The organism is Microbacterium sp. A93 (genome assembly GCF_051842835.1).
Genome location: NZ_JBPXMT010000009.1, coordinates 169,257 through 225,269 on the forward strand (window position 1 = coordinate 169,257; position 56,013 = coordinate 225,269).

General features: G+C 70.1%; 51 protein-coding genes, 1 tRNA gene and 1 other RNA gene (2 of these 53 running past the window's edge). 22 read left to right on the forward strand and 31 right to left on the reverse strand.

What is annotated here, in order from left to right; genetic code table 11:
* Both ACSU1G_RS21975 and ehuB read right to left on the reverse strand, forming a co-directional pair.
* Positions 1-198, reverse strand: the beginning of a protein-coding gene (locus ACSU1G_RS21975; protein ID WP_439282153.1) for an amino acid ABC transporter permease. The gene continues 540 nt to the left of window position 1, outside the view; only the first 198 of its 738 coding nucleotides appear in the window; its start codon is at positions 196-198; its stop codon lies off the left edge, out of view.
* Between the two features lie 6 nt (positions 199-204).
* Positions 205-1,182, reverse strand: a complete 978-nt coding sequence (gene ehuB / locus ACSU1G_RS21980; protein ID WP_439282154.1) for an ectoine/hydroxyectoine ABC transporter substrate-binding protein EhuB — start codon at positions 1,180-1,182, stop codon at positions 205-207.
* Between the two features lie 254 nt (positions 1,183-1,436).
* On the opposite strand from ehuB, the gene ACSU1G_RS21985 reads away from it, so the two are divergent.
* The gene (locus ACSU1G_RS21985; RefSeq protein ID WP_439282155.1) at positions 1,437-2,219 is read left to right on the forward strand and encodes a GntR family transcriptional regulator; all 783 of its coding nucleotides are present in this window, start codon (positions 1,437-1,439) and stop codon (positions 2,217-2,219) included.
* Between the two features lie 91 nt (positions 2,220-2,310).
* Here ACSU1G_RS21985 and recR read toward each other — a convergent pair whose 3' ends face one another.
* The 4 genes from recR to ffs form a co-directional block, all read right to left on the reverse strand.
* Positions 2,311-2,910, reverse strand: coding sequence for a recombination mediator RecR (gene recR / locus ACSU1G_RS21990; protein WP_439282156.1), 600 nt, complete (start codon positions 2,908-2,910; stop codon positions 2,311-2,313).
* A gap of 89 nt (positions 2,911-2,999) precedes the next feature.
* A complete protein-coding gene (locus ACSU1G_RS21995; RefSeq protein ID WP_439282157.1) occupies positions 3,000-6,161 on the reverse strand; it encodes a DNA polymerase III subunit gamma and tau in 3,162 nt (1,053 codons plus the stop codon).
* A complete protein-coding gene (gene gluQRS / locus ACSU1G_RS22000) occupies positions 6,158-7,279 on the reverse strand; it encodes a tRNA glutamyl-Q(34) synthetase GluQRS (protein ID WP_439282158.1) in 1,122 nt (373 codons plus the stop codon). Before gluQRS ends, ACSU1G_RS21995 begins: the two co-directional genes overlap by 4 nt.
* A 51-nt stretch (positions 7,280-7,330) precedes the next feature.
* Positions 7,331-7,427: signal recognition particle sRNA small type (gene ffs / locus ACSU1G_RS22005), an RNA gene on the reverse strand.
* Positions 7,428-7,514: 87 nt separating this feature from the next.
* Here ffs and ACSU1G_RS22010 point away from each other — a divergent pair.
* The 4 genes from ACSU1G_RS22010 (at position 7,515) to ACSU1G_RS22025 (ending at position 11,372) form a co-directional block, all read left to right on the forward strand.
* Entirely contained in the window at positions 7,515-8,240 is a 726-nt protein-coding gene (locus ACSU1G_RS22010) for an O-methyltransferase (protein ID WP_439282159.1), read from the forward strand.
* 93 nt (positions 8,241-8,333) lie between these two features.
* Positions 8,334-8,418, forward strand: a tRNA-Ser gene (locus ACSU1G_RS22015).
* A 195-nt stretch (positions 8,419-8,613) separates the two neighbouring features.
* Positions 8,614-9,783, forward strand: a complete 1,170-nt coding sequence (locus ACSU1G_RS22020) for an acetyl-CoA C-acetyltransferase (protein ID WP_439282160.1) — start codon at positions 8,614-8,616, stop codon at positions 9,781-9,783.
* A gap of 2 nt (positions 9,784-9,785) precedes the next feature.
* Complete coding sequence (locus ACSU1G_RS22025; RefSeq protein WP_439282161.1) at positions 9,786-11,372, forward strand: fatty acyl-CoA synthetase; 1,587 nt, start codon at positions 9,786-9,788, stop codon at positions 11,370-11,372.
* A gap of 87 nt (positions 11,373-11,459) precedes the next feature.
* Here the strand turns inward: ACSU1G_RS22025 and ACSU1G_RS22030 are convergent, their stop codons facing one another.
* The 6 genes from ACSU1G_RS22030 to ACSU1G_RS22055 all read right to left on the reverse strand — a co-directional run bounded on the left by ACSU1G_RS22030 (position 11,460) and on the right by ACSU1G_RS22055 (position 19,034).
* The gene (locus ACSU1G_RS22030; protein WP_439282162.1) at positions 11,460-11,909 is read right to left on the reverse strand and encodes a DoxX family protein; all 450 of its coding nucleotides are present in this window, start codon (positions 11,907-11,909) and stop codon (positions 11,460-11,462) included.
* A gap of 200 nt (positions 11,910-12,109) precedes the next feature.
* Entirely contained in the window at positions 12,110-12,982 is an 873-nt protein-coding gene (gene catA / locus ACSU1G_RS22035; RefSeq protein ID WP_439282163.1) for a catechol 1,2-dioxygenase, read from the reverse strand.
* Between the two features lie 57 nt (positions 12,983-13,039).
* Positions 13,040-14,614: an AAA family ATPase gene (locus ACSU1G_RS22040; RefSeq protein WP_439282164.1), complete on the reverse strand. Its 1,575-nt coding sequence runs from the start codon at positions 14,612-14,614 to the stop codon at positions 13,040-13,042.
* A 188-nt stretch (positions 14,615-14,802) separates the two neighbouring features.
* Entirely contained in the window at positions 14,803-15,609 is an 807-nt protein-coding gene (locus ACSU1G_RS22045) for an alpha/beta fold hydrolase (RefSeq protein ID WP_439282165.1), read from the reverse strand.
* A 289-nt stretch (positions 15,610-15,898) separates the two neighbouring features.
* Complete coding sequence (locus tag ACSU1G_RS22050; protein WP_439282166.1) at positions 15,899-17,314, reverse strand: ATP-binding protein; 1,416 nt, start codon at positions 17,312-17,314, stop codon at positions 15,899-15,901.
* Positions 17,315-17,375: 61 nt separating this feature from the next.
* On the reverse strand, positions 17,376-19,034 hold the full coding sequence (locus ACSU1G_RS22055; RefSeq protein WP_439282167.1) for an AMP-binding protein: 1,659 nt from the start codon (positions 19,032-19,034) through the stop codon (positions 17,376-17,378).
* A 173-nt stretch (positions 19,035-19,207) separates the two neighbouring features.
* On the opposite strand from ACSU1G_RS22055, the gene ACSU1G_RS22060 reads away from it, so the two are divergent.
* The gene (locus ACSU1G_RS22060) at positions 19,208-21,358 is read left to right on the forward strand and encodes a heavy metal translocating P-type ATPase (RefSeq protein WP_439282168.1); all 2,151 of its coding nucleotides are present in this window, start codon (positions 19,208-19,210) and stop codon (positions 21,356-21,358) included.
* A gap of 8 nt (positions 21,359-21,366) precedes the next feature.
* Here the strand turns inward: ACSU1G_RS22060 and ACSU1G_RS22065 are convergent, their stop codons facing one another.
* Positions 21,367-22,218: a Rieske 2Fe-2S domain-containing protein gene (locus tag ACSU1G_RS22065; protein ID WP_439282169.1), complete on the reverse strand. Its 852-nt coding sequence runs from the start codon at positions 22,216-22,218 to the stop codon at positions 21,367-21,369.
* Between the two features lie 138 nt (positions 22,219-22,356).
* Entirely contained in the window at positions 22,357-22,839 is a 483-nt protein-coding gene (locus ACSU1G_RS22070; protein WP_439282170.1) for a pyridoxamine 5'-phosphate oxidase family protein, read from the reverse strand.
* 171 nt (positions 22,840-23,010) lie between these two features.
* Here ACSU1G_RS22070 and ACSU1G_RS22075 point away from each other — a divergent pair, with 171 nt between their 5' ends.
* On the forward strand, positions 23,011-24,555 hold the full coding sequence (locus ACSU1G_RS22075) for an SDR family oxidoreductase (RefSeq protein ID WP_439282171.1): 1,545 nt from the start codon (positions 23,011-23,013) through the stop codon (positions 24,553-24,555).
* Here the strand turns inward: ACSU1G_RS22075 and ACSU1G_RS22080 are convergent.
* Positions 24,552-25,082, reverse strand: a complete 531-nt coding sequence (locus ACSU1G_RS22080) for a MarR family winged helix-turn-helix transcriptional regulator (RefSeq protein ID WP_439282172.1) — start codon at positions 25,080-25,082, stop codon at positions 24,552-24,554. The two genes, ACSU1G_RS22075 and ACSU1G_RS22080, sit on opposite strands and share 4 nt — an antisense overlap.
* A 64-nt stretch (positions 25,083-25,146) precedes the next feature.
* On the opposite strand from ACSU1G_RS22080, the gene idi reads away from it, so the two are divergent.
* The 9 genes from idi to ACSU1G_RS22125 are packed head-to-tail and all read left to right on the forward strand — an operon-like array spanning position 25,147 to position 32,619.
* Positions 25,147-25,725 carry an isopentenyl-diphosphate Delta-isomerase gene (gene idi / locus ACSU1G_RS22085; protein WP_439282173.1) on the forward strand — a complete coding sequence of 193 codons (579 nt, stop codon included), beginning with the start codon at positions 25,147-25,149 and terminating at the stop codon, positions 25,723-25,725.
* On the forward strand, positions 25,722-26,978 hold the full coding sequence (locus ACSU1G_RS22090; RefSeq protein WP_439282174.1) for a polyprenyl synthetase family protein: 1,257 nt from the start codon (positions 25,722-25,724) through the stop codon (positions 26,976-26,978). Before idi ends, ACSU1G_RS22090 begins: the two co-directional genes overlap by 4 nt.
* Positions 26,975-27,847, forward strand: a complete 873-nt coding sequence (locus ACSU1G_RS22095; RefSeq protein WP_439282175.1) for a phytoene/squalene synthase family protein — start codon at positions 26,975-26,977, stop codon at positions 27,845-27,847. Before ACSU1G_RS22090 ends, ACSU1G_RS22095 begins: the two co-directional genes overlap by 4 nt.
* Positions 27,844-29,544 (forward strand): phytoene desaturase family protein, encoded by a 1,701-nt coding sequence (crtI, locus tag ACSU1G_RS22100; protein ID WP_439282176.1) that lies wholly within the window; start codon positions 27,844-27,846, stop codon positions 29,542-29,544. The genes ACSU1G_RS22095 and crtI overlap by 4 nt, the downstream gene beginning before the upstream one ends.
* On the forward strand, positions 29,541-29,957 hold the full coding sequence (locus ACSU1G_RS22105) for a lycopene cyclase domain-containing protein (protein WP_439282177.1): 417 nt from the start codon (positions 29,541-29,543) through the stop codon (positions 29,955-29,957). Before crtI ends, ACSU1G_RS22105 begins: the two co-directional genes overlap by 4 nt.
* Complete coding sequence (locus ACSU1G_RS22110) at positions 29,954-30,262, forward strand: lycopene cyclase domain-containing protein (RefSeq protein ID WP_439282178.1); 309 nt, start codon at positions 29,954-29,956, stop codon at positions 30,260-30,262. Before ACSU1G_RS22105 ends, ACSU1G_RS22110 begins: the two co-directional genes overlap by 4 nt.
* Positions 30,259-31,155, forward strand: coding sequence for a prenyltransferase (locus tag ACSU1G_RS22115; protein ID WP_439282179.1), 897 nt, complete (start codon positions 30,259-30,261; stop codon positions 31,153-31,155). Before ACSU1G_RS22110 ends, ACSU1G_RS22115 begins: the two co-directional genes overlap by 4 nt.
* On the forward strand, positions 31,148-31,834 hold the full coding sequence (locus ACSU1G_RS22120) for a hypothetical protein (RefSeq protein ID WP_439282180.1): 687 nt from the start codon (positions 31,148-31,150) through the stop codon (positions 31,832-31,834). Before ACSU1G_RS22115 ends, ACSU1G_RS22120 begins: the two co-directional genes overlap by 8 nt.
* Entirely contained in the window at positions 31,831-32,619 is a 789-nt protein-coding gene (locus ACSU1G_RS22125; protein WP_439282181.1) for a glycosyltransferase family 2 protein, read from the forward strand. The genes ACSU1G_RS22120 and ACSU1G_RS22125 overlap by 4 nt, the downstream gene beginning before the upstream one ends.
* Here ACSU1G_RS22125 and ACSU1G_RS22130 read toward each other — a convergent pair.
* Complete coding sequence (locus ACSU1G_RS22130; RefSeq protein WP_439282182.1) at positions 32,616-33,125, reverse strand: pyrimidine dimer DNA glycosylase/endonuclease V; 510 nt, start codon at positions 33,123-33,125, stop codon at positions 32,616-32,618. The genes ACSU1G_RS22125 and ACSU1G_RS22130 overlap by 4 nt on opposite strands.
* Positions 33,126-33,264: 139 nt before the next feature.
* Here ACSU1G_RS22130 and ACSU1G_RS22135 point away from each other — a divergent pair, with 139 nt between their 5' ends.
* Complete coding sequence (locus ACSU1G_RS22135) at positions 33,265-34,095, forward strand: tryptophan-rich sensory protein (RefSeq protein WP_439282183.1); 831 nt, start codon at positions 33,265-33,267, stop codon at positions 34,093-34,095.
* Here the strand turns inward: ACSU1G_RS22135 and ACSU1G_RS22140 are convergent.
* Positions 34,083-34,826: a hypothetical protein gene (locus ACSU1G_RS22140; protein ID WP_439282184.1), complete on the reverse strand. Its 744-nt coding sequence runs from the start codon at positions 34,824-34,826 to the stop codon at positions 34,083-34,085. The genes ACSU1G_RS22135 and ACSU1G_RS22140 overlap by 13 nt on opposite strands.
* 143 nt (positions 34,827-34,969) lie before the next feature.
* On the opposite strand from ACSU1G_RS22140, the gene ACSU1G_RS22145 reads away from it, so the two are divergent.
* Positions 34,970-35,956, forward strand: coding sequence for a diacylglycerol/lipid kinase family protein (locus ACSU1G_RS22145; protein ID WP_439282185.1), 987 nt, complete (start codon positions 34,970-34,972; stop codon positions 35,954-35,956).
* Between the two features lie 26 nt (positions 35,957-35,982).
* Here the strand turns inward: ACSU1G_RS22145 and ACSU1G_RS22150 are convergent, their stop codons facing one another.
* The 6 genes from ACSU1G_RS22150 to ACSU1G_RS22175 all read right to left on the reverse strand — a co-directional run bounded on the left by ACSU1G_RS22150 (position 35,983) and on the right by ACSU1G_RS22175 (position 42,151).
* Complete coding sequence (locus ACSU1G_RS22150) at positions 35,983-36,438, reverse strand: LapA family protein (RefSeq protein ID WP_439282186.1); 456 nt, start codon at positions 36,436-36,438, stop codon at positions 35,983-35,985.
* 92 nt (positions 36,439-36,530) lie between these two features.
* On the reverse strand, positions 36,531-37,412 hold the full coding sequence (locus tag ACSU1G_RS22155) for a PaaX family transcriptional regulator (protein WP_439282187.1): 882 nt from the start codon (positions 37,410-37,412) through the stop codon (positions 36,531-36,533).
* A 47-nt stretch (positions 37,413-37,459) separates the two neighbouring features.
* Positions 37,460-38,734, reverse strand: coding sequence for a cytochrome P450 (locus ACSU1G_RS22160; protein ID WP_439282188.1), 1,275 nt, complete (start codon positions 38,732-38,734; stop codon positions 37,460-37,462).
* 1 nt (position 38,735) lies between these two features.
* Entirely contained in the window at positions 38,736-40,379 is a 1,644-nt protein-coding gene (phnE, locus tag ACSU1G_RS22165) for a phosphonate ABC transporter, permease protein PhnE (RefSeq protein ID WP_439282189.1), read from the reverse strand.
* A gap of 1 nt (position 40,380) precedes the next feature.
* Positions 40,381-41,169, reverse strand: coding sequence for a phosphonate ABC transporter ATP-binding protein (gene phnC, locus ACSU1G_RS22170; protein WP_439282190.1), 789 nt, complete (start codon positions 41,167-41,169; stop codon positions 40,381-40,383).
* Positions 41,159-42,151: a phosphate/phosphite/phosphonate ABC transporter substrate-binding protein gene (locus tag ACSU1G_RS22175; RefSeq protein WP_439282191.1), complete on the reverse strand. Its 993-nt coding sequence runs from the start codon at positions 42,149-42,151 to the stop codon at positions 41,159-41,161. The genes phnC and ACSU1G_RS22175 overlap by 11 nt, the downstream gene beginning before the upstream one ends.
* 334 nt (positions 42,152-42,485) lie before the next feature.
* On the opposite strand from ACSU1G_RS22175, the gene ACSU1G_RS22180 reads away from it, so the two are divergent.
* Positions 42,486-44,033 carry a hypothetical protein gene (locus ACSU1G_RS22180; RefSeq protein WP_439282192.1) on the forward strand — a complete coding sequence of 516 codons (1,548 nt, stop codon included), beginning with the start codon at positions 42,486-42,488 and terminating at the stop codon, positions 44,031-44,033.
* Positions 44,034-44,278: 245 nt separating this feature from the next.
* Here the strand turns inward: ACSU1G_RS22180 and ACSU1G_RS22185 are convergent, their stop codons facing one another.
* The gene (locus tag ACSU1G_RS22185; RefSeq protein ID WP_439282193.1) at positions 44,279-45,211 is read right to left on the reverse strand and encodes a malate dehydrogenase; all 933 of its coding nucleotides are present in this window, start codon (positions 45,209-45,211) and stop codon (positions 44,279-44,281) included.
* Positions 45,212-45,320: 109 nt separating this feature from the next.
* Positions 45,321-46,079 carry an IclR family transcriptional regulator gene (locus ACSU1G_RS22190; protein WP_439282194.1) on the reverse strand — a complete coding sequence of 253 codons (759 nt, stop codon included), beginning with the start codon at positions 46,077-46,079 and terminating at the stop codon, positions 45,321-45,323.
* 198 nt (positions 46,080-46,277) lie between these two features.
* On the opposite strand from ACSU1G_RS22190, the gene ACSU1G_RS22195 reads away from it, so the two are divergent.
* From ACSU1G_RS22195 to ACSU1G_RS22205, 3 genes are all read left to right on the forward strand, one after another.
* Positions 46,278-47,321 (forward strand): ABC transporter substrate-binding protein, encoded by a 1,044-nt coding sequence (locus tag ACSU1G_RS22195; protein WP_439282195.1) that lies wholly within the window; start codon positions 46,278-46,280, stop codon positions 47,319-47,321.
* Positions 47,322-47,359: 38 nt separating this feature from the next.
* Positions 47,360-48,535: an FAD-dependent monooxygenase gene (locus ACSU1G_RS22200; protein ID WP_439282196.1), complete on the forward strand. Its 1,176-nt coding sequence runs from the start codon at positions 47,360-47,362 to the stop codon at positions 48,533-48,535.
* Between the two features lie 96 nt (positions 48,536-48,631).
* Positions 48,632-49,225: a MarR family winged helix-turn-helix transcriptional regulator gene (locus tag ACSU1G_RS22205; protein WP_439282197.1), complete on the forward strand. Its 594-nt coding sequence runs from the start codon at positions 48,632-48,634 to the stop codon at positions 49,223-49,225.
* Positions 49,226-49,253: 28 nt separating this feature from the next.
* On the opposite strand, the gene ACSU1G_RS22210 is transcribed toward ACSU1G_RS22205, so the two are convergent.
* The 6 genes in view from ACSU1G_RS22210 to ACSU1G_RS22235 are tightly spaced (at most 2 nt apart) and all read right to left on the reverse strand, a layout consistent with a single transcriptional unit that may run on beyond the window.
* Positions 49,254-50,549 carry an MFS transporter gene (locus tag ACSU1G_RS22210; protein WP_439282198.1) on the reverse strand — a complete coding sequence of 432 codons (1,296 nt, stop codon included), beginning with the start codon at positions 50,547-50,549 and terminating at the stop codon, positions 49,254-49,256.
* A 2-nt stretch (positions 50,550-50,551) separates the two neighbouring features.
* Complete coding sequence (locus ACSU1G_RS22215; RefSeq protein ID WP_439282199.1) at positions 50,552-51,790, reverse strand: 2-hydroxyacyl-CoA dehydratase; 1,239 nt, start codon at positions 51,788-51,790, stop codon at positions 50,552-50,554.
* Complete coding sequence (locus ACSU1G_RS22220; RefSeq protein ID WP_439282200.1) at positions 51,787-52,971, reverse strand: 2-hydroxyacyl-CoA dehydratase; 1,185 nt, start codon at positions 52,969-52,971, stop codon at positions 51,787-51,789. Before ACSU1G_RS22220 ends, ACSU1G_RS22215 begins: the two co-directional genes overlap by 4 nt.
* Entirely contained in the window at positions 52,968-54,209 is a 1,242-nt protein-coding gene (locus tag ACSU1G_RS22225; protein WP_439282201.1) for a CaiB/BaiF CoA transferase family protein, read from the reverse strand. Before ACSU1G_RS22225 ends, ACSU1G_RS22220 begins: the two co-directional genes overlap by 4 nt.
* Positions 54,206-55,348 (reverse strand): CapA family protein, encoded by a 1,143-nt coding sequence (locus tag ACSU1G_RS22230; RefSeq protein ID WP_439282202.1) that lies wholly within the window; start codon positions 55,346-55,348, stop codon positions 54,206-54,208. The genes ACSU1G_RS22225 and ACSU1G_RS22230 overlap by 4 nt, the downstream gene beginning before the upstream one ends.
* On the reverse strand, positions 55,345-56,013 hold the 3' portion of the coding sequence (locus tag ACSU1G_RS22235; RefSeq protein ID WP_439282203.1) for an amino acid ABC transporter ATP-binding protein. It continues 240 nt past the right edge of the window; 669 of the gene's 909 nt are visible here — the last part of the coding sequence; the start codon falls outside the window, past its right edge — the gene reads right to left on this strand; its stop codon occupies positions 55,345-55,347. The genes ACSU1G_RS22230 and ACSU1G_RS22235 overlap by 4 nt, the downstream gene beginning before the upstream one ends.

Here is a 56,013-nt window from a genome sequence, read left to right on the forward strand (position 1 = left end):
CGAGGTCCCACGGAAGAACTCGATGATGATCCGGCCGGGGATGGCCAGGGCCTTGTTGTCGGCCCCGGCCATCAGACCGAGGACCAGGGCCAGGACGAGGGCCAGAGCCGAACCCATGACCGTGAGCTGGATGGTCACCCACAACCCCTGGATCAGGAACGGCCAGGCCTCGGCGGTGGCCTGAAGGTTCTCAAGCACCGGCTATCAGCCCAGGTCGCCCGCGCAGAGCTGCTCGGTGGTCAGGTCCTCCGGGGGCAGGTTCTCCGCGGTGAAGCCGTAGTCGCCCACGACCTCCAGGTAGGTGTCCTCGGATTCGGTCACGGAACCCAGGGCCTCGTTGTAGGCCTCCAGCAGGTCCGTGTCGTCCTGGCGGAACACGGTGCCGCCGGCGCCGATCTGTTCCACGCCGTCGATCACCTGGACGAACGCCTCGGTGGTCTCCACGCCGGCGTCCGGGTTCTCCTCGGCCAGGGTGTTCAGCGAGATCGCGGTCATGGCGAAGGCGTCCGCGCGGCCGTTGGCCACGGTGTCCATGCCGGTCTGGGCATCCGGGACGGACTGGACGTCCAGTCCGAGGGAGTCGGCGTAGCCGGCCTCGATACCGCCGGCCAGCACGGCCAGGTTCACGCGTTCGCCGGCGTCCATCTTCTCCTTGACGGAGTCCAGGTCGGTCAGGCCCAGCGGGTTGCCCTCGGCGACCATCAGGGTGGTGGTGTACATGATCTCCGGATCGGAGAACGCGGCCTGGGCGCAGCGATCCGGCAGGATGGACATCCCCGCGGAGACCGCGTCGAAGCGGCCGGCGTTCAGGCCCGGGATCAGTGAGTTCCAATCGACGAGCTCGGCCTTGACGTTGTCGATGCCCATGTCCCCGAAGATCTTCTCGTGCATGGCCACGGTGGCCCCGGCCGGCTCGCCGCCCTCGAGGTACGAGTAGGGGACCTCGCCGGCGATGCCGACGGTGATGGTGCCCTCCTCCTTGAGGCGTTCCAGGGTGTTGCCGGCGGCGGCGGTGGTGCCCTCGCCGCCCTCCGGGCTGTCCTCGGACCCGGCGTCCCCGCCTCCGCAGGCGGTGAGCATCAGGGCGGAGGCGGCCAGCAGGCCGGCTCCCTGCAGCAGGCGCCGCGAGCGGCGGTGGCGGGCGACCGGGGGTGTCGCGGGGTTCAGGTGCTGGATGGTCATGGCGTGCTCCTCAGCTGACCGGACCTCCTGAGGCTGCCGGCGGGGGGAGGCCGGTGGTGCGGTGGATGACGGTGCGTGGATCACGGTGCGGTGCGGGCAGCTTCCGCCAGACGCTAGCAGAATGTGAATCAGCCCACCATCAGAACGTCGACCTGAAGAATGTCGACAATATAACGATTCACGTGGAAGGATCAGAGACCTTCTCATGGTCTGCTGCGTGGAATGATCGTGGTTGCGTCGAAAGGAACCGCCCCATGAACGAGACCCAGGACCGGGATGCCACCCGCCGGAACGGCCCGGTCACCAGGCCTCTGGTGAACATGGTGCGCCGTCCCTCCACCGTGGACCTCATCGCCGTAGAGCTGCGCAACGCCATCTACAGCGGCACCCTGCTTCCTGGTTCATCCGTGCGCGAGACCGAGGTGGCCTCCCAGCTCGGGGTGAGCCGTGGCCCCCTGCGCGAATCCGCCCAGCGGCTGGTCCAGGAGGGACTGCTCGTGGCGCGCCCCGGGGCCGGGCTGCGGGTGGCCACCGTGGGCGCGGACCAGGTGGAGGAACTCTACGAGGCGCGGTTGGCCATCGAGGGGGCGGCCGTCCGGAAACTCGCGGGTCTCGAGCCGGTCGTCAGGGAGCGCCATGTGGCTGCCGCCCGGGAGCTGTTCTCGGCTCTGCAGGCGGCCCTCGAGCACGGCACGGATGCCCGCCGGATCGGGGACGCGGACCTGGACCTGCACTTCGGTCTGGTGGAGGCCACGGGCAATCTGCGGATGACGGCCATGGCGTCCACCCTGATCGTCCAGACCCGACTGGCGGCCCTGTCACACCGTGATGGCTACGTGGTGCGCACGGACATCCTGGACGTCCACCGAACCCTGATGCGCCAGATCTCCGACGGCGACGGGCCGGGGGCCGAACAGACCCTCGCCGAGCATTTCCAGCAGACCGTGGACCGCCTGCTGGGCCGGTTGGAGGAGCCCTTCAGCACCGTCACGGGAGCGGCCGAGGGCTCACACTTCTCCTTCAACCGCCTGCCCTGACCCGCCCCCACCCCGGGCGCAAAGTGACCTCACCCCCGCCGTAGTGACGTGGTCTGGTCACTTCGTGCCCCCCCGGGCACGGCGCCAAACGTCAACCGGCCACGTTGCGCCGGCCCTCGAACGCCCGCCCGAGCGTGACCTCGTCGGCGTATTCCAGGTCGCCGCCGACCGGCAGCCCGGAGGCGAGCCGGGTGACCGTCAGCCCCGTGGAGCCGAGCATGCGGGCCAGGTACGTGGCCGTGGCCTCGCCCTCCAGGTTGGGGTCCGTGGCGAGGATGACCTCTTCGACGGTCGCGTCCTGGAGCCGGGTCAGGAGTTCCCGGATGTGCAGCTGATCAGGTCCGATCCCGGCGATGGGATTGATGGAGCCGCCGAGCACGTGGTAGCGGCCACGGAACGTGCGGGTCCGCTCGATCGCCATGACGTCCTTGGACTCCTCCACCACGCAGATCTGCGAGAGGTCGCGCCGCTCGTCGCGGCAGATGGAGCAGGTCTCCTGCTCGGAGATGTTGAAGCAGATCGAGCAGAGCTTGACCTTGTCCTTGACGGTCTGGATCGCCTCGGCCAGCCGGAGCATGTCCTCGGCGTCCGCCTCCAGGATGTGGAAGGCGATGCGCTGGGCGGACTTCGGCCCGATCCCGGGGAGCCGCCCCAGTTCGTCGATCAGGTCCTGGACCGCACCTTCGTACACGCTACCGACCACTTTCTGCGTTGCTGATCCGGCCTGTGGGCCAGGGGATACGGTTCCCGCCGGACGGCGGACGGGCGCTCAGGACCGGCTCAGGACAGGGGACTGCCGTCCAGCATCCGTTCCTCGATGAAGCGGCCGCCCAGCAGCCGTTCCACCACCTTGCGCCCGGCGATGCCGGATTCCTCGATGGTGATGTCGTCCTCGCTGGGAACCTCGTCACCCCAGCTTACGGACCCGGACCCCGCTGCCGGGTCCGCACCGCCGGTGGAGGGGCCCGACGACGGCCCCGTCACCCCGGGCGCACCGGGTGGGCCGGGGCGTGCCCCCGCCACCTCCGCGGCGGAGACCCCTGCAGAGGGCGACTGGGACTGGTTGTACTGCTCCATCATCTGCTGGAACCGGCTGGCCCGGCGCTGATGAGGGGAGCCTGCGGACGGGGTGGGGGCATCGCCCGGGGCGTTGACGGGCGATTCCGTGGGCGCGCTGCGGGGCGTCCCCGGGCCGGCCGCGGAGCGTTCGGCCCGCATCTGCGCCTCCGGCTTGGCGAACGAGGGGATGCCGCCGAGCCCCGGTTCCGGCCGGGGGATGTGGGCATGGCCGGGTTCGGGCCGGTGGGCCGGCGTGGACGCAGGCTCAGGGCGAGGGATGGCTGATGCGCCGGGCTCCGGCCGGGGAATGGATGCCGTAGCCGGTTCGGGACTCGGGTAGGACGGGCCGGGCTCCTCACCCCACTGGCGGGCGTAGCCGTCGTCGTCCTCCGGCTCGGGCTCCTCGTCCCACGGCGGGGGCACGTCCTCATCCGCGTAGGCACCGCCCGGGCCGGCCCAGTCGGAGACAGGCAGGCCCTCAGCCGGCTGCTCCTCCGGGGTGGCCGGCTGACCGGCGTAGGGGACGATGGCCTTCTCGGTGGATGACTCCGCCTTCACCTCGGCCGGTGCCGGGATGGACGGCTCGATGGCAGGTGATCCGTGCTCAAAACCCGCCGGCTCAGAACCCGCTGGCTCAGGACCCACCGGCTCCGGGCCCGCTGGCTCGGGGCGAGGGGAGTCGAAGCCGGGGGACTCGGGCGTCGGAGCGCTCGATACAGGGGTGTGCTGGCCCGGGGCATCCTCCGGTGGTGTGACCGGTTGGGGGGCCGCCGGGTTGGGGCGGCCCTCAGCTTTTGGGCCGGGACCACCCGTCGGTGCGGACCCTCCGGTGATGAGGTCCAGCTGGGGCTGGATCCCGAGGACCGAGTGGACGGCCGCGGCGATGACCTGGTCCCCGCCGCGGCGCTGCACCGTGTCCCGGGGGCCGTCGCCGGAGAACCCGATGGTCAGGAGCTGGCCGTCGAATCCCGCCACGGACGCGTTCTGCGAGACGAGCATCCAGATGAGCCGCGAGTGCTCCTCCAGGTACGCCAGGATCTCCGGCCACGCCCGGCGGATCATCTCCACCTGGGAGGCCCCGCCGCCTTGAGGGGCCTGAGTCGGCTGCGCTTGTTCGGGACGCGGCGCCGGCTGCGCAGGTTCCGGACGTGACGTCTCCCGGGTGGGCTCGGGACGTGACGTCTCCTGGGTGGGCTCGGGACGCGACGTCTCCTGGGTGGGCTCGGGACGCGACGTCTCCTGGGTGGGCTCAGGACGCTGCGCCATCTCCCGCGGATCGGGCCGCTCCTGCGTGAGCGCTTCGGCCGCTGCGGTCGGCGCTGGCGCTTCAACGGGAGCAGGCTGTTCGACCGGTGCCGACTGCTCCGATGCGGGGACGGCTCCCCAGCCGACACCGTCGGGAGAGGATGCTGGGGAGGGCGGTTGCGGCGCGACCTCGGGGGCGGCCGGGACGTGGGGCCGGCCGGAGGCCTGATCGGCCGTCTGCTCCGCGGTCTCCCCGCGCTTCATGGCCGCGCGGGCCAGGGCGGCCCCGGACAACCCGGCGGCCGCGGCAGCCCCATCGTGGGGTCGCGACTGGGACTGCACCTGACGGTCACCGTGCTCACCGGGTGCCGGCCGGCCGAAGTCGTTCCGCGCGGAACCGGACGGGTCTGCGGAACGGGCCGGGCCGGCGTCGTGCGGGGTGGGGGTGGCGTGATCGGTGGACTCCGGGGATCCGCCGTAGGCGAGCCGGCGCTCGATCCGGTCCAGGCGGGCGGCCAGGCCGCGCTCGGTGGAGTCCGTGGTGGGCAGCATCAGGCGGGCCATCAGCAGCTCGAGGTGCAGGCGCGGGCTGGTGGCGCCGACCATCTCGGTCAGGGCCTGGTTGGTGATGTCCGCGGCACGGGAGATCTCACCGTGGCCGAGCTGGGCGGACTGGGCCTCGAGGCGCCGGACCTGGTCCTCCGGCGTTCCGTGCAGCACGGCGGAGGCCGACTCCGGCATGGCCTTGACGATGATCAGGTCTCGGAACCGCTCCAACAGGTCCTCCACGAAGCGGCGCGGATCCTGGCCGGACTGCACCACGCGGTCCACCACCCGGAACACGGTCTGGGAATCGGCGGCAGCCACGGCGTCCACCACGTCATCCAGCAGGGCATCCGGGGTGTAGCCCAGCAGGTTCACGGCCAAGTCATAACCGATGGTCCCCTCGGCGGCCCCGGCCATCAACTGGTCCAGCACGGAAAGGGTGTCACGCACGGAGCCGCCGCCGGAGCGGATCACCAGGGACAGCACGCCCGGCTCCACGTCCATGTTCTCCTGCACACACAGCCGCTCCAGGTACTCCATGAGCGGCTCGGGCGGGACCAGGCGGAAGGGGTAGTGGTGGGTGCGGGAGCGGATGGTCCCGATCACCTTGTCCGGCTCCGTGGTGGCGAAGATGAACTTGATGTGCGGTGGGGGCTCCTCCACGATCTTCAGCAGCGCGTTGAAACCCGCCGAGGTGACCATGTGGGCCTCGTCGATGATGAAGATCTTGTACCGGTCCCGCACGGGGGCGAAGGTGGCGCGCTCGCGCAGGTCGCGGGCATCATCCACGCCGCCGTGGGAGGCGGCATCGATCTCGATGACGTCCAGGGCACCCGAGCCGCCGGTGGCCAGCTCCTGGCAGGACGCGCACACCCCGCACGGGTGGCCGGTGGGACCCTCGGCGCAGTTCAGGCAGCGCGCCAGGACGCGGGCCGAGGTGGTCTTGCCACAGCCGCGCGGCCCGGAGAACAGGTAGGCGTGGTTGACCCGGTCCTTGGACAGGGCGGTCATCAGCGGCACGGTGACGTGCTCCTGGCCGATGATGTCCTCGAAGGAGTCGGGACGGTAGCGGCGGTACAGGGCGGTAGTCACCCTTGGAACCTTATCTTCTCTTCGGGGGTCCCTGCAGAGCCGATCACAGTCTGTGGAGGAGTCCACGGGGCATCCGGCACGTCGTCAGGGTCGAAGTGCTCCAGCGCGCGTTCCAGCGGCCCGGCCGGCAGCCCCAGCGAGTCCAGCAGCAGGTCCCGGACCCGCTCGGGCGACCACCTGCCGCCGGGCTGGGCCATCAGATCGGCGAGCGTGACCGCCCCGTCCCGTTTGGCCAGCCGCTGCCCGGCGGCGTTGAGGACCAGCGGGACGTGGACGTACTCGGTCTGCGGCGGCTGCCGGCCGGTGCGCTCACTCAGTAACCGGGCCAGCCAGTCCTGCCGCGGCGTGGAGGAGAGCAGGTCGTCCCCGCGGACCACCTGGTCCACGCCCTGGGCCAGATCGTCCACCACCACCGCCAGGTTGTAGGCATAGGCGCCGTCATTGCGGCGCAGCACGAAATCGTCGACGCCGGCCTGGACCGTACCCTTCAGCCGGTCCGTCACGCGGTGGACCGGGGCCTGGCCGTCCGGCAGGCCCGCGGCGCGGGCGGCATCGATCCGCAGGGCGGCAGGACGGGCACGACGGCGGCGCTCACGTTCGACCTCGGAGAGGGTGCGGCAGGTGCCGGGATAGGACCCGGGTGGCAGGACGGTCACGGGCGCGGCCGTGGCGTTGCCAGGGGTGGGGCCGCGCGTGTCCTGATGCTTCGAGTAGGGCGGGCCTGCCGATGGTGAGAGGCCTGTACCCGGCAAGCCCTCCCTGCTCGATCCACTCGTGGGGAGATGCGGGGCGCTGGTGGCCTCGGCGATGTCCCTGCGGGTGCAGAAGCACTCGTATATAAGGCCGCCGTCCATTCCGCCCAAGGTGGCGAGGGCCTCCACGTAGAGGTGGATGCGCTCGGACTGTCGGACGGGTTCGGCATCCCAGGTGATGCCGATCGCGGCCAGGTCTTCCAGTTGCTCGGTCTCGGCGCCGGAGCGGACCCGGTCCAGGTCCTCGATGCGCAGCAGGAACGGCCGGCCCGAGTGGCGGGCGAAGAGCCAGGCCAGGATGGCGGTGCGCAGGTTGCCCAGGTGCAGGGTGCCGGAGGGGCTGGGGGCGTAGCGGCCAGCGGGCACGGGACCTCCGGACGGTGGGCTGTCGGGCTGTCGGGGGAAGTGGTGAGGAAAATTAAAGACCCCCCACGCACCTGCCAGAGCCCACCTACCCTTGCTACCTTCCGGTCCTGGGGGAGTTCAGCGAGATGACACCACGTGAGGGGCCGTCGTCCAGCATACCAGCGGACGGGAGGCGGCGTCGATTCTCCGCTGGGAGCCCTCGAGGCCGTGCTGATGCGGTGATTACGCTGGGCCCATGACTTCACTGGAGCACTGGGCCGCCGTTGACGACTACCTGGTGGACACCGCGATCCGGCCCGCGGAATCCTTCGCCAGCACCCGCGCCGCTACCCATGAGGCCGGCCTGCCGCAGATCGAGGTGCCGGCCGGGCAGGGCAAGCTCATGGGGCTCATCACCGAGTTGGCGGGGGCCCGCTCGGTGTTGGAGTTCGGCACCCTCGGTGGGTATTCGACGCAATGGTTCGCGGCCGCCGTCGGGCCTCAGGGGAAGGTGACCACGCTGGAATACGAGCCCCGCCATGCCGAGGTGGCCCGGCGGAACCTGGATGCGGCCGGGCTGGGGGAGCGCGTGGAGATCCGGGTCGGTGCGGCGCTGCAGACCGTGCAGGAGCTCATCGACTCCGGCGCCGGGCCGTTCGACGTGGTCTTCATCGATGCGGACAAGGCGAACAACGCGAACTACCTGGACGCGGCGCTGCGGCTCTCCCGACCGGGGACCGTGATCATCGGGGACAACGTGGTGCGCGGCGGCCGCGTACTGGACGATTCCGGCACCGGCGACGATGCCGCCGACGTGGCCGGGATCCGCACCTACCTGGAGCGTCAGGGACAGGACCCACGGCTGAACGGCACCGCCCTGCAGACGGTCAGCGGCAAGGGCTGGGACGGTTTTGCGCTGGCGATCGTGCGGGATGTTGACGAGGGTCCGGTGGACGGGCCACGGGGCGGCACGGAGGGCTGAACCGACTCGATTGGTCCCCAGGGGCGCCGGTCGGGTAGGATGAATCTCGCTCTTGCGTCGGCTGCCCAGTGTGGCCGAAGTGAGGGTGTGTCAGGAGGATTCGCCTAGCGGCCTATGGCGCACGCCTGGAACGCGTGTTGGGTTAACGCCCTCGGGGGTTCAAATCCCCCATCCTCCGCAGTAGAGAAGGCCCCTGACCTGGGGAAACCCGGTCAGGGGCCTTTCTCGTCCCTCGTCACGAAGGGTGCGTGGCGCTGCCTGCCCTGGAGAAGGTATTGCCTGAGCCGTGATCTGGACAACAGGCCCGTGCTCGGGAAGGCTACTGGGAAGTACCCGCGCGCACTGCGTGTTCCCGTCCCGAAAGGACCTTTCCATGGCAGCACCAGTCGAGGCCTACATCATCGATGCCGTCCGCACCCCCGTGGGGCGCCGCGGGAAGGGGCTGGCACACGTCCACCCCCTGGACCTGGCCGCGGCCCCGATCCGCGAGATCATCCGCCGCGCCGGGATTGAGGACACCTCTGTCTATGACGAGGTGATCCTGGGCTGCATCGACCAGCTGGGCCCGCAGGCCATGGACATCGCCCGCAACGCCTGGCTGGCGGCCGGCGGCTCGGAGGCCGTGCCGGGCACCACCCTGGACCGCCAGTGCGGCTCCGGCCAGCAGGCCGTCCACTATGCGGCGCAGGCGGTGATGTCCGGTACGAGTGATCTGGTCGTGGCCGGCGGCGTGCAGTCGATGTCCGCCATCCCGCTGTCCTACTCGAATACGGCGGCTCGGGACCTGGGCTTCGAGGACCCCTTCACCGGCTCGGAGTCCTGGGCCGGGCGCTATGGCGATCAGGAGATCTCGCAGTTCCGCGGCGTGGAGATGATGGTGGAGCAGTGGGGCTTCACCCGGGAGCAGCTGGAGGAGTTCGCGGTCACCAGCCAGCAGCGGGCGCTCGCCGCCCGGGCCGCCGGCCGCTTCGAGCGGGAGATCATCGCGGTCCCCGGCGCCGAATCGGTCACCGCGGATGAGGGGCCGCGGGAGCCGGACCTGGAGAAGATCCGCTCCCTGAACCCGATCATCCCGGGCGGGGCGCACACTGCGGCCACCGCCTCCCAGATGTCCGACGGCGCCGCCGCCCTGCTGATCGCCTCGCCGGCCGCAGTGGAGCGGCACGGCCTGAAGCCCCGCGCCCGCATCCACCACCTCTCCGCCCGTGGAGCGGATCCCGTGATGATGCTCTCCGCCCCGATCCCCGCCACGAAGTACGCCCTTCAGAAGGCGGGGATGAGCCTGGATCAGATCGACCTCATCGAGATCAACGAGGCCTTCGCCGCCGTCGTGCTCGCCTGGTTCCAGGAGATCGGCGCGGACCCGGCGAAGGTCAATGTCAACGGCGGGGCGATCGCCCTGGGCCACCCGATCGGCGCCACCGGCGCCCGGCTGATGACCTCCCTGCTGCACGAACTCGAACGCACCGGTGGCCGCTACGGCCTGCAGACCATGTGCGAGGGCGGCGGTCAGGCCAACGTCACCATCATCGAGAGGCTCTGACCATGACCGGCACCGAGTCCATGATCGCCCAGGCTGGAGCCAACACCCTGGGCGCCCTGCTCGCCCGCACGGCCTCCCGCAACGCGCAGAACACCGCCCTGCGCTTCGAGGACCGTCAGTGGACGTACGCGGAGCTGGAGCGTGCCGTGCACCGGGTGGCCCACCGGCTGCGGGGAGCGGGGTTGGCGGACGGGGCCCGGGTGGCCGCCTACGGGCTGAACTCGGACGCCTACCTCATCCTGTTCCTGGCCTGCGCCACCGCCGGCTACGTGCACGTCCCCGTCAACTTCGCGCTCAAGGGAGACGAGCTCGCCTACCTCCTGGAGGACTCCGGCGCCGAGCTGCTGGTCGCGGACCGCTCCCTGTTGCCGCGCATCGGCGAGGTCCGAGACCAAGGCCGGGCGGCCGGCGTCGTGCAGGTGTGGCCGTTCACTGAAGAGACGGAGGAGGGGCACGACGACGGCGCGCAGCATCCAGCGCTACTCACCACCGCGCGGGACGAGCAGGCGCCGGCAACGGCACTGGAGCTACCCGTGGGCGACGAGGACCTGGCCCAGCTGCTGTACACCTCCGGCACCACCTCCGCCCCGAAGGGGGCGATGATGTCCCACCGGGCGCTGATCGCGGAGTACGGGGCCACGATCGTCGCGCTGGACATGACGGAGGAGGACCGGCCGCTGGTCTGCATGCCGCTGTACCACTCGGCGGCCATGCACGTGTTCCTGATGCCGTACCTGTCCCTCGGTGCGACCGTCCGGCTGCTGGCCAAGCCCGATGTGCCGGAGGCGCTGCGGTTCGTGGAGGAGGAGCACATCGGCTCCCTGTTCCTCGCGCCCACGGTCTGGGTGCCGCTGAGCAACCACCCGGACCTGGACACCCGGGACCTGTCCTCACTGGTCAAGGCCCAGTACGGCGCCTCGATCATGCCGGTGACCGTGCTGCAGCGGCTGCGGGAACGGTACCCGAAGATCGGCTTCTACAACTGCTTCGGGCAGTCCGAGATGGCGCCCCTGTGCACCGTGCTGCGCCCGGAGGAGCATCATGCCCGGCCGGCCTCCTGCGGACGGCCGATCCTGTCCGTGCAGGCCCGGCTCGTCACCGCCGAGGGGACACTGGCCGGCCCCGGTGAGCCCGGCGAGGTGCAGTACCGGTCCCCGCAGCTGATGAGTGGGTACTGGAACAAGCCGGAGGCCACCGCCGAGGCGTTCCAGGACGGTTGGTTCCGCTCCGGCGACCAGGCCACCCAGGACGCGCAGGGCTACCTGCAGATCGTGGACCGGATCAAGGACGTCATCAACTCCGGTGGCGTGCTCGTGGCGCCGCGGGAGGTGGAGGACTGCATCTACGAGCTCGAGCAGGTCGCCGAGGTGGCCGTGGTGGGCCTGCCGGACGAGCGGTGGATCGAGGCGGTGACGGCCGTGGTGGTGCTCAAGCAGGGCGCGGAGCTCACGGCCGAGACCGTGCGCGCCCACGTGAAGTCCCGGATCGCGGACTTCAAGGTGCCCAAGCGCGTGGACTTTGTGGCCGAGTTGCCACGCAACCAGTCCGGCAAGCTGCTCAAGCGCGAGCTGCGGGCGGAGCGGAGTTAGCCCCATGCAACTGCAGGTCGATAGATGACCCGATTTCTGTGATTCACGCAGAATGCGGGTAGTCATCGACCTGCAGATGCTGGAATGTCAGGCGGCCTTCTTGGCCCTGGCCTTCTTCTCCTTGCGGTGCTGGCCGGCGTCGAGCGCGGTGAACAGCAGGCCGCCGATCAGGGACATGTTCTTCAGGAACTGGGTGCGCTGCTGACCTCGGGCTGCAGGGTCCTCGATGCTCCAGAAGGGGTGTCCGGCGAAGGTGGTCGGCACCATGGAGCCGACCAGCGCGACGGCGGAGAGGCGCGGGGCGACGCCTAGGGCCAGCAAGGTGCCGGCGGCCGCCTGCACGACACCGTTGGCGCGCACAGCGGTCTCGTTGTCCACCGGTAGCGGGGCCACCTCGCGGAGGGAATCGAGGAGGGGAGCCGCCATACCCACGCGGGGGCCGGGTGCCTTCGCGGCCTCGTATCCCAGCAGGGCGTACATGGTGCCGGTCAGGACGCGGGCGGTGGGGCGGAGGGCGGTAGTCACAGGATTCATCATGCCTTCACTCTAAGGACTCGCAGGGTGATTCTGGGGCATCGGACGGATGCCACGGGGCGCGTCACGGGGCGGGATTGACCTCATACAACTGCAGGTCGATAGGTGACTCGATTTCCGTGATTCACACGGTTTTCGGTGACCTATCGACCTGCAGATTCGCGAGATATCGCGAGGTGTCGCGTGGTGGGCCTAGCGGCGGATCACTGCTCCGGATCGAGCACGAAGTCGTACTCGGTGGTCTCGCCCTCGCCGTTCGGGTTCGGCTGCGGATCCAGCATCAGCTCGGGCTTGACGGCCGAGGCGATGTCATCCTCGTTGTGCGGATCGCCCGGGAAGTAGAGCTGGGCGGTCAGCAGCTGGTGGCCCGGTGCGCTCACCTTGAAGTGCATGTGGGCCGGGCGCCAGGCGTGCCAGCCGGCGGCCGCGATGAGCTGGCCGCAGGCGCCGTCGGTGGGGATCTGGTAGGGCGCGGGGCGGACCGTGTGGATCTCGAAGTTGCCCTCCTCGTTGGCGGTCCAGGTGCCACGGAGGTTCCACTCCGGCAGGCCCGGGGCGAACTGGGAGTAGAAGCCCAGGTCATCGGCGTGCCACAGCTCCAGCTTGGCACCGGGCAACGGGGAGCCGTCCACGGCGCGGACCTGGCCGGCGAAGGTGAACGGGATGCCCGGCTCGTCCTCGCGCATCGGGATGGTGCCGTTCCAGTCCAGTTCGGGAGAGCCCTCGAGGTAGTAGGGGCCCTCGATGGTGCCCTTGGAACCCTCGCGGTCCGCGTTGGCGACCTCCTCCACGGAGTGCTCCAGCCAGACGTCCAGGAACAGCGGCCACTCGCCGTCAGCACCGACCTTGATCAGCCAGGCCTTGAAGGCGTTGTACTCCTCGTAGCTGACCTTCTCCTCGAGCACGATGTCATTCAGGGCCTTCACGGCGCGGGAGGCCAGCAGGTTGACGCGCTCGGTGTCGACGACGCCCCCGGCGTTCTGGGCGGCCATGCGCTCGCGGAATCGGGCCGAGGCATTGGCACCGGAATCGGCCGCGCGGGCTTCGGTTTCCTGATTGAGACTGTCCTGGGTCATGATTTCTGCTTCCTTTGCGAATCGTGCGGTGTGCGGTGGGGTCAGGTGGTCAGGTGGTCAGTTGGTGGGGATGAACTGCAGTCCACGGAACCGGGCGGCTGCGGCGAAGACGTCCAGATCCGGGTCCGTCCCGCGGTGGGCGGCCATGCGCAGTCCCAGGCGCAGCAGCATCTTGATGTCCCGGGGCGTGATGTCCGGGAAGCCGGCCACGAGTTGGTCCAGCAGTTCATCCGACAGTTCGATCCTGTGCCCGTCGGCGAAGGTTTGCCAGATCTGGCGCGCGGCCGCCGGTTCCGGGGCGCGGTAGTCAATGACGGCGGCGCAGCGGGCGAGGATGGCCCCGTCCACCTCGTCGATCCGGTTCGTGGTGAGGAACAGCAGGCCGTCGTAGTACTCGAGGGTGCGTAGGAACTCCGCGACGATCGCGTTCTGGTGTAGCTCGAAGCCGCGTTCCAGGACGAAGACATCGGCCTCGTCCAGCAGCAGCACGGCGTCCCAGCGCTTGGCCCGGACGAAGATCTCCTCGAGGTTCTTGCGCACCAGTTCGGCGGTGATGCCCAGGGAGCCGGAGTGGATGGAGTAGAGCGGCCGGCCGATGACCTCGGCATACACCTCGGCGGTCAGGGTCTTGCCCACGCCGGGCCGGCCGCGGGCCAGGATCACGTTGCCGGAGGACTTGCCCTCGATGATGTCCCCGGTGAACACGGAGATGTCCGAGGTGAGGATATCCAGCAGCTCGCGCTGGTCCTCCGGCAGCACCAGCTTGTCTCGCAGTGCCGGGTTGTACTTGTAGCGCGTGAGGTCGGCCGTGTTGACGTCCAGGTAGTCCTGGGCGGCGAGGTCGAACACGCGGACCGCGGTGACCACGGGCACGGCGGCGGTCTCGGCCTCGTCGAAGAGGATGGAGGAGGCGACCATGCGCAGCGGGGCCCGCTCATCCGGGGCCACGTCATGGATCACCTTGCGGTTGGACCGGTCATGGGCCGAGCGGTAGTCCTCGGTGCGGATGGCCCGGCCGGTGAAGACGAACTGCTGGCCGAAGTCGTGGTCGATGATCTCCTGGAAGGCATCGCGGCGCTCCTGGTACTCGGAGCGGAGCTTCTCGGTCTCCTTGAAGGCCTGGTGCGCGGTCAGGATGTCCGCGGGGGTCTTGCCGGCCACCTCGGTCTCGTCGAACTGCAGCAGGCGGGGCGCGCGGGACTTGCGCTTGACGGTGGGGTTGTCCGCCTCCATGGTGATCTTCACGCGCGGGGGCCGGGTGCTGTCGCCATGGTCCAGGGTGATGTCCTTGACCAGGTAGGGGTGGAGATAGCCATCCGGTTCCTGGACGTAGAGCCAGCCGTCGATGATCGAGTCCTTGAGGAACTCGCGGAAGATCTCCACGGCGGACTTGAGGTTCGGAATGGGGGCGAAGTGGCCGGCGCGTGCGGCCTGCACGGCCATCACGGCCCGGGCGAAGCTACTGTCCTGCACGGTCTCGGCCGCTGCGGCGAGGTCCGTCAGTGCGGCGTCAGTGAGAAAGCGGTCCTGGATGCCCATCTCGCGGGAACGCCACGAGGAGGCCTGGGTCCGCGCCGTCTGCAAGTCCGCAGACTCGGTGGCGAGGACGACCTCCGTGGGGGCGATGAACATCCGCTGGACTCCTTCACTGTGTGGACACTGTGCCGGCACGCCGCCCGAGGGCTACTGGAGGGGCTCGCGACTATGCCGTGGGTCACTCTGGCGCATTGGGGTCAGCCTAACGGTCGGTTCTTGAAGAAAAAAATACTTAAACCCTCTTGATTCATATCTCCAACCTCTCAGCGCTAGTGGCGGCGGGTTCAGGGGCCGCCGGGTACGACGCCGGCCAGGAACCCCAGGATCTCCGGCGTCACCTCCTGCTCCAACTCCTCGAAGAACCCGTGGCGCCCGCCCGGGTAGAGGCGCAGCCGCGCGTCGGGGATCCGCTCCGCGATCAGGGCCGCGTTCTCGGTGGGGACCATGCGGTCCTCGGTCCCGTGCAGCACCAGGGTGGGGGCGGTGATCTCCGGCAGGGCATCCCAGGCGTCGTGGCGGTCGCTGGCCCGGCGGTGTCCGACCTGCTCGCGGGGGCTCATGGTGGGGCCCCCGAGCAGCGTGCTCTGGGCGGGGGTGCCGGGCCAGTCCGGGGTGTAGAAGAGCTCGTACAGTTTGGCCTGCTGCTCCGCCCGCGTCCCTTGCGCCAGCCACCGCCGGGTCTCGGCCTTGCGCTCCAGGGCGTGCTCGCCGCCGGGGGAGGTGCACCCCAGCACGAGTGCGGACACCTGCTCCGGGTGGTTCACGGCGAGCATCTGCGCCACCCGGCCGCCCATCGAGGTGCCGAACACGGCGGCGGACCGGATCCGGAGGTGGTCCAAGACGTCCACGGCGTCCTCCGCGAAGAGCGTAGTGCTCCAATCACCCAGATCACCGCGGCTGTTCCCGGTGCCGCGGTAGTCGAAGGTGATGGTGCGGTATTGCTCCTCGTAGCCGCCACGGACGCGGTCCCACCACTGGTGCGAGTTCGCCTGGCCGGGCAGCAGCAGCAACGCCGGTGCGGTCTGGGGGCCGCCGGTCTGGACCGCGAGCGGGAACCCGTCCCGCGCGTGGTGGATGAACTCCTCAGACATGTCTCCCCTTCTGGATCTGCAGGTCGATGGATGACCTGTTTGACCCTCATTCTGCGGGCACCGAGTCACCCATCGACCTGCAGATGGAGGTGGGGGGCCAGATGGTCCAGAGCATAGGCCCACGCGATGCGCTCCTGTTCCAACCGGATGTCTCCCTCGGTGCGGAGGCGCTCCTTCGATGGGATGTGCACAGTCTGTCAGGAGGTTCGGACGCCTGACGAAACCACTCGAAGCTACTCTAAAAAATTTAGAGTAGCTTCGAGTAGTTCTATGTCAGTAGATGCGAGTATCAATCAACGAGACGCCAGGTTGCTCGTGGATCTTTGGGGGACTTGCCATCCCACGCCACCACTCCTGCGTCCCGCAGCGTTTCGAGTACGGCTCGGACCCATGGCCTGGACCGACCGGACTGTTCCACAATTTCTCCCGTGCCGATGGCGCCACCCTGCTGACGAAGCATCCGGATCAGGTCGTCGGCGCCGGCTGGTAGTTGGCTCTCCAGTTTCGGATCGAGTCGGGAGGCTGCTGCCAGTGTCAGGCGGACGCTGCCACCTGTTTGCTCGAAGAGCGGGTCGACGAGCCCCAGTTCGCGCATCTCTTCGAACATGCGACGGATTCCCTCGCCTCGTTCCAAGGTGATCCCCAAGTCTGAGCACACGCGAGCGATGCGCGGGTTTCTCGCATAGCGGGCGATGTCCAGTGGGCGGGTGGGGTCGGCAAGTCCGGGAAATCGACCGGGGCTCTCAATTTCGACCCGATCGGGAAAGATGCTGACGCGGATATGGTCTCCGGCCAGGCTGTAGGAACGATGGACGACAGCGTTGACCAGACCCTCCAGCCATACATCAGCTGGCAACAGCGGAATGTCCTCGAAGCGGCGGGACGTGCCCAGAGCGCGGCGCTTCGGCATCCATTGAGAAATGCAATCTGCTGCGTGGTCGATGATGTCCGGGATGGGGCCCTCAAAGCGCCGGTCTTTGCCGCTCTCGAGGGATTGTCGCGAGCCTGTTCCGGGGTCGCGTTCGGAAAAGCGCATCACCCGGACCAGGGCCTGGGGTAGGTACTGCTGCGGGGAGCGGCCCAGCAATAGGAGGCCTGCCACCGTGAGGTTGCCGGTGCGCGTCAGTAGGCTGCGTGCCCTGAGCGCCCTCGGGTCGTCTGCATCGGCGCCGATCGCCTCGCGATAGCGCTGGAACTGAACAGGATCCAGGTCCTCAGGGCCTGCCCCAGGAGCTGCTTCTCCCTCGAACTGTGCCGAGCCCCGGTCATAGGCCAACTCTCGTCGTTGATTGAAGCCCAACTTGCGCGTCTCGTCACCGACTCGAAGGTAGGCGTCGCCTTTGCTCGTCTCGTAGACCTGTTCGCCTGGTCGGACGTGGATCAGCAGGGCGGTGCGCTGATGATCCAGGCTGACCTCTTCCGTCTCCATTCGAACTGGCGGGCTCGTGTGGTCCATGGCTACTTGGCGTAGGGCGCTCCTCCGCTCCGGCGTCAGGAGATGTCCATCGTATTGACCGTTATGGACGCCAATCGCGACTGTGCCACCCTCTGCATTGGCAAAGGCCACCAGCAACGGGGCGAGGCCCCGAGGTGCCACGCGAGCCGACTTCCGGTCGAACCACTGGTCTTCGGGGGTTTCGAGCAGTGCGTCGAGTCTGGAGTCTTCTGGAAGGGTGCTGATGTGGCTAGTCGGAGTGCCATGCATGCAACTACTCTAATCTACTCTAAAGTGTTTAGAGTAGATGCAAGTACCGTCCCTGGGAAGCTCAGCGCGTGCCTTCCGCCAGCAGGTCCATCGCCTGGGCGCGCAGGTCCACCTTGCGGACCTTTCCGGTGACGGTCATGGGGAACTCCTCGATCACGTGCACGTAGCGGGGGACCTTGTAGTGGGCGATCTTCCCGGCGCAGAACTCCCTCAGGGACTCGGTGGTCGGCGCCTCGGCCCCCTCGCGGAGGCGGATCCACGCCACGAGCTCCTCGCCGTACCGCTCGTCCGGCACCCCCACCACCTGGGCGTCCACGATGTCCGGGTGGGTGTAGAGGAACTCCTCGATCTCCCGCGGGTAGATGTTCTCCCCACCGCGGATCACCATGTCCTTGATCCGGCCGGTGATCTGCACGTAGCCCTCCGCGTCCATCACGCCGATGTCCCCGGTGTGCATCCACCCTTCGGCGTCGTTGGCCGAGGCGGTCTGGTCCGGATCGTTCCAGTAGCCCGTCATCACCGAGTAGCCCAGGGTCAGCAGTTCCCCGGCCTCGCCGCGGGGCATGACCTCGCCCGAGCCCGGGTCCACGATGGCCACCTCGAGGTGGGGTCCCACCCTTCCGACGGTGCTGACGCGCTGGTCGAGGTTGTCCGCCGCACTCGTCTGCAGGGAGACCGGAGAGGTCTCCGCCATGCCATAACAGATGGACACATCTGACATGTTCATCTGCTCGATCACCTGACGCATCACGTGCTCGGGGCAGGGGGAGCCGGCCATGATGCCGGTGCGCAGCGTGGAGAGGTCGTAGGAGTCGAAGTCCGGCAGGCCGAGCTCGGCGATGAACATGGTGGGCACCCCGTACAGGGAGGTGCAGCGCTCGGTGGCCACCGCGTGCAGGGTCTCGGTGGGCCCGAATCCCTGAGCTGGGATGACCATGGCGGCGCCGTGGCTGGTACAGGCCAGATTGCCCATGACCATGCCGAAGCAGTGATAGAAGGGCACGGGGATGCAGACGCGGTCCTCCTCCGTGTAGTTCACCCGCTCGCCCACGAAGAAGCCGTTGTTGAGGATGTTGCGGTGGCTCAGCGTGGCCCCCTTGGGGAAGCCGGTGGTGCCGGAGGTGTACTGGATGTTGATCGGGTCCTCCGGGTGCAGTCCCGCGGCCACCCGATCCAGCCGGGCCGTATCCGCCGCCGTGCCCGCCAGCGCGTCCCAGGCGCCGCCGCCGATGATCACCACGTCCTGCAGTTCGGGGCACTGCCCACGGACCGAGTCCAGCATGGCCTCGTAGTCGCTGGACTTGAATGAGCTGGCGGCCACCACCGTGCGGATCCCGGACTGGTTGAGGACGTACTGCAGCTCCTCGGTGCGGTAGGCCGGGTTGATGGTCACCAGGATGACGCCGGTCTGCGCGGTGGCGTACTGCGTCAGGGTCCACTCGGGCAGGTTCGGCGCCCAGATCCCGAGCCGGTCGCCCGGTGTCAGCCCCGCCTCCAGCAACCCGGTGGCCAGACGGTCGACGTCGGCCGCGAACCCCGCGTAGGTCCAGCGCCTCCCGCTGGGGACGTCCACGAGCGCCTCGCGCTCACCGAAGGCGGCGACGGTGTGGGCCAGGTTGGCACCGATGGTCTCCTCCAGCAGTGGTGTGGTGGTCTCGCCGCGGTCGTGCGAGGGGGCGGCGGGCGGGTTGGTGGGGATGCTGGTCGGCTGGGTGGTCATGGGACTCGTGTCAGCGGTGGTGATCCGGGTCACAGTGTGGCCGAAGGCGAGTCTAGTTACTGGCCGCTAACTGGTCCAGCCCCCCGAGTGCGGCAGCCTGAGGATGGTCAAAGATACCCCAGGGGGGTATGCTCACGAGCGAGGCGGCACCGAGGGCGCCGAGGAAGGTAACGATGTTGAGCCACGATCACGACCACCGACACCACGACGGCGGCCAGGCACCTGTCCGCGGCGATCACCACGAACATGGTGACCACCACGAACACTTCGGCCACGAAGGTCACGCCGGTCGCGACCATTCCCATCACGACCACCACGACCACGTCGGCCAGTTCCGCCGGTTGTTCTGGATCATGCTCGCCCTCGGAATCCCCGTGGTTGCCACCTCGCCGATGTTCGCCATGCTCCTGGGCTACCAGGTCCCGGGCTGGGCCGCGTGGATCGCACCGGCCCTCGGCACGGTCATGTACGTCTGGGGCGGCAAGCCCTTCCTGACCGGAGCGGTCAGCGAGATCCGCCAGCGCCAGCCGGGGATGATGCTGCTGATCGCCCTGGGCATCACGGTGGCCTTCCTCGCCTCGTGGGGGGCGACCCTGGGGATCCTGCATGAGCAGCTCGAGTTCTGGTGGGAGCTCGCACTGCTGGTCGTCATCATGCTGCTGGGCCACTGGGTGGAGATGCGCTCGCTCGCCCAGACCACCTCAGCCCTCGACTCCCTGGCCGCGCTGCTGCCGGATGAGGCTGAGCGTGTGGACGCCGACGGCGCCATCACCACCATCGCCCCGGCCGAACTCCAGCCCGGGGACGTGGTGGTCGTCCGTCCCGGTGGCCGCGTCCCCGCGGACGGCACCGTGGTGGACGGCTCGGCCTCGATGGACGAGTCCATGATCACCGGTGAGTCCGCCACCGTCCGCCGCTCCCTGGGCGACCCCGTGGTGGCCGGCACCGTCGCGACCGATTCCGGGCTGCGGGTGGAGGTCACGGCCGTCGGTGAGGACACCGCCCTGGCGGGGATCCAGCAGCTCGTCGCGGATGCCCAGGCCTCCTCCTCGCGCGCCCAGCGGCTGGCGGACCGGGCCGCGGCCTGGTTGTTCTGGTTCGCCCTCGGCGCGGCGATCATCACAGCGATCGTGTGGGTCGCCGTCGGGCAGCCGGACGAGGCCGTGGTGCGCACCATCACCGTGCTCGTCATCGCGTGTCCTCATGCCCTCGGCCTGGCCATCCCGCTCGTCGTCTCGATCGCCACCGAGCGGGCTGCCCGCAGCGGCGTCCTCGTCAAGGACCGCCTCGCGCTCGAGGCCATGCGCACGGTGGACACCGTCCTCTTCGACAAGACCGGCACCCTCACCCAGGGTGCCCCGGCCGTCACCGGTGTGGAACCGGCGGCCGGATACGACGCCGGCCACCTCCTGGCGCTCGCGGCCGCGGCCGAGGCAGACTCCGAGCACCCGCTGGCGCGAGCCATCACCGGTGCCGCCGGCGAGCGAGGCCTGGAGGTCCCGGCCGCGAGCGGCTTCTCGTCCTCGCCCGCGGTCGGGGTGCGGGCCGACGTCGTGATGTCCGGTGCCGGAACCGGTGCCGCAACGGCTGCCGCAACCGCCACCGTGATGGTCGGCGGGCCGTACCTGCTGGAGCAGGAGGGCGCCGCCGAGCTGCGGATCACGGAGCAGTGGAGCGGCGAGGGCGCCACCATCCTGCACGTGCTCGTGGACGGCCAGGTGGCCGGGGCGCTGAGACTGGCCGATGCGATCCGCCCCGAGTCCCGGGACGCGGTGGCCGGACTGGCAGCCCGTGGCGTCGAGGTCGTCATGATCACCGGCGACGCCGAGGCGGTGGCAGCCTCGGTGTCCGCCGAATTGGGCATCGAGCGGTACTTCGCCGGGGTGCGGCCGGAGGACAAGTCCGCGAAGATCCGGCAGTTGCAGGCCGAGGGCCGAAAGGTGGCGATGGTGGGCGACGGCGTCAATGACGCCCCCGCGCTGGCCCAGGCCGACGTCGGGATCGCGATCGGTGCCGGCACGGACGTGGCGATCGCCTCGGCCGGGGTGATCCTGGCCAGCGACGACCCGCGCGCGGTGCTGTCCGTGGCCGCGCTGTCCCGGGCGAGCTACCGGAAGATGAAGCAGAACCTGTGGTGGGCCGCCGGCTACAACCTGCTCTCGGTGCCCCTGGCCGCCGGGGTGCTGGCGCCGATCGGGTTCATCCTGCCGATGAGCGTCGGGGCGATCCTGATGTCACTGTCCACCGTGGTGGTGGCGCTCAACGCGCAGCTGCTGCGGCGGGTGGACCTGCGGCCGGAGGCCCTGGCGGCGCCGGGGCGATGACCTGACGGCTACGGGCGGGCGCGAACCTGGATCCGCCCGTCCCGGATCCTGGCCTCGTAGGCGGGCTGCGGGATGCTGGCCGGGCCGCGGGCGATCGAGCCGTCCTCCAGGCGGAAGGTGCTGCCGTGCCAGGGGCAGGTCACGCAGCCGTCGGCGATCTCGCCTTCCTCCAGCGGCCCGCCCGCATGGGTGCAGACGCTGTCCAGCGCCTGGATCCGGTCTCCGTCGCGGACCAGCAGCACCGAGATGTCTCCGGCCTGGGCCAGCCGGTGCTGCCCCGGGGCGAGGTCCGCCTCCGCCAGGGCATCGGTCCAGTCGTCGGGGCCGTAGTGGAAGGCCGTGTGGTTGACGTTGACGCCCCTGGCGAAGCTCAGGTAACCGCCCAGGTACCCGCCGGAGAGGAGGGCGCCCAGGCCGGCCAGGGCCAGGACCTTGCCGGTGGATCGGTGGCCGCGGCACCGCGCCACGAGCGAGGCCGCGTACAGCACCAGGGCGGTGCTGTTGGCGGCCGCGTGCACCACGCCCACCCTGCTCTCGGCCCCCTGGGTGTCCGACCAGTCGTTGAGCCCGGCGGCGGCGGTGGGAACGGCGGCCGCCACCCCGGCGGCGACGAGCAGGTCGGCTGCCCGCTCGGCCTGTTCTCCGCCCACCAGGTCCAGCACGGCGGACATGGTCCAGGCGCCGATCGGGATGTCCGTGAGCATCGGGTGCAGGGGGTGGCCCATCATGGTCCCGCTGAGCAGGTTCCGCACCGGGGTCGGTGCCACCACCCGCCCCACGGCCTTCGCCAGCGGTTGGCCGACTGTGTCCAGGGCCTCCCAACGCTCCAGCCGCCCGACCAGTGCGTCCAACATGCCCATGACGACTCCTTCAGTGGTGACCGTTGTGCCGCTCCGCGTTGCCTCGAGGGGCGCGGGCCCTCAGTGTTCCACCGGCCAGCGGAGCCCCACAAGGGATGGCGGCACCGTGGGGGTCACGGCCCGGGCGGGCTCAGCGATTCAGAGCTGGACGGTGCTGCTGTCCCCGGGGTGCGCGGGCTTGTCACTGACCATGCCCTTGATGACCTCCACCGCCGTGGCCGGCAGGCCGGGGGAGTCCCAGTACTCACCGGTGTCCGGATCGACCTTCAGCAGCACGATGTCCGGGTCCTCGGGCTTCGACTCGCCGAAGAAGGCCTCGGTGGTCTTGGACCAGTACCGCTTCTTGCGTTCCACGTCTGCCTCCACGGTGGCGGTGCCGGTGATGGAGGCCCAGAAGCCCTTCTCCGCCACGGTCACGTTGACCGGCTGACTTCCGGACACCTCGCCGATCTTCGGCGTGCTGACCCGGGTGATGAACCAGATGGTGTGGTCCTCCTCGATCTCCTGGATCGCCATGGGCCGGCTGACGATCCGTCCCTCGGAGTCGGTGGTGGCCAGCATGGCCAGGCCGGCCTTCTCGGTCTTCTCCAGCAGGGTCTTCACGGGGTCGTTGGCGTTCATGGTTCCTCCTCGTGGTGATTCTCCGCGTCATCGGTGGATGGGCGGTGCCGCCAGTCCACCACAGCCGGTGGGGCAGGAGGCAAGGGGTGCGGGCTCCACGGGGCGGATACCCGGCAAACTCTCAGAGGCGGACCGCTTCACCCGGCCGCCGTCGACCCGTACCGTGGCCACATGACCTCCGAGCCCGCCTCGCCCCTGCACCTGTCCCTGCCCGAAGGCCATGACCGCCGTGTCCTCGTCACCGGTGCCACCGGATACGTGGGCGGCCGGCTCATCCCCGAACTGCTCGCCGCCGGGTTCACCGTGCGCGCCACGGCCCGGAACGTGGACGACCTCTCCAACCGTCCGTGGTCCGCCGACGTGGAGACGGCCGAGGCGGACCTGCTGGAGGCCGGGGACGTCGAGACCGCCATGCAGGACGTCCACACGGTGCTGTACCTGGTGCACTCGATGGGATCCGGGTCAGATTTCGTCGACCGCGAGGCCGAGATGGCCCGCACCGTCGCCGCCGCGGCGGCACGAACGGGCGTGCATCAGATCGCCTTCCTCGGCGGGCTGCACCCGGACAAGCCACTGGAGCGGCTCTCTGACCACATGCGATCGCGCGAGCAGGTCGCGCGCATCCTGCTGGAGGGAGAGGTCCCCGCCCTGGTGTTCAAGGCCGCCGTGATCATCGGCTCGGGGTCGGTCTCCTTCGAGATGATCCGGCACCTGGCCGAGCGGCTGCCGGTGATGCCCGGGCCCAGCTGGCTGTCCAACCGGATCGAGCCGATCGCCATCCGGGATGTGCTCTACTACCTCGCCCATGCCTGCGCCCTGGAGGAGCCGGTGAACCGCGCCCTTGGCATCGGGTGCGGGCAGGACCAGTCCTTCGCCACCATGCTGACCGACTACGCCGAGGTGGCCGGACTGTCCCGCCGGCGGGTCATCCCCCTGCCGATCCCCGCGCAGCATCTCTCGGGTTTCTGGATCGGTCTCGTCACCCCTATTCCCCGGGGGATCGCCATGCCGCTGGCCGCATCGATGGCGGAGGACGCCGTCACCACCGAGCATGACATCGCCGGGATCATCCCGGATCCGCCCGGCGGCCTGACCGACTTCAGGCAGGCCTGCCGCCGGGCCATCGACCGGCAGCGCCGAGGACCGTTGGACCAGACCTGGGATGACGATGTGCTGACTGCGATGGCCCAGGATCCGGCCGAACCGTTGCCCTCAGACCCGGAGTGGGCCGGCAACACGGTGTTCACGGACATCCGTGAGCGCGAGGGCGACGCCTCGCCGGAGGCCGTATGGGCTGTGGTGGAGACGATCGGCGGCCGCAATGGCTGGTACTCGGCGTCGGCCCTGTGGCGCATCCGCGGGTTGATGGACCAGGCCCTGGGCGGCTACGGGCTGGCACGCGGCCGGAAGGACGAGGCGCGGCTGCGTGTCAATGACCACGTGGACTGGTGGCGGGTGGAGTCCGTGGACCCCGGACGGTCCGTCACGCTGCGGGCCGAGATGCGCGCCGGCGGACGAGCCTGGCTCCAGTTCTCGGTGGACGCCACCAGCGGCGGCGGTTCGCGCCTGCGCCAGCGTGCGGTCTTCTTCCCCTCGGGGGTGCTCGGCCGCGCCTACTGGCGCGCCATCCAGCCGTTCCATGCCCTGATCTTCCCCACCATGGCGAAGAAGATCCTCGCCGCCGCAGAGGAGGACCCGGCGCAGACCGGTTCCTAGCCGTCTTCGGGCTCCGGGGGGTCCGGCGGGAGGCTCTGCGTGAGGGCGTCCAGGAAATCGAGGACGGCCTGCCGGGAGTCCTCGGGGACGTCGCGCGCCGCCTGCAGCATCCTCTGGTGCATGGGCGAGAGCCAGCAGCGGACCTCCTCGTGGGCGTGCTGGGTGGCGGCGACGAGCACGGAGCGACGGTCCTCTGGGTGCGGGAGGCGCTGGACGTGCCCGGACAGGCTCAGCCGGTTGAGCAGCTTGGCGGTGGACGCCGTGGAGATGTGCAGGTGGGTGCTCAGGTCCCGGGCGGTCACCGCGGTCCCGGCCCGTTCGTGCGCGATGACGTGACGCAGCGCCTCAAGATCCGTAGCGTTGATGTCCATGTCCGTCTCCATGCCACGGCGCATCTCCTGGTCCGCCCGGCGGAAACGCCGGACCGCCTTGAGGAGCTGAACCGCCCGGTCTGAGGTGTCGAACCAATACTCTGTGGAGGAGGCTGCGATCCGCGGTGGGGTGGGGTTCCGCGGTGGTGTGGGCATGACCCACATGTTACTGTGAATCTACCTAGCCCGGCTAGGTTTATTTTTCTTCAAATGGAGGACCATGGACGCCGTCCCAGAAGACCACGTGGTGCTGGTGGATGAGAGCCGCCGCGCCGTGGGCCTGGCCCCGCGGGCCACCGTGCATAGCCGGGACACCCCGCTGCACCTGGCGTTCTCCTGCTACCTGTTCCGGCCCAACGGAGACCTGTTGCTGACCCGTCGGGCCCTGGCGAAGGTGGCCTGGCCCGGTGTCTGGACCAACTCATTCTGCGGTCATCCCCGCCTGGACGAGTCCTTCGAGCAGACCATCGAGCGGTACGCCGTACACGAACTCGGCTTGAACGTCGTGCGGATCCACCAGGTACTCCCGGACTTCCGGTACCGGGCCGAGGACGCCTCCGGGATCGTGGAGAACGAGGTCTGCCCCGTCTTCACCGCCGTCACCGCGGAGGAGCCCCGGCCCAACCCGGACGAGGTGATGGACCAGCACTGGGCATCCGTGGCCGAGGTCGAGTCACTGGTGCAGGCGGCCCCGTGGGCCGTGAGCCCCTGGATGCAATTGCAATGGCCGGGCGTGCTGGACGCGCTCCGGAACGCCGGCGGCCGCACCAGCGGCCTCGCGGAAGCTGGGCGGGCATGAGGGGCCAGCAGGGCTCCGGCCGCGAACTGGACCGGATCCTGACCGCTGGGTCCGCGCGTTCCGCCTCCCTCGGGGAGGATCACCACGGCCTCTGGAGCGCCCTGGCCCGGGCCACGGGCGGCGGCAAGCGGTTTCGCCCGGGACTGCTGGTGGCCACCCACGAGGCGCTGACCCCAGCCGACCCGGCCTCGCCCGCCGACCCGGCCGCACCTGACGCCCCCACCGAGCCTGCTGCACACGCCGAGCCTGCTGCACACGCCGACCCGGCGGTCGTCGTGGACCGGGTGGGTGCTGCCCTGGAGCTGCTGCACACGGCCTTCGTGGTCCATGACGATGTGATCGACGGCGACCAGGTCCGCCGCGGGACCCCCAATGTCTCCGGGACCTTTGCCGCCGCCGCGCGGGACCGCGGGGTCGATCCGGCCACGTCGAGGAGCTACGGGGACGCTGCAGGCATCCTCGCCGGGGACCTGGCCCTGGTCTCGGCGGTCCGGATGGTTGCCGGCTGCGGAGCTCCGGCGCCCGTGGTCGCCGGTCTGCTCGATCTGCTCGAGGACACCGTTCACGCCACCGCCGCCGGTGAGCTGGCGGACGTCCGCCTCGGCCTGGGCCTGACCGAGACTCCGTGCTCCGTGGACGAGGCCGTGAGGGTGGCTGAGCTGAAGACCGCTGTCTACTCGTTCCAGCTGCCCCTGCAGGCCGGGGCCCTGCTCGCCGGTGCACCCGGTCCGGTGATCGCGGCCCTCGGGGAGATCGGCCGCCCCCTGGGGATTGGCTTCCAGCTGCTGGATGACCTGCTCGGAGTGTTCGGAGTGCCAGCCCGCACCGGCAAGAGTGTGCTGACGGACCTCCGCGAGGGCAAGCACACCGCCCTGGTGGCCCATGCGCGCACCACCGCGGCCTGGCCCGCGCTGCGCCCGCTCGTCGGTGACCCGCACCTGACCGCGCAGGGCGCAGGCCGCGCCCGGGACCTGCTGGAGGGGTGCGGGGCGCGGTCCGTCACCGAGGAGCTGGCGAACGGCCACCTGGACGAGGCGCTGGCTTTGGCCTCCCGCGGGCCGATCCCGTCCGCCCTCGCGGACGTCCTGGCCGGCCTGGTGGGGGAGCTCCGCCGTACCGCGGCGGACTCCCTTCGGCCCCACCACTCGGAGCCGAAGCAGCAGGAAACTGCACGGCAGGAGCCGGAGCGGCGGGCGTCAAAGCGCCAGGCCGCCCCGCGGATGGTGCCAGCCGGGACCGGGGTGGACCGATGAGCGTGCATCCCGGCACCGGCCGCTATGACCGGGTGGCCCAGGCCAGCGCCGCACGGGTGATCAGCGGCTACTCCACCTCCTTCGGCTGGGCCACCCGGCTGCTCGCAGAGCCGCTGCGCGGGGACGTGCGCAGCATCTATGCCCTGGTCCGGGTGGCGGACGAGATCGTGGACGATCCGGACTCCGGGCTGGAACCGGCCCTGCGCCGGGAACTGCTGGACGGACTCGAGGCTGAGACCCTGCGGGCGATCGACCGGGGCCGCAGCGCGAACCTGGTGGTCCACGCCTTCGCCTCGGTGGCCCGGCACCACGGGATCGACCACCGGCTGGTGGGACCGTTCTTCGCTTCCATGCGGGCGGACCTGACGCGGACCGAGCACACCGGGGCCAGCCTGGAGGAGTATGTGTACGGCTCGGCCGAGGTGGTCGGACTGATGTGCCTGAAGGCCTTCACCGGAGGGAATGAGGACTCCTACGAGCGGCTGGCCCCGGCTGCCCGCCGGCTCGGTTCGGCGTTCCAGAAGGTGAACTTCCTGCGCGACCTCGCCGACGACCACGACGTGCTCGGCCGCCGCTACTTCCCGGGCCTGGACCCGGCGCGCTTCACCGACGCCCACCGGGACGTGTTGTTGGACGGTATTGACGCCGACCTGGCGGTGGCCGCGGCGGGGATCGCCGAGCTGCCGGCCGGTAGCCGCCGCGCCGTCCGAGCCGCCCATGCGCTCTTCGCCGCCCTGTCCCGCCGCCTGCGGCAGACCCCGGCCGCCGAGATCCGCCGGACGCGGGTCAGGGTCTCCGACCCCCACAAGGCGCTGATCCTGCTGGGTGCCCTGACGCGCCGGCCGGCACCGGCACGGGAGAACGGATGAGGGCGGCGGGGACCGGCCAGCGCGTCGTGGTGATCGGTGGCGGCATCGCCGGATTGGCCACGGCCGCCCTGTTGGCGCGGGACGGGCACAGCGTGGATCTCGTGGAGGCGCGGGATTCCTTCGGCGGCCGGGCCGGCACCTGGGAACAGGACGGTTTCCGTTTCGATACCGGCCCCTCCTGGTACCTCATGCCGGACGTCTTCGAGCGCTTCTTCGGCCTGCTCGGCACCACCGCGCAGGACGAGCTGGACCTGCGCCAACTGGATCCTGCCTACCGCGTGTTCTTCGAGCCCGACGCCGGCCCGTCCGGCGAACCTGAGGCCTCACCTCAAGGGGCCTCACCTCAAGGGGCCCCACCTCAAGGGGCCCCACCTCAAGGGGCCCGCACCGCGCGGGACCCGATCGACATCTCCGCGCAGACGGCCACCAACGTGGAACGCTTCGAGGCGGTCGAGCCCGGGGCAGGCCGGGCCCTGGAGCGCTATCTCGACTCGGCGCGGGACACCTATGACGTGGCGCTGAAGCGATTCCTCTACACCTCCTTCACCTCCCTCAGTCCGTTCCTGCACGCCGACGTGGTCCGCCGCGCCCACCGGTTGGTGCCACTGCTGCTGCGCTCGCTGGAGCGGTTTGTGGCCCGGCGGTTCCGCGAACCGCGCCTGCGCCAGATCCTGGGCTACCCCGCCGTCTTCCTCGGCTCCTCCCCGGACCAGACCCCGTCCCTGTACCACCTGATGAGCGCCATGGACCTGACCGGCGGCGTGCTCTACCCCCAGGGCGGTTTCGGCCACCTGATGGACGTCCTGGTCCGCCTGGCCCGGGAGAACGGGGTCCAGCTCCACGCCCACACGGCGGCCACACAGATCCTCACCGAGCCGACCCGCGGACCCCGAGCTCGCGGACTCCGAGTCCGCAGGCATCGTGCCCGCAAGCATCGAGCCCGTGCCACGGGAGTCCGCGTCCGGGACCACGCGCCCGGGGGAGGCGCCGAGCGGGTGTTGCCGGCCGACGTCGTGGTGTCCACCGCGGACCTGCACCACAGCGAGACCACGCTGCTGCCGCGTGAACTGCAGACCTATCCCGAGTCCTGGTGGGATCGGCGCACCAGTGGCCCCGGCGGGGTCCTGGTGATGCTGGGCGTGCGGGGCGAGCTGCCCGAGCTGGCACACCATTCCCTGTTCTTCACGCGGGACTGGCCGGCCAACTTCGCCGCGATCGCCGGCGGGACGGTGCCGGACCCGGCCTCGGTCTACGTGTGCAAGCCCTCGGCCACGGATCCCTCGGTGGCCCCAGCCGGCCACGAGAACCTCTTCATCCTGGTGCCGATTCCCGCGGACCCGGGGCTGGGCCATGGCGGCACGGACGGCGGTGGAGACCCGGCGATCGAGTCCATCGCCGAGGCGGCCATAGAGCAGGTGTCCCGGTGGGCGGGCATCCCGGACCTGGCCGAGCGGATCGTGGTGCGCCGCACCGTGGGCCCGGCCGATTTCGCCGAGGACCTGGGCACCTGGCGCGGTGGCATCCTGGGGCCGGCGCACACGCTGACCCAGAGCGCGTTCTTCCGCGCCGGCAACGTCTCCCAACGCGTGGCGGGGCTGTACTACGCCGGGTCCGGCACCATCCCGGGGATCGGCCTGCCGATGTGCCTGATCAGCGCCGAGCTCGTCCAACAACGGCTGCGGGATGGGCGCCGGTGACCACCGTGGTGCCCTACCTCTACCTGATCTCGCTGCTGGTCCCCACCGCGTGTATGGCCCTGTTGGACCGCCGCTTCCGCCTGCTGCTGTGGCGTGTCCCGCGGAGCAACCGGAGGGCCGGCGCGCTCACGGTGGGGCTCGGTATCGTGTTCTTCCTCGCCTGGGACCTGGCCGCCATCGCCTCCGGTCACTACGCCGCCGGCCAGAGCGCCGGGATGACCGGCATCATGCTCGCCCCGGAGTTGCCGCTGGAGGAGATCGTCTTCATCACCTTCCTGTCCTACCTCACCCTCGTGTTGCGGGGGCTGGTGGTGCTGGTGCTGGACCGCAGGCCGGGCAGGCCGGCGGCCGCCGTGTCCGACGCCGGCCGGGCGGGACCGCGCGACGGCTCCGGTTCGGAGGTGGGGCCATGAGCTACCTCGCCCTCGCCGTACTCTTCCTGGCGTTCACCGTGGCCGTGGCCGCCTGGGCCACCTGGCGCCGGGGATTGGGAACCCGCTGGTGGGCCGCCACGGGCCTGACGATCGTGGCGCTGGTGGTGCTCACCGTGGTGTTCGACAGCGTGATGATCGCGGCCGACCTGTTCCGGTACAACGAGGAACTGCTGACAGGATGGCGGGTAGGCTTGGCCCCGGTGGAGGACCTGGTCTGGCCCGTGGCCGCCGGATTGCTGCTGCCGTCCGTGGCCGCGCTGCTGGACCGTCAGGAGGAGACATGACCGCCACCACCGCACCCCGCTCCACCCTCGCCGAGGGGGCACGCCAACTGCTGGGCTCCTCGCGCCCGATCAGCTGGGTCAACACGGCCTATCCCTTCGCGGCCGCCTACCTGATGGCCGGTGGCGGCTCCACCACCGAGCTGATCGTGGGCATCCTGTTCTTCCTGTTCCCCTACAACCTGCTGATGTACGGGATCAACGACGTCTTCGACTACGAGTCGGATCTGCGCAACCCGCGCAAGGGCGGGGTGGAGGGGATCGTGCTGACCCGGCGGTGGCACCCGCTGATCCTGTGGTCGGCCGTGCTGCTCGCCCTGCCCTTCGTGGTGGCGCTGCTCGCCGCCGGCACCGTGCTCTCCGGTGCGGTGCTCGCGGTGGTGCTGGCCGCCGTCGTGGGCTATTCGGCCCCGCGTATCCGGCTGAAGGAGCGGCCGCTGCTGGACTCCATGACCTCGGCCACGCACTTCGTGGGCCCTGCGGTCTTCGCGTTGGTGCTGGCCGAGGCCCCGCCCATCCTGGGCGTGGTGGCCTCGATGCTCGCGTTCTTCTTTTGGGGTATGGCCTCGCAGGCCTTCGGCGCGGTGCAGGACGTCACGGCGGACCGCCAGGCCGGTATCGGCTCGATCGCCACCGCGCTGGGAGCCCGCGGAGCCGTCCGCACCGCCATGGTCCTCTACGCCGCGGCCGGACTCGTGATGCTGCTGGCCGGCTGGCCCGGGGCGCTGGCCGGGTTGCTGGTGGTGCCGTACCTGGTCAGCGTCTGGCCGTTCCGGTCCCTGCCGGACGAGGCGTGCGAGGAGGCCAACCGCGGCTGGCGGCGCTTCCTGTGGCTCAACCAGGTGACCGGATTCCTGCTGACCCTGCTGCTGATCTGGATCGCGCTCGGTGGCTGAGCGGATCGGGGCGGCCGAGATGCACGCGGGCCGTGCGGCGAGACTGTGGCACGAGGCCGTGAGGACGCTGCGGGTGGGCGGGCCGCTGCCCGCCCGCCTGATCGCCGATGCCGCCGCCCTGCTCACCCTCCTCAGCCTGGTGCTCGGGCTGTGGGCCAGCGGCGTGGCCGTGGCCCTGTACTCCCTGGTGCTCCTGGGCCAGACCGTGGTGCGGCTGGCGCCCCTGCGGGCGTCGGTCCAGGCCGGCACCGCCGTCATCCTGGTGGCGGCCGCCTGGGCGGCCATGCTGGACGCCTACCAGGCGATCCCCTGGCTCGATCTGGTGGCCCACGTGGTGGCCACCGGGCTGCTCGCCGCCCTCGTGGCGGCGGCGGTGCTGCGGATGGGGTGGCTGCCGCCGAGGCCGTCTGCGCCGTCTGCGCCGTCTGGCCACTCGGCGCCGTGGTCGGCCGGGGCGCTGGGGCCCGCCGCCATCCGCACCGTGCACACGCTGTTCACCGCCGGACTCGGAGCCCTGCTGGCCGTGCTCTGGGAAGTGGGTGAATGGGCGGGCCACACGCTGCTCGATCCCGCCATCCAAGTCGGCTATGTCGACACGGTGGGTGACCTGGCCGCCGGCGTGCTCGGCGCGGTGCTGGCCGGACTGTTCCTGGACCAGCTCGTCGAGGACGGAACATGACCCTGAGTCCCGAGTGGGCCACTTCCCTGCCGGGCGTGCAGGGGGTGAGCGTGGTGATCCCAGCGAGGGACGACGCTGTCCTGCTGGACCGTTGCCTGCAGGCCCTCGCGCGGCAGACCGTGGCCCCGGCCGAGGTGATCGTGGTGGACAATGTTTCCACCGATGCGACGGCGGCCGTCGCCGCCGCACATGGTGCCCGCGTCCTAATGGAGCCGAGGGTCGGCATCTGGGCCGCGGCTGCCACCGGCTACGATGCCGCTCGCGCGCCGATCATCGCCCGCCTCGATGCGGACTCGGTGCCCCGACCTGACTGGGTGGAGTCGATCACCGAGACCCTGGCCCGGCGCCCGCACGCCGCCGCGGTGACCGGCTGGGGTGCGTTCCAGGACCTGCCCCGCCTGCTCGGGGTGCCCGCGGCCGCGGTCTACCTGGGGGCCTACTACGTCCTGGGTCATGCGGCGGCGGCACGGTTTCCGTTGTGGGGCTCGAACATGGCCCTGCGCCGCACGGTGTGGCTGGACGTCCGGGACCGGGTGCACCGCACGGAGCGGGAGGTGCACGATGACATGGACCTGGCCCTCGCCCTGGGGCCCCACCGCGTCGTGGCCGCCGACCCACGCCTCGTGGTGGGAGTCTCGGCCCGGTCGTTGCGAGGCACGGCCCAGATGTGCCGCCGCTTCGAGCGCGCCTTCCGTACCCTGTCCCTGAACTGGGCCCAGATGCCCCCGTGGCAGCGGTGGGCCGCGCGGTTACGGACCGCGACCTCCGGGTCCGCGGCGCGTTAGCCCGGACGTTCCCACGACTCGATGGGTCCGGGGACGATCTCGAACAGGGGGTGGACGTCCGGCACGGTGATCCCGGTCAGGCCCTCCAGCCTCTCCGGGGTGCGCTGGCCGAGCTTGCCCAGGAGGTGCTGCCATTCGTAGGCCACCTGCCCCTCGGTGACCGTGATCCGGGGGACACCGGGGAGGGGCCCGTCCGCCGGGAGGTCCCGGCCAGCGTCGTGGTCCGGTCCTGGAATGGGCAGGCCCGACGCCGGGTGGCCGGGCTGGTCGATCCGGGTCCGGTCGAAGGTGTAGCCGCGCTCGGCGGCCTCCTCGGCCATGGCCAGCAGGAAGGCCCCGACGGCGGCCGTAGGGTCCGGCTGCGCACGGAACCGGACGAGCTGCGGATGCGAGCGATATCCCTTCGTGCGTCCGGCCAGCACGGCCTGGGCGAGCAGGGCCTCGCGCCACCCACCGGTCAGGCCCTGACGGTCCAGGTATTGGGGGTGCAGGCTCCACAGTCGCATCTGACCATCATCCTGTATCACGCAGGCCGTGGAATTCGCCCATGTCAAAGCGCAGCGACTAGCCCTTTATCTCGATGATCAAGATGGCTACGCTCGAACGACGTGCTCGAGGAGCACCCTGCCACCCCAGGAGAGACCCATGGTTGACACCGCCCCCCGCACCACCGGACTCGCCATACCGCTGCTGGTGCTGCTCAGCGGGATCATCGCCACCGCCGGCGCCTTCTTGGGCAGCGGCGTGCTGGGCGGGACGCCGATCGCCGAGGCCGCCGGCGGATGGTTGAACGAGGACTCCACGCCCTTGGCACCGGCCTCCGCCGCGTTCCGGATCTGGTCCGTGATCTACCTGGGCCTGCTCGCCTACTCCGTGTGGCAGTTGCTGCCTGCCCAGCGACGGTCCGCAAGACACCACGCCCTGCGGCCGTGGGCGGTGGCGGCGATGCTGCTCAATGCCGCATGGATCTGGGTGGTCCAACTCGGCTGGCTCGTCCTGAGCCTTGTGGTGATCGTGGTGTTGCTGGCCGTGCTGGGGTGGATCCTGAGGCTGCTGGTCCGGACCGGATCGGCCGGATGGCTGGAATCCCTCATCACGGACGGGACCTTCGGGCTCTACCTCGGCTGGGTCACCATCGCCACCGTGGCCAATACGTCTGCTGTGTTGGCAGCAGCGGGCTTTGACGGCTTCGGGTGGCCGATCCCCGTGGTGGCCTCCGTGGTGTTGGCCGTCGCCGCACTGATCGGCGTGGCCACCGCCTGGGGCAGTGGCGGGCGGATCGCCCCCGCGCTGGCCCTGTCCTGGGGGCTGGCCTGGATCACGATGGGCCGGCTGGACGGCGGACTGAACTCCTCCGGGACCGCAGTGGCCGCCGGGATCGCTGCCGCCGTGGTGCTGGTGACGGCCGTGGTGTTCAAGGTGGTGGCGTCTCGCACTGAGGCATCGGGTCATCGTGAGGGCCACTACACGCAGTGACGCAGGTACACCTGCATCGCCCCGTAATCTGCCCATTCGGCGGCATCCATCACCGTCTTGACCTTGCCTACTTTGTCGGCCGCTGTGGCGAGGATCGTTGATGACAGCCCAGCGAAGTCGACAACGTCGTTGGCATCCCCCAGCAGGTAACCGGCCGCTGTCACGGCACCCTGCAGGGTGCCCCAGAGGCCTACGTGCTCCGGAGCCGGCACCTGGGCGGGCAAGGGGACTCCGGTCACCGGAGCAGCCGAGGCCGCGGTGAGTTCGGACATCTCCCGGGCGACGAGGGTGCAGGTGGTCTCCTTCAGCAACCGTCCGGCCACGGTGTCCAGATGCTGCTTGAAGGCAGGGGTCGGTTGCCCTTGCAGCGCTCCCGACACCAGCAACACGGCATCGTCGCTGATCAAGCCCATGACCTCGTCCGAAGCGCCGAGAGCTGCTGCGTAGGACCTCAGGACAACCGAACGTCGGGCGACCCGATCCACGATGGCCTGCTCGCTGGCGCTCAAGCCCTGTCTGCCGACCGGGACCTGCCCGAGGAGGTCATCCAACGTCGTCGACATCTTCGTGAAGTCAGCGGGGCCGGCTTCCCGGCCCATGAGGCGGAGGGCATCGTCTGCGCCTGCCTCCAAGGCGACCACGGTCTGCCTGGTGCCGGCCGAGCACCCCGTCAAGACCAGCGAAAGCGTCAGAAGCAGTATCGCCGGGTGAAGACGTCGTCCGTGTCGCATGCCGACTCCTGCCGTCAGGCCCCCGCCGTCCGGTCAGGTTTACGCCCTGCAGGGTGCATGCGTCCAGAGCTGCGGCCCAGGGCGTCCCACCGGGCGGGCTGGGCCAGGCCTAGACCCGGCCGACTCGAGGCTAGGCTTTCCCCATGCGCACACCCGGGGCCACTGCCACCCATGCGGCGATCGTCTACAACCCCGCCGGCAGGCTACCCATGGACCGGGTCCGGGATGCCGTGTTGGCGCAGGAGCGCCATCGCGGCTGGAGGCAGTCGAGGTGGTACGAGACCAGCCGCGAGGACTCGGGGCGGCGTGCAGCGCAGGAGGCCCTGGCGGGGGAGCCGTCCGTCATCATCATCGCCGGTGGCGACGGGACGGTGCGCGCGGTCGCCGAGGTGGTCCACGGCAGCGGAACTCCGGTGGCCCTACTTCCGGGCGGAACCGGTAATCTCCTGGCGCGCAATCTGGGTCTTCCCTTGAATGACATCAACGCCGCGGTCAGGATCGCGTTCGGCGGTGTGACTCGTCCGGTCGATGTGGGGGAGGCCGAGTTGGAAGACGAGGCGGGAGACCGCAGCAAGCAGGTCTTCCTGGTGATGGCCGGGATCGGACTCGATGCCCAGATGGCGGAGAACACCAGCGCGCTGGCGAAGCGACATCTGGGATGGTTTGCCTACGTGAGACCTATCGCGCAGTCGATCATGGGGAACAGATCGTTCCACCTGCGGTACCGGGTTGACGAGGGACGCACCCGCTCGGCCCGCGCACACACGCTCATCGTGGGGAACTGCGGCACGCTCACCGGCAACATGCTCTTGCTTCCGGCTGCCGTGGTGGACGACGGCTTGCTGGACGTGATCATGCTGCGCCCGAAGAAGCGCTTCGAATGGGCCCGGATCGGAACGCGCCTGATGGTCCAGGGGGTGGCCCATAGATCCAAGTTCGGCCGGGGCATGCTGTACTTCGCGCCCGAGATGAAGGCGCTGGCCTACGCCCAGGGCCGGCGATTCGACGTCCGGTTCGAGGTCCCCCACGGCGTCCAATTCGATGGGGACACCTTCGGCTCCGTCCTCGCAGCCCGGATCACCGTCCGCCCCGCGGCCCTGAAGGTGTGCACCGCCGGCTCAGGCCGCTGACGGCTTGCGTCCCGGAAAGCCTTCGCTCAGCTGACGGTGCGCTTGATGGTCTCGCGGTCCTTCTCGAGCCGGCGCACCCGGCGTCCCAGTTTGAGCAGCCGCACGGAACCGAAAAGCGCCGTGACGAGCACTCCGGCCAGGGCCGCGAACAACATCGCGATGCCCAGGGGCAGACTGAAGCTCCAGCCCAGGTAGGCGAAGTCTGCCGGGACGTTGTTCTGCAGGATGAAGATCAGCAGCATGACCAGGACCACCGCGCCGAGGATCAGGGCGATCCAGGCTCCTCCCGTGATGCCCTGCTTCTGGTGGACGTCGAGTGAGGGATCGGTGCTCACCGACTGCCGGCGCGTCTGCTCCGGGGCGGCCGGTTCAGACGGTGCCGGCACGGGCCGTGACCGGTCCATGCCGGAGCGTGATGCACCGGCTCCTGCACCGGCATCAGCAGCCTGCCCGGCCTGCGTTGGATCAGATTTCGGGTCCATGATGCTTCCCTCCGTAGTCGCGAGGACGTTGTCCCGCTCATGGTAGTCCCGCGCGGGCGGTGTCGGCCGGTGTCAGGCCGTGTCAGGCCGTCTCACCCCCGTGCGATCAGCCGATCCGAGGCGGCGAAGGTGTGGTGCAGCACCAGGGGCGCCAGCTCGGGTTGATGCCGTTCGATGATCTTGCGGACGGCGTTCTCCGCAGAGGGCCCCAGCCCGTCATAGAACAGTGCGGCGGCTGCTGCGGCCCGGCGCAGCGGCGGCTCCCCGGGCAACAGGGCATTGGGAAGCTGGGGGTCCTGGTGGACCAGCGGCCGCCATTCGGAGAGCACCTCCGTGCGCAGGCGCAAGGCCTCCAGCCCGATGGGCCAGTTGCTTCCGAGGTCCCTGGCCCGTCCTTCCCAGCTCAGGGCAAAGGACAGGTACTCCTCATCCAGGGCGTCCGCATCGAAGGCCCGCCGCAGGTCCAGGGGGGAGACGAAGTCCGGCAGGCGGGCTCCCTCGAAGAAGGAGACCAACGTCAGGACCGGTTCATCCCCCTGCTTCAGGTGGGCGAACGCCTCCTCCGCGTGGCGGCCCGGCTTGATCCACACCCCGTCGTTGAGGTGCCCGAACCGCAACTGACGCAGTGTGTCCCGCACGGCACGGCGCAGCGGGGCCGCTGTCTCCGGAACCCGGTAGGTGATGATGGTCCACGTTCCGTCCCAGGGGCGTTCGCGGTGCGCCTGGAAGATCCGCGCCACGCGCTGGGCCTGGGTCTTTCGACTGCCCGCGTGGACAGAATATGACGTGCGCCGGCCGTCCTTGTGGGCCACGAGGAACCCCCGCTGAGCCAGTCGCTGGATGGCGGCCCGTGCGCTGGAGGGGGTGATCTCGAGAGCCCCGAGCAGCTCCACCAGGGCGCTGGAGGGCAGGGGTTCGCCGCGACCGAACCAGTAGTCTCCGAGCAGCACCGTGAGCATGCGCTGCGGTGCCACACCGGATTGGTAGCGGGGGAGGTTCCCGCGGCTGGGGTCCGTGGGGCTCACGGCGTCCCATCGGCGGGCCGGATGGCCAGCGGGACGGAGCGGGGCCCGTATTCGAGCCAGTTCATCATGACGATCTCACCTGCCAGCGTGAAGGACTCGGTCCTCGAGAGCAATTCCTCCAGCGCGATGAGCAACTCGAGTCGTCCCATCGTAGCGGCCGGGCACTTATGGGAGCCCCGCCCGAAGGCCAGGTGCGAGTTCTGTTTGCGCCGCAGGATGAAGGTGTCCGGGTCCTCGAAACGGGTCTCGTCCCGGTTGGCGGAGGGGAAGATCAGGGCGATGGGCTCGTCCTGCGCCACGGGGCGCCCGTGGATCACGGTGTCCCGCTTGGCGGTCCGCGCGAACACCCGGTACGGCGCGTGCAGGCGGAGCATCTCTTCGATCGCCGAGGGCAGGTCCTCGGGATGGGCCCTCAAATGCGCCTGGAGCTCGGGGTCCGTGGCCAGGTGGGCGATGCAGCTGCCCAAGACGGCCTGGGGCGCACCCATCCCGGCCACAATGAGTTGCCGGATGGTGGCGACGGCGCTGGTCTCCGTGATGGCGGTGTTCGGATCCAGGGCGGCGCGGTGCAGGCTGGCCACCAGGTCCCGGGACGGGTCGGGATCCTCCGCCAGCCGCCGGTCATAGATCTCGCGTGCGATCTCGTACAGCCGCTTGCTGCACTCCTCGATCACGGGGTTGTCCATGTCCTGGATGGCGAAGCCGTAGCGGACGCCGAGTTCCCGGATCTCCCGGGTCTGGTCCCGCGGCAGCCCGAGCAGGGAGGCGAAGCAGTCCATGGCGAACGGCGCGGACAGGTGCCGGACGCCATCCGGGGCGGTCTCCATCAGCATGCCGTCCACCAGGCGGCGGGCGCTGTCCCGGAAGGCACCGACGTGTTCGGTGACCACCGAGCGGCGGAACACCGGGTCGATGGCGGTGCGGTAGTCGGTGTGCTCCGGCGGGTCGAAGTGCAACGGCGGCCGGCGGGAGGCCCGTGGCACGTGCGGCACCACATTCTGCTTGGCCGTGCTGAACAGCTCGTCGTCCTGGGTGATGGCCAGGATGTCCTCATAGGTGGTGGCTGCCCAGAACCCGCCGTAGTCCTCACTCCAGGGGAAGGCGTTGTCTGCGCGCAGTGCCGCATAGTCGGCGTGGGCGGAGCCGAAGGTCTCCTGGCGGTCCGGAGACCATTCGGAGATCCGGTCCTCGCGGGCCGGACCCGTCTGGCCGGTGAACGGGCAGCGCCCGGTGCCGGCCGCCGTCGTGCTTGGGGGATGTGAAGTTGCCATCTCAGATGACCTTCCTGCGCGCCCAGCGCGCCATTTGCTCGACCGCGACCACCACGACGATGAGTCCGAGGAGAATCCCGGCCGTGGACTGGTAGTCGATCGAGGTGACGGATTCGTGGAGCAGGAAACCGATGCCGCCGGCGCCGACGATCCCGAGGACCGCCGATTCGCGCAGCGCCAGGTCCGCGGTGAACAGGCTGTTGCCGATGAAGGAGGGGACGAACTGTGGCCATGCTCCCGCTACGAAGGCCTGGAGCCGGCCTGCACCCACGGCCTCGAGGGCGCGGATGGGGCCCGGGTCGATGTTCTGCAGCGCATCCGTGAAGAACTTGGAGGCCAGGGCCGTGCAGGAGATGGACAGTGCCAGGAATCCGGCGAACGGCCCGAGCCCCAAGGCCGCCACGAAGACGATCGCGTAGATGATGTCCGGCACGCCGCGAACCACCACGACCACGGCACGCAGCGCCCAGCCGAGCACCGGCACCTTCACGAGATGGTCCGTGGAGAACACCGCGATGACCAGGCCGATCAGTACGCCGAACGTGGTGGCCGTGAAGGCCATGACGAGGCTCTCGAAGAGGCCCAGGGCGATCTCCGCTGTGAACACCGGCGGCACGAACCCGGTGAGCATGGCCACCGCGTTGTCCCAACCCCGGGCCAACCGGGATGGGGAGATATGGAGTGCGGACAGGGACAGGATGAAGAGCACGACGCCGGCCAGCAGCCCGCCGCTGCGGCCCACCCGGGTCACGTTCCAGCCAGGGGTGGCGAGCTCCTTCCCGGGCGGGAAGGCCATGGAGCGCTCGGTCTCTCCTCCGTGTTCGGACACGGCGCGCTGCACCAGGTTCGAGATGAGCTCGAGGACCAGCAGCAGCCCGATGATGACGCCGATGATTCCGGCCGCACGCGGGTAGTCCAGGCTGCCGATGGAGCGCTGCAGGGCCACACCGATGCCGCCGGCACCCACGAGGCCGAGGATGGAGGACGCGCGGATGTTGATGTCCAGGCGGTAGAGGACGAACGAGGTCATCTGTGGCAGCGCCTGGGTGAACGTGGTGGCGATGAAGACCTGGAAGCGGTTCGCGCCGGTGGCGTTCACGGCCTCACGGGGAGCAGCAGAGATCTCCTCGAAGACATCCGTCATCATCTTGCCGATCATGCCCACGGAATGGAAGGCGATGGCCAGTGCGCCAGCTGCGGGGCCGAGCCCGAAGATGCGCACGAAGATGATGGCGAAGACGAGGGACGGCACGGCCCTGCTGACGACGATCAGCGTTCGGCAGAGCCATTGGACCCAGCGCGGCCCGGTGAAGGTGCGGGCTGCGCCGGCCGCCAGGGGGATGGAGACCAGGGCCGCGATGCCGGTGCCGGCGATCGCGATCTGCAGGGTCTCGAGGATGAGCGCTGTCAGTTCCGGGACAGGGCCTGTGGTGGCGGGGAACATCCGGCCCAGCAGGCGGGCGATGTCTTCGAAGCCGGCGGCGATGGCCGCCGGGCGGACGTCGATCCACCACAGGCCGAAGACGGTGACGGCTCCGAGGATCAGCGGGATGACCCAGGTGGCGGCGGGCGCCCGGGGCGGCCGGGCCGGGGCGGGGGACGGCGGCCGCTCCCGGGTTCCCTGCCGGGTCAGGGTGGAGGGCATCTCAGGCACCCCGGTGGGCTTGGTAGATGGACCGGATCTCCGGCTCGTCCGTGGCGTGCGTGGGCTTGTCCAGGATGAAGGAGCCCTCCCGCACGGCGACGATCCGGTCCGAGACCTCCAGGGCCAGGTCCACCTGGTGCAGGGAGCAGACCACCGTGAAACCGTCCTCGGCGCTGAGCTTCTTCAGGGTCTCGAGCACGGTGATGCTGGCCGCCGGGTCCAGGGAGGCCACCGGCTCGTCCGCCAACACCAGGTGCGCATCCTGCATGAGCATGCGGGCAATGGCCACCCGCTGCTGCTGGCCTCCGGAGAGCGTGTCGCACCGCTGGAAGCGCTGGTCCACCAGGCCGACCCGCTCCAGGTTCTCCACCGCGCGTTCCCGCAGGTGACGGGGATAGGTCATGATGCCGTAGCGGGGCATCGTGAGGGACCCGAGGGCGCCCATCAGGACGTTCTCCAGGGCGGTGAGCCGGCCGACCAGGCCGAACTGCTGGAACACGAAGCCGATCCGGGTCCGCAGCTGGCGCAGTTCGCGACGACTGCACCGTGCGGGCTCGCGTCCGAGGACCTCCACCCGGCCTTCGGAGGGAAGGTGTGCGCCGTTGAGCAGCCGCAGCAGGGTGGACTTGCCGGCGCCGGAGGGCCCGACGAGGGCGATGAACTCTCCGGGGTGGATCTGCAGGTCCACCCCGCGCAGCACGGTGTTGTCCCCGAACCGCTTGACCACCCCGTCCAGGGTGATGCTCGGATTGGCCTGATCGGTGGGGGCTATCGGCCTCTCAAGCGTCATCACGGCAGACCTCCGCCTGGGTGGTCTCGCAGATCTCGCGGATCGGATCGTAGTCGGCGTCCGTGGCCGGCTCGAAGGCGAAGGCTCCGGTGCCGCCCCATTCACAGGCCGGGCTGCCGGCGTACTCCTCGCCCCAGGGGGCCGGGGCCTCGCGCTGGGCGTCCTCGGCACAGAACCCCGCCTCTACGGCGTTGACGGCGTTGTACTTCTCCATGGCGGTCGTGATGCCGGTCTTGACGTCGTCGGAGAGCCACGATCCCACCACCATGGGGGTGCCGGGGATCGGATCGGAGGTGAAGAACGTCTCGGTGTCCCCCTCGGAGATGAGGCCGCGGGCCGGAAGGATGTCCTCGATGAAGGGGGCGGCCACGAAGGCGGCCTCGCAGTCGCCGGCGATCATCTGGGTCACGGCGACGTCATGGGAACCGGCGAAGACGGGGTTGATGTCCTCCTCCGGATCGATGTCCGCGCTGATCAGTGCGGCCGCCGCGGCCAGGTAGCCTGTGGTGGAGGCCGGGTCCGTGAAACAGACGTCCTTGCCGATGAGGTCCTCCAGGGCGGAGATGCCGCTCCCCGGGGCTGTGACACCGAGGGAGCTCACGGCGCCCGACCCCGGGGCCGGGCTGAGCTGGTCCTTGGCGACCGGTTCGATCTCGGCGACGTCCTGCGCCAGGTAATAGGAGAAGGCGCCGTAGACGGCGACGTCCACGCGCTGGGCCACCTGGGCCTCGATCACACCGGCGTTGTTGCTCACGGCCTGGATGGTCACCGGCAGGCCGGTCTCCTCCTCGATGGCCTGGACCACGGGCTCGAAGGAGGCCAGCAGTTCCTCGCTGTTGTCCGTGGGGACCACGGCGAAGACGAGTTCGGAGGGGGACTCACTGGTGACCTCGGCAGGCCGGGCGTTGGGGCTCTCGCCGCAGGCCGTCATGAGCAGGGCCGCTCCGGCGAGGAGGGCGAGGGGTTTGAGATGGGTGCGCATGGTCTCTCCTCGGGAAAGTCCGGTGGGGGTCAGATGGGGGTCAGATGGGGGTCAGGTTTAAGTCCGTAGAAGCCAAAATGTGTGGCGTATGGATGGTGCGAGCAGAATCGTCAGGACTGATGTGGTCTATATCACAGCAGGACTGCTAAAGAATGTCAAGCGACTTGATAACGAAAACCCGTTGACAGCGGGAATGAGGCGTGCCACGGTATGACCCATCTCGCTGACTCCGCACTGGCCGCTGGCAAGGACTCGCCGCACAATCTCCCTGATGGAGAGCTCTTTCTGCGGCCTGATGCTGCCTGTCTGCTGCGCCGAATTCGAATGAGGGACCATGTCCACACTCCGCCATCCACGTCGCCATCCACGTCACGATCCACGTCGCCACCCGCTCGACCACCCGCGCCGACAGGTGTCGAGCGGGAGATCGCGCCGACTGGCCGGAGCGGCCCTCGCTGCCGTCCTGTCGGCCGCGGTCCTGGTGCCGGTGCCCGCACTGGCCGGCCCCGGCGGAGCTGGCGCACCGAACGTACCGACAGCGCTGGCCGCGCCGAGTGCGGGAGGTGAGGGGGCCGGCGTCGTGCGCGGGGATCTGCCGAACGGTGGCCGGTACGTGCTGAGGGAACCGGAACGGTGGAACGGCACGGTCCTGGTGTGGAGCCCCGGATACGGCGGCGGCAACGCGGCGCATCCGGATGCGAGCCCCAGTGAGGGGTTGGCGGACTGGCTGCTGGACCGTGGTTACGCCCTCACCGGTTCGGCGGATCCCGGGGGCGGGTGGGCCGTGGAGGGGCTGCTGGAGAACCAGCCCCATCTGATGGACGTGGTCCGGGAACGGCTCGGGGAGCCCGAGGACACCATCGCCTGGGGTTCCTCCATGGGCGGGCTGACCTCGGTGGCGGCACTGGAACAGCACCCGGGCCTGATCGACGCGGCGCTGCCGCTGTGCGGGTCCGTGGCCGGTGCCGTGCCCATGCTCAACGGCAGCCTGGACGGCACCTTCGCCCTACGGGCCCTGCTGGCTCCCGGCGACGAGCGGCTGGAACTCGTGGACATCCGGGACGAGGGGCAGCGCCAGGCGGCCTTCCGGGAGGTCCTGGATCAGGCGCAGAGCACGGCGGAGGGGCGGGCGCGCATCGGGCTGGCCGCCAGTCTCGCGCAGATCCCCACCTGGACCCAGGCGGAGGACGAACGGCCGGCGAAGCGCAACTGGGCGGCCCAGCAGGAGCAGCTCTACGCGGCGTTCATGTTCGGTGTGGTCTCCCCGCGCCAGCCTCTGGAGCAGCAGGCCGGCGGGAACTTCTCGTGGAACACCGGGGTGGACTACGCCCAGGCCCTGGCGGGCTCTAATCAGCAGCAGCTGGTGCGCACCCTGTACCGGGAGGCAGGGCTCTCCCTGGACGGGGACCTGGAGGTCCTCGCAGGCGCAGAGAGGATATCAGCGGACCCAGAGGCCGTGGCGTACATGCAGCGGAACGCGACGCCGGCCGGGCAGATCTCCGGTCCCGTCCTGTCCCTGCACGAGGCCGGGGATACGGCCCCGACTGTCACGCAGTCCCGCACCTATGCAGACCGGGTGCGGAAGAACGGGGGCCAGCCGCTGCTGCGGCAAGCCTTCGTGGACCGGCCGGGGCACTGCAACTATGCGGATGCGGAGATGGCCGCGATGGTGCAGACCCTGCAGGGCCGGCTGGATACCGGGCGTTGGGGCGCCTCCGCCCAACCGCAGAAGCTCAACCAGACGGCGGACCGCATCGCCCGCCGGGACGGATTGGACCGTGGCGGATCCTTCGCCGCGGTGCAGCCGGATCCGATGAACCGGCCCGAACGGGGGCCCGAGCCCACGGAGGTGACGCGACAGGGTGTTCCCAGGGAAGGCTGACCACACGGATCATCGCCGGCTCCGCCCCGGCCTGGCTGGCCTCACCATTACTTCGCAACTCGAGACGACGCAGTCGCGCGTGCGTCGGTCTCTCATCCGTTGCTTTCCGCAATACACGCGGTGAATCCCCGGCAGCCGCTGACTTTTTCGCTGGAACGGGTAGGGACCCTCGATGGCGAGGCCGAGGCACTGCCCTGTTCTGGCGTGGTCCGCCAGACGAAGGTCATGAGGACGTGGTCGCCGGGTCAGCCCACGGTGAGGGCGGACTGGAGGATGGAATCGCCGGAGGTCTGGAGTGCCGTGAGCTCTCCTTCGGTCAGCTCGGGCAGGGTGGCCCGGGTTCGGCCTTCCAACAGCCGGGTGGGCAAGGCCATGAAGACATCGGGCAGATCGCCGATCCCGGAGGTCGTGACCGTGGTGATGACCTCCTCGCCGGCGGCCAGGGTGCGGATCAGCTGCATGACCCCGGCCCCGGTGGCCCATCCCGAGCTGCGCCCTGGTTTGAGCCGGGACCAGCGCTCGAACCAGCCGTCGACGTCGGCCCGTACCCGGTCGACCGCCCCGTCCGGCCATGCGACAGGCTCGCCATCCACCCGTACCGTGGAGAAGGCCGGGACCTGACCCGTGCCGTGCTCGCCGAAGACGGCGGCCTCGAGGGATGAGGTCTTGACGCCGAGCTCCCGGGCAACGGCCAGGCGGAACCGGGCGGAATCGTTGAGCGAGTAGCCGATGAGGCGGTCGGCGGGGAACCCGTGGGTGCGGTGGAGCCAGGTCGCCAGGATATCCACCGGGTTCGTCAGCAACAGGATGAGGCCGTGGTCCCCGGCCTCGCGGAGGATCTGCTCCGCGAGGGACCCGAGGAGCTTCGCGTTGGCCGCCAGGAACTCCCGGCGGTCACCGTCCGGGGTCTCCGGCATGGACGCAGCGACCACCACGAGGTCCACGGGCCCGTCCGGCGCTCCGGCATGGATTTGCGGGAGGTCGAGGCCCAGTACGGCCTGCGCATCCGTCAGGTCGATCCGGTGGGCCTGGACGATGTTCTCCCGGCGGTCCTGGAGGTACAGGTCCCGGCCGATCCCGTGCGTGGCCAAGGAGGCGGCCCCCGAGGAACCGACGAGGCCGGCGGCCCCGATGATGGAGACCGTTGCAGGCCAGGCGGGTGCGAGGGTCCGGTTCATGCGTTCTGCTACCTCATCAAGGACTCGTCGGGGAGGGTGGCGTGGTGGACGCGTCCTGCGGTGCGCTGCAGGGGTTCCTGGCCTGTGAGCTGCATCCTATCGGGGCGGTTCAGCGGGAGGACGGGGCGGTGAGTCGGCGTTCCATCAGCTCCGCGTAGGGGCGCAGGCGGCTGGCCAGGGAGCGGGCGTCCTCCGAGCTGCCCAGCCGCAGGTTCGGGACCATCACCGTCACCGCCGCTACGGTCTGGCCGAAGCCGTCCAGCAGCGGCATGGCCAGGGCCGCCAGACCCGGCTGCGCCTCGCCGATCTGGATGGACCAGCCGCGGTTGCGCACCTTCCGGATCTCCGCCTTGAGCTGGGTCCAGTCCTGGATGGTCCCCGGCTGGACGGTCTGCAGGTCGACGCCCTCGTAGCGGGCCGTCAGCTCGTCGTCGCCCAGCCCAGCCAGCAGGGCCCGCCCCGCGGCAGTGGCGTGGGCCGATGTCACGGTGCGCACGGGTTGGGCGATCCGCACCAGCTGGGTGCCCTCCTCCGTCAGGAGGAAGCGGATGCCCCGTCCCTCCAAGACGGCCAGGCCCACCGTCTCCAACAGCCCGTCGGCGGTGTGCCGCAGGGCCGGACCGAGCAGGTCCGGCAGGGTCGAGCCGCGCACCACATCGGCGGTGACCTGCCGCAGGGCCGGGCCGACGGTGTACGGGCCGTGGCGCAACGCCTGGTCGAGGTAGCCACCATCCGCGCACGTCCGCAGCAGCCGGTGGGCCATGGAGGGGCTGACCAGTAAGGCGCCCGCAACCTCGGTGAGTGTCACCTCGCCCCGGGAGGCCACGAGTCGGATGAGCTGGAGGGCGCGGTCAACAGTCTGGAGCATCGGATCTGGATTTCCTCATATCGGAAAGGTTGCCACGGATGATCGTTGCCACACAAGGGTGACGGCGGCGTGATCCGATCACCGAGATTCCGCTACTTTCCTGTTTGAGGAAAAGGGATCGGAATCCGTTGTCGTTTTCCCACAATCGGCCTTTACTTCAGGAATCAACCGCTCCCGTCCTCCGACTAAGGAAGCACCATGATTCCTCGCACCGCATCCGTCTCCTCACGGCTCCGTTGGAGTCTGACCGCAGCCCTCACGGCCGGGACGCTGGCCTTGGCCGGTTGCGGCTCCGGATCGCCCACAGGGTCCGAGGAATCGGCCCCGGACGCAGGGGCGAGTTCCCCCGCGTCGGACTCCGGGGAGCTGACCAGCATCTCCGTGGGCACCATCGCCATCGCCTCCTCGACCGAGCTCCGCTACGGCGTGGCCGAGGGGATCTTCGAGGACCACGGGTTGGACGTCGAACTCATCGAGGGCCAGGGCGGTGCGGCGCTGTTGCCAGCCGTCCAGAACGGGTCCATGCAGTTTGCGGTGGGCAACCCCATGTCCGTGCTGACCGCGGCGGACCAGGGGCTACCCATGAAGGTGGTCTCCGGGTATTCCTGGTCCGCCGCCGAGGGCGAGGACATCAATGCCGTGATCGCTCGCAAGGATTCCGGGATCAGCGGTTTCGGTGACCTGGAAGACCAGACCGTGTCCGTCAACGCCGTCCACACCCTGGGGGATCTCTCGATCATGGAGGCAGCCAAGATGGCCGGGGCGGACCCGGAAGCGATCAACTTCAACGAGATGCCGTTCCCGGACATGCTCGCGCAGCTGGAGCAGGGCAACGTCGACGCAGTCTGGCTACCGGAACCGTTCCTGGGCCGGGCCTTGGCTGATCCCGAGAACGTCCTCGTGGGGTATCCGAACCAGGAGGTGATGGACGGCATGCCTCTCACTATCCCCTTCACCAGCGACTCGATCGCCGCGGAGGACCCGGAACTCGTGACCGCGTTCCACGAGGCCCTGACGGAATCTACCGAGCGGGCGGCTCAGGACGAGGCGGGGGTCCGGGCCATGTTGCCCGAGTTCCTGAAGATGGACGAGGAGACCGCCCAGTCCATCCGCTTGGAGCCGGCCCACACGGACCTTCCGGTCGAGAAGATGCAGACCATCTATGACCTGATGCTCAAATACGGGATGGCCGAGAACCCCCTGGATGTCGCGTCCCTGTACGTCACGCCGCCGAGCAAGTGACCGTGCCGGCTGAGAATCACCACGTTGGAGGAGCTGGAATGAAGGTTGCTGTGATCGGAGCGGGCATCGGAGGGCTGGCCGCGGTGGCCGCCCTGCGGCGGCGCGGCATCGACGCCGAGGTGTTCGAGCAGGCCCGGGCGCTCGGGGAGATCGGAGCGGGCATCTCACTCGCCTCCAACGGCTGGAGGTTGCTGGAGCGCCTCGGACTGCTGGACCAGATCGAGCGCGTCGGCTCGCACCTGGACCAGGGGTATTTCCAGTTGCGTGAGGACGGCTCGTTCATCTCCACGCTCCGCGAGCCCGGTGCCCCCTGGGACCGCCGGGTCTTCGGGGTGCACCGTGCCGACCTGATCGAGGTGCTGGCCTCGGCGCTGCCGGCCTCCGCGATCCACACCGGCCACCGGTTGATCGAGCTGGAGCAGGATGAGGACGGCGCGCAGCTGCGCTTCGAGAACGGCCAGACCGCCCGCGCCGATGCCGTCATCGGCGCCGACGGCATCCACTCCGTGGTGCGCCGCCACGTGGTCGGGGAGGTCGCCGCGCCGCGCTCCTCCGGCACCGCCGCGTACCGGGCACTCGTCCCCGTCACGGGAACGGAGGACTGGGACTGGGGCACCTCGAAGATGTGGGTCGGGCCGGGCAAACACTTCCTGGTGTATCCCATCCGGGCGGACCAGCTGATCAACGTGGTCGCGGTGGTCCCCGCCCACGGTGGGGAGCAGGACTCCTGGACGGCTCCGGGTGATCCTGACCAGCTCGCCGCCGAGTTCGCCGGCTGGGATCCCGTGGTCACCGGGTTGATCGAGCGGGTCACGGACACGTTCCAGTGGGGTCTGTTCGACCGGCCCCCGCTGACCAGCTGGACCAGCGGCCGGCTCGCCCTGCTCGGAGATGCCGCCCATGCCATGCTCCCCCACCTCGGCCAGGGGGGCAGCCAGACCATCGAGGACGCCTTCGCCCTGGCTGCCGCGCTCGAGGGGGTCTCTGCGGCGGCGGCGCCGGCCGCCTTGACGCGATACCAGGACCTGCGTCTGGACCGGGCGAACGCCGTGCAGCTGGCGTCCGTGGAGGCCGGGCACCTCTACGATTCGGTCGCGGAAGAGGAGTACGACGCGCGGGACGAGAGGATCCGGAGGATGGCCCCCTTCTACGGGTGGCTGGGTAACCATGACGCCGACTCGCTCGTGGCCCCGCCCTTGGCGCCCTCACGCTGAGCCGGTGAGGCGGGGCAGCTGAGGTATGAGTCTTGAGGTTGCCGAGGAGCGGACGTCATCATCAAGCCATGACAAACAACTTGATATTCTCGAGGCATGGAGCTTGATCAAGACCCGCGCGGCGAACCGGCCACGGACCGCCTGAACTACACGGCCTACCGCCTCGGGCGCGCCCTGGACCGGTTCACGGAGAACCTGGCGCTGGCCCACGGCGTGACGCTCTCCCAGTTCCTCGTGCTGCAGGTCCTGGGGGAGGGCAAACCGCTCTCCAACGCCCAGCTGGGCCGGCGGACCTTCGTCAGTGCCCAGGCGGCCCATCTGGTGGCGAACGAGCTGCTCGCGCTGGGACTGGTGGAACGCGGCAGCCACCCGACGAACCGACGCATCCGCCTGATCCAGCTCACCGAGACGGGCTGGGACCTCATCCAGAACGGCACGGCGGAGTTGCGCGCCCATGAACGGCGCCTGACCGAGTCGGTCGGGGACGAGCTCGGCAACTCCATCGTCGCGGTCCTGGACCATGCGGCCCGCGAGCTGGCCGGCGGGTACTTCGGAGACGACGAGGCGGAGGCGCAGGCCGTGTCCCGCCGTCAGATCACCAGCCGCCCGCGCCACGTCCCCTCCCGGCTGGCCGCCAGCCGCCTGAAGGCCCTGGGCCGGGAGGCCGGCGGCACCGCGCCGACCACCTGACAGCAACCTCCCGTAGCGCCGTAGCTTCTCAGCCCCGCGCAGTCTGCCCAGCCCGCGTCCGGAGCAGGATCAGCACCGTGCAGGCCAGGGCGCTCACGGCGGAGACGGTCAGGGCCACCCTGCCGGAGCTGGCATCGATCACCCAGCCCATCGCCAGCGCCCCGAAGGGCACCATGCCGTAGCTGCCCAGGGTCATCCAGGACATCATCCGCCCGAGGAACCGCGGCGGCACCGATTCCTGGGCGGCCGCATTCACGATCCCCTGGTAGTAGCCCAGCCCGATGCCCAACACGGGCGCGGCCGCCAGGAACAGCGGCAGGGTGGGAGCGGCGGCATTGAGCGCCAGCGCCGTGCCGAACACGGCCGTGGCCGGGATCAGGGACCGCACGTTCACCCGCACCCGGCGTGCCGCGAGCACCCCTCCGGCCACCGCCCCCACCGCGTTGAGCGTGTGCACGGCGCCCACGGCGGCGGCATCCCCGCCGTAGGACAGGTCCACCGTGGAGGTGAGCACCAGCCCGAAGTTCATGGCCAGCAGGGAGACCACCACGTTGACCACCAGCAGGGTGGTCACGTCCGGGTCCCGGCGGAGGAGGCCCGACGCCGGCCCGGCCGGGTCCCCGGGACCGGCGCGGCGGGTGCGCTGGTCCGCGGTACCGGAGTGGCCGGCGTCGTGCTCCGGCAGTGTCCGGGGGTGCAGTGTGGCCGGACGGATCAGGCACCGGGTGGCGAAGACCAGCAGGTAGGCGCCCGCGTTGATGAGGAGGCAGGGCCCGGGCCCGAGTCCTTGGAAGGCGAGGCCGGCCAGCGCCGGGCCCACCGAGCGGGCGGCGGCCAGGGCGATGGTGCTGACGGAGGCCGCCTGGGAGAGCCCGCCCGGGCCGACCAGCTCGAAGATGATGGTCTGCGCGGCCACCCGTTCGAAGGCCTGGACCGTCCCCAGCACCCCGACCAGCCCGTAGAGCGTCCACAGCTCCGGGTCCTCGGTGACCACGGACACCAGGGCCGCGGTCGCCACGGCGGAGGCCACCGAGGTCACCATCAGCACGGTCCGGGGGGCCACCCGGTCCAGGAGCCTGCCTGCCGGGATGCCCAGCAGGAAGATCGGCAGGAACTGGGCGATCGTGATGCCGCTCAGGGCCTGGGCGCTGCCGGTGGCGTTGAGGACCACCAGTTGCAGGGCGAGGTTCTGAAACCAGATCCCGGTGTTGGAGAGCAGCTGCCCGGTGAAGTACCAGGAGAAGTTCCGGTGCCGGAACGGGCTGCCCGGCCTGTCCTGTTCGCCCCGCGTGCTTCGTTCGCCCGGCCCGCCCCGCCCGCCCACCGTCAGAGGCGGGTGCGGATGAACTCGGCCATCCGCTCGGGGATGCGGGCCGCCGTGCTGGAGCGCTGGTCCGCGTTGTTGGCCCGGATCTCCAGCACGGGGATCCCCTCCGCCTCCAGGGCCTCGGTGATGAAGCCGCTGCCGGGGGTGTCATCGGCCACGAGGTGCACCACCCCGTGAACGCCGTGGCTCAGGGCCTCCTTGACGTACCACTGGGCGGACCACGGCGGCACGTAGAGCTGGTCGGTGATCCCCACGAAGCGGGCGGCCAGCGTCCGCACGGGGTCCTCGCCGTAGCGCAGGTAGCCGTCCGCGGCGATCGCCAGGTACATGGACCACACGAACACGGCCCCGAACTCCTCCTGGAACCGCGTGTACAGGCCCAAGTCGGACCACAGCCCGCGGCCCACCCACATCAGCCGCCGCCGCTCCCCGGGGCACACGGCCACGCCGTCCGCCACCCGCTGCTCCGTCTCCTCGTACAGGGCCCGGGCGGCATCCACCGCCCACTGGGTGCCGCGCTGCCACTGGGGGGCCATGACCGCGGGCATCGTGTCATTGACCAGCACCGGGGTGGGACGGGCGGCGGCGATCAGGTCCCGGGTCCGCCGGTTCCACTGCGCCTGCTCGTTGCCCAAGGCCATGATCTCCGCCAACCGGTCCATCTCCAGCCTGCGACCGGTGCGCTCCTCGAGCCAGCCGATGAGGTCCTCGATCTCGCCCTGCAGCAGGTCCAGACGGTCGGTGCCGAAGGCCTGCTCCCAGTCGCGCGGCACCAGCTCCCACCACCGGTCCGGCACCGGGTCCGCGCCCGTGCGGGAGAGCAGGAACGTCTCCGTGCCCTCGGCCCGGCCCCACTGCTCGAAGATCTTGGCGGTGACGTCCCCGCTGCGTTCGGCCACGGCGAAGCGCGGGGTCGGCAGCCCGCCCCAGGGGCGCTCGCCGGCCGGGAGCAGCTGCTCGCCCAGCGGCATGGCGTCATACTGCAGGCTGAAATCGGGCAGCCCGGCGGCCGCCAGACGTTCCATGGAGGGGGTGCCGGCACGTTTGGCGGCGATGATCGAGGACCACCACTGCGTGACCACGTAGGGGATGTCCAGGGCGCGGAACACCTCGTGCGGGGCGTCGGCGTTCAGCAGGGCGATGGGCTCGCCGGCCGCGGCCCGCTGCCGCACCGACTGGAACCAGTCCTTCTGGTAGGCGGTGGCGGCCACGGCGGAGCGGAGTCGGGTCTCGGTCACTGCGGGGTCCTCCCGGACTGCTGCTGGATGGTGGAGACGAGTTCGGCGGTCGCGTCCCGGACCCCGTCGGCGGGGATCTGCACGACGCCGGCCAGCCAGGTCCCGCTGCCGGCCAGCGCGGCGCGGTGGTCGGCCAGGTCCCAGGCCGGGCCGTCGTCGAGGTCCCGTACGAGGGACACCACCCCGGCGGCACCAGACTGGTGGACCGCCTCGAGCAGATGCCGGGTCCGTTCGGCGGCCAGGGACCGGGCGGCCGCGGGTGGACGCAGCGCGTGCCGCTCGGTCAGGGTCTGGACGACGTCTTCCAGCCCCCCGCCCTCTCCGGGCGCAGAATGACCTGACCGCGTCACAACGGTGGGGGTGGGGTCACTTTGCGCCTGGCGGGAGGCTGACGCCTGGCTGGGTTCCACCGCCTCGCCGATCCAGGCGTTGTCCCCGGTGTCATGGTCTTCGCCCACCACCAGGATCCCGGCCTGCTCCAGGGCCGCGTACACCGTGGCGTCCGGGTGCGAGCTGCCGGTCATGAACACGGGCACTGCCTCGCCGAGTGCCGCGTCCGGGGCGTCCCCGATGGCCAGGAGGGTGGTGATGTCAGCCAGTGCCTCCTCCGGGGTCTTCTGGGCGGCGGCGGCATAACAGCCCAGGGCGGCGGTGCCGGACAGCGTGCGGTCCCGGCGGCGCTCCCGCACCCGTTCCAGGGCCCGGCCCAGGAGGTTCTCTCGGGCAGCGGCCTCGGCCAGGGTGGTGGCGTCCACCGGTGTGCCCGTACCCCCGGAGACGAAATCGGTCAGGCGTTCGTACTGGCGGGCCACGAAGCGGTTGCGGTGTGTGCCACCGCCGCGGGGGGTGTCCAGCAGGTGGACCGGGAAGGCCACGCGGCCGCGCTCGGCCAGCACGCGCAGCACGTAGAAGACCCGCAGGTGGGCCATGGAGTCGTTGCAGACCACCAGCCCCTCCAGCCCGTCATGGTCGCCGGAGAGCACCGAGTCCAGGACCCGGGCGGCCACCACGTCGGCGGCCCCGAGGAGTTCACCGGCCTCCCGGGAGACCTCTCCGCTCCAGGCCCCGGTCAGACGGACGGGGGTGGCGCCGGCGGCCAGGACCAGGTGCCGGGGCACATCCGCCCCGATGACCCCGATCCGCGGCGCGGTCCCCTCCGGAGCCGGAGAGCCTGCCGTCACAGCACACCCGCGGTGCGCAGTCCCTCGATCCGGGCCGGGTCGTAGCCCAGGGAACCCAGGATCGCGTCCGTGTGCTCACCCAGGTACGGGGCCGGGGCGTCCAGCGAGGTGGTGCTGCCGGAGAGGACCATGGGCACCCCGGAGCCGAAGAGCCCGTCGAAGTGGCCGAACTTGGGGTGGACCAGCGGCACCACCTCACCGCGGGCGACCACCTGGGGGTCCCGCACGGCCTCGGCGGTGGTCCGGACCGGTGCCGCGGGGGCGCCCTGGCTGGTGAGGGCCTCGAGCACCTCGGCCAGGGGCTGCTCCGCGGCCCAGCCGGCGATCAGCCCGTGCAGGCGGTCGGCGTTGGCCACCCGGGCGTCCCGGGTGCCGAAGTCCTCGGACTCCAGCAGGTCCGCACGGTCGATGGCCCGCAGCACGCCGGCCGCGAACTGGTCGGTGGGCGCGCAGATGGCGAAGTAGCCGTCGGCGGCCCGGAAGGTACCGAAGGGGGCCAGCCGGGGGACGTAGGCACCGGTGCGCAGCGGGAAGCCGATCGACTCCAGGGCGTCGAACGGTTCGCACGCCACCAGCGAGGTCAGGGCGCCGAGCATGGAGACGTCCACGTGCTGGCCCTGGCCCGTGTGCTCGGCCTGCAGCACCGCGCTCAGGGTGCCGATGACGGCGAACAGCGGCGCGGTCAGGTCCCCGATCGGCAGCCCGAACCGCACCGGGGGCTGACCGGGCTCCCCGGCGGTCATCATCACGCCGCTGAGCGCCTGGACAATGGTGTCCATGGCCTTGCGGTCCCCGTTGTCCGTGCCGGCACCGAAGCCGCTGATGGAGGTGTAGACGAGCTTCTCGTTGAGGTGGCGGACGCTGGCGTAGTCCACGCCCAGGCGCTTGGTCACCCCGGCGCTGTAGTTCTCCACCACGATGTCCGCCTCGGAGATGAGGTCGAACAGCACCTGACGGCTCTGCGGATGCTTGAGGTTCAGCGTCACCGACTCCTTGCCCCGGCCGCGGAGCATCATGGAGACGGACATGTCGTCCTCCGAGGTGCGGCGCACGCTGATGCCCTCGGAGGTCACGTAGGGGGAGTTGTTGCGGGAGGTGTCCCCGCCGCGGGTGGGGTTCTCCACCTTGATCACGCGGGCGCCCAGCCCGGCCAGCAACAGGGTGGCGTAGGGGCCGGCCAGCGCGGTGGTCAGGTCGATCACGGTCTTGCCCGCTAAGGGCTGTGGTCGGGTGCTCATCGGGATGTCTCCTCCAAGTGGATGCTCAATCGGTCCCCGCTCCAGCCCAGGACGGTGTCCAGGCCGGCTTCACGGGTGATGCGTGTCAGGTAGTCGCCGACCTGTTGTCCGCCGGCGGCGCGGGTCACGGGGACCGGGCGCGCGTCGTCGTCGATCCAGCAGGGGATGGCCGCCGCGCCCACCGTCCCGTCCGGGCCCAGCGTGATGGCGGCGATCACGGTGTTCCGGCTCTCGGGGTGGAAGGGGTACTCGGGCATCGCCGGATCCGGCTTGAAGCCGAACAGCCGGGTCCGTTCCCGGGCCCACGACCGCCGCTCCGGAGAGTCGCCCGGGGCACCGCCCAGCGCCTTCGTCACGGTGGCGAAGTTGCCGAGCCCGTGGAAGATCGGCCGGCCCCGGTAGGCCTCGATCCCTTTGAGTACGTGGGCATGGTGGGAGAAGACGGCCACGGCACCGGCGTCGATTGCCGCATGGGCGATCTCGTACTGGTACGCGGCGATCTCCACGGGCTGGTGGACCAGCCCCTGGTGCAGGGACACGACGACGGCCGTGCCCTCCCGGACCTGGCCCGCCACCCGCTCGGTGAAGGCCGCCAGTGACCGCGGCTCGGCGAAGGTGTAGACGCGCGGTGGCCCGCCCGGGTTGGCGCCGCGGGGTTCGTAGTGCGTGACGACCTCGATCCAGGCGCAGCCTGCCTTGGCGCTGCCGGCCCAGGACTCGCGCGGTCCCACGCAGTTGACGCTGAGCACCACGACCCGGTGGTTTGCGAGCTCGGCGACCGCCGGCTCCCACGCCTCATCGAGGTTCCCGCCGGCTCCGGTGGTGGCCAGGCCCCGGTCACGGCAGTGCCGTCGGGTGTCCTCGATGCCCTGCTCGCCGGAGTCGTAGACGTGGTTGCCGGCCAGGGTCAGCACGTGGAATCCGGCGGCGGCCACGGCGTCCAGGGCTGAGGGCGGGGCCGGTAGGGCGGGCACGTCCGTGGACATGGTGGACGTGGACTCGGTGTGCGGGACCTCGAGGTGGCCGATGACCAGATCCGCCCCGGTCAGCACGGGGGCCGCGGCCTCCAGCAGGGACGTGGCGTCCGCCCGCTCCAGGACCAGGTCCCCGGTGGCCATCAGCGTGGTCGTCCCGGTCACGGCTGTCCGTCTCCGTTGGCCTGGTCGGCCTGGTCGGCTTCGACGGCGGAGTCGGGGCCGGCGAGATCAGCGTGGTCGGCGTTCGCGCGCATCGAGCGGGCCAGGAAGGAGCGCAGCCGGTCGGTCTGCGGGTCACGGAAGAACGCCTCGGCGGGCCGGTCCTCGATGACCCGGCCCTCGGCCATGAAGATGCAGCGGTCCGCGACCTCGCGGGCGAACTCCATCTCGTGGGTGACCACCACCATGGTCCGCCCGGTGGCGGCCAGGGCCTTCATGGTCTGGAGGACCTCGTCGATCAGCTCCGGGTCCAGGGCGCTGGTGGGCTCGTCGAAGAGCAGCACGCGGGGCTCCACGGCCACGGCGCGGGCGATGGCCACGCGTTGCTGCTGGCCGCCCGAGAGCTGACGCGGGTACGCCTTCGCCTTATCCGAGAGCCCCACCTTGGCCAGCAGGTCCAGGGCCTTCTCTTTGGCCCGGGCGGGGGAGATGCCGTGGACGGCGATGGGCGCCTCGGTGACGTTGCGCAGCACGGTCCAGTGCGGGAACAGGTTGAACTGCTGGAACACCATGCTCATCCGCCGGCGCTGGGCCCGCACGCCCGCGTCGGTGAGCGGGCGCAAGGTCTTGCCCTGCTCGAAGCCGAGCAGCTCCCCGTCCAGGTACAT

Bases quoted from the DNA above. Each gene is read 5' to 3' on its own strand.
- ACSU1G_RS22075 (WP_439282171.1), top strand. From the start codon at position 23,011: ATGACCTCCGAGCCCGCCTCGCCCCTGCACCTGTCCCTGCCCGAAGGC.
- ACSU1G_RS21985 (WP_439282155.1), top strand. From the start codon at position 1,437: ATGAACGAGACCCAGGACCGGGATGCCACCCGCCGGAACGGCCCGGTC.
- ACSU1G_RS22190 (WP_439282194.1), bottom strand. From the start codon at position 46,079: ATGCTCCAGACTGTTGACCGCGCCCTCCAGCTCATCCGACTCGTGGCC.
- idi (WP_439282173.1), top strand. From the start codon at position 25,147: ATGGACGCCGTCCCAGAAGACCACGTGGTGCTGGTGGATGAGAGCCGC.
- ACSU1G_RS22115 (WP_439282179.1), top strand. From the start codon at position 30,259: ATGACCGCCACCACCGCACCCCGCTCCACCCTCGCCGAGGGGGCACGC.
- ACSU1G_RS22030 (WP_439282162.1), bottom strand. From the start codon at position 11,909: ATGATGAATCCTGTGACTACCGCCCTCCGCCCCACCGCCCGCGTCCTG.
- ACSU1G_RS22095 (WP_439282175.1), top strand. From the start codon at position 26,975: ATGAGCGTGCATCCCGGCACCGGCCGCTATGACCGGGTGGCCCAGGCC.
- ACSU1G_RS22025 (WP_439282161.1), top strand. From the start codon at position 9,786: ATGACCGGCACCGAGTCCATGATCGCCCAGGCTGGAGCCAACACCCTG.
- ACSU1G_RS22195 (WP_439282195.1), top strand. From the start codon at position 46,278: ATGATTCCTCGCACCGCATCCGTCTCCTCACGGCTCCGTTGGAGTCTG.
- ACSU1G_RS22020 (WP_439282160.1), top strand. From the start codon at position 8,614: ATGGCAGCACCAGTCGAGGCCTACATCATCGATGCCGTCCGCACCCCC.
- catA (WP_439282163.1), bottom strand. From the start codon at position 12,982: ATGACCCAGGACAGTCTCAATCAGGAAACCGAAGCCCGCGCGGCCGAT.
- ACSU1G_RS22175 (WP_439282191.1), bottom strand. From the start codon at position 42,151: ATGCGCACCCATCTCAAACCCCTCGCCCTCCTCGCCGGAGCGGCCCTG.
- ACSU1G_RS22140 (WP_439282184.1), bottom strand. From the start codon at position 34,826: ATGCGACACGGACGACGTCTTCACCCGGCGATACTGCTTCTGACGCTT.
- ACSU1G_RS22225 (WP_439282201.1), bottom strand. From the start codon at position 54,209: ATGAGCACCCGACCACAGCCCTTAGCGGGCAAGACCGTGATCGACCTG.
- ACSU1G_RS22080 (WP_439282172.1), bottom strand. From the start codon at position 25,082: ATGCCCACACCACCGCGGAACCCCACCCCACCGCGGATCGCAGCCTCC.
- ACSU1G_RS22150 (WP_439282186.1), bottom strand. From the start codon at position 36,438: ATGGACCCGAAATCTGATCCAACGCAGGCCGGGCAGGCTGCTGATGCC.
- ACSU1G_RS22205 (WP_439282197.1), top strand. From the start codon at position 48,632: ATGGAGCTTGATCAAGACCCGCGCGGCGAACCGGCCACGGACCGCCTG.
- ACSU1G_RS22010 (WP_439282159.1), top strand. From the start codon at position 7,515: ATGACTTCACTGGAGCACTGGGCCGCCGTTGACGACTACCTGGTGGAC.
- crtI (WP_439282176.1), top strand. From the start codon at position 27,844: ATGAGGGCGGCGGGGACCGGCCAGCGCGTCGTGGTGATCGGTGGCGGC.
- ACSU1G_RS22045 (WP_439282165.1), bottom strand. From the start codon at position 15,609: ATGTCTGAGGAGTTCATCCACCACGCGCGGGACGGGTTCCCGCTCGCG.
- ACSU1G_RS22145 (WP_439282185.1), top strand. From the start codon at position 34,970: ATGCGCACACCCGGGGCCACTGCCACCCATGCGGCGATCGTCTACAAC.
- ACSU1G_RS22055 (WP_439282167.1), bottom strand. From the start codon at position 19,034: ATGACCACCCAGCCGACCAGCATCCCCACCAACCCGCCCGCCGCCCCC.
- ACSU1G_RS22065 (WP_439282169.1), bottom strand. From the start codon at position 22,218: ATGGGCATGTTGGACGCACTGGTCGGGCGGCTGGAGCGTTGGGAGGCC.
- ACSU1G_RS22125 (WP_439282181.1), top strand. From the start codon at position 31,831: ATGACCCTGAGTCCCGAGTGGGCCACTTCCCTGCCGGGCGTGCAGGGG.
- ACSU1G_RS22040 (WP_439282164.1), bottom strand. From the start codon at position 14,614: ATGTTCATCGCCCCCACGGAGGTCGTCCTCGCCACCGAGTCTGCGGAC.
- ACSU1G_RS22060 (WP_439282168.1), top strand. From the start codon at position 19,208: ATGTTGAGCCACGATCACGACCACCGACACCACGACGGCGGCCAGGCA.
- ehuB (WP_439282154.1), bottom strand. From the start codon at position 1,182: ATGACCATCCAGCACCTGAACCCCGCGACACCCCCGGTCGCCCGCCAC.
- phnC (WP_439282190.1), bottom strand. From the start codon at position 41,169: ATGACGCTTGAGAGGCCGATAGCCCCCACCGATCAGGCCAATCCGAGC.
- ACSU1G_RS22050 (WP_439282166.1), bottom strand. From the start codon at position 17,314: ATGCATGGCACTCCGACTAGCCACATCAGCACCCTTCCAGAAGACTCC.
- ACSU1G_RS22200 (WP_439282196.1), top strand. From the start codon at position 47,360: ATGAAGGTTGCTGTGATCGGAGCGGGCATCGGAGGGCTGGCCGCGGTG.
- ACSU1G_RS22130 (WP_439282182.1), bottom strand. From the start codon at position 33,125: ATGCGACTGTGGAGCCTGCACCCCCAATACCTGGACCGTCAGGGCCTG.
- ACSU1G_RS22180 (WP_439282192.1), top strand. From the start codon at position 42,486: ATGTCCACACTCCGCCATCCACGTCGCCATCCACGTCACGATCCACGT.
- ACSU1G_RS22135 (WP_439282183.1), top strand. From the start codon at position 33,265: ATGGTTGACACCGCCCCCCGCACCACCGGACTCGCCATACCGCTGCTG.
- phnE (WP_439282189.1), bottom strand. From the start codon at position 40,379: ATGCCCTCCACCCTGACCCGGCAGGGAACCCGGGAGCGGCCGCCGTCC.
- ACSU1G_RS22090 (WP_439282174.1), top strand. From the start codon at position 25,722: ATGAGGGGCCAGCAGGGCTCCGGCCGCGAACTGGACCGGATCCTGACC.
- ACSU1G_RS22110 (WP_439282178.1), top strand. From the start codon at position 29,954: ATGAGCTACCTCGCCCTCGCCGTACTCTTCCTGGCGTTCACCGTGGCC.
- ACSU1G_RS22070 (WP_439282170.1), bottom strand. From the start codon at position 22,839: ATGAACGCCAACGACCCCGTGAAGACCCTGCTGGAGAAGACCGAGAAG.
- ACSU1G_RS22185 (WP_439282193.1), bottom strand. From the start codon at position 45,211: ATGAACCGGACCCTCGCACCCGCCTGGCCTGCAACGGTCTCCATCATC.
- ACSU1G_RS22160 (WP_439282188.1), bottom strand. From the start codon at position 38,734: ATGGCAACTTCACATCCCCCAAGCACGACGGCGGCCGGCACCGGGCGC.